The organism is Pantoea sp. FN0305, from assembly GCF_050113845.1.
Lineage (GTDB): Bacteria > Pseudomonadota > Gammaproteobacteria > Enterobacterales > Enterobacteriaceae > Mixta > Mixta alhagi.
In genome coordinates, this window is the sequence record NZ_JBNJSN010000004.1 from 227,671 (window position 1) to 285,341 (window position 57,671).

Consider the following 57,671-nt stretch of genomic DNA (forward strand, 5'->3'; position numbering starts at 1 on the left):
CAGGGGCTTATGGAGGAAGCGCAATGAGTCTGCAAAGTGTGCAACACAACAGCGCCAACGATGAGCGTAACCTTCACCAACCGCACGAAGGAGCGAGCTGGCCGCTGGGTTACGCGCAGCATTGTTTCTGGTTTGTTGCGGCGACGCTGGGCGATACCGCCAATAACCAGAACTGTATCCAAATTGATGGCGAGATCCAGCCAGCGCTGCTGGAGCAGGTGATAAACGAGCTAATTACGCGCCATTCCACCTTACGCAGCGCTATTTCGCGCTGGACGCCAACCCAGCGCACTCTGCCAGCCAAAGGGTTCGATTTGCCGTTTTCCGATCTTACGGCCCTGGCGCCCGCACAGGCGCAGCAGCAAATCGCTGCGCTGGCACAGCATTTTCTCAGCACGCCTTTTGACCTGCAAAAGCCGCCGCTGTTACGCGTACAGCTGTTTCGCCTGCAGCCCCGTCAGTATGTGCTGGTAATCTGTTTCCCGCATATTGTGGCCGATGGCGCAGCGGTGCATCTGTTTTGCCAGCAGCTGTGGCAGCGTTACCGTCAGCGAGCCGAGGGGCGCAGGGTGCCGTTAAGCGAGCAGGAGGAGATACCGTTTAGCGCCGTTATTGCGCAGGAGAGAGCGCGTTATCAGCAGATGGGAACCCAGGATCAGGCTTTCTGGCGTAATCATTTACAGGGGTATTCATGGGCGACGTTTCCTGCACGCTATATCAACCAGACCGAGGTACAGGCCAGTGAACGCTATATCACTTTTCCGGCGGATAGCTATGAGCGGTTAGAAAACGTGGCGCGGCAGCGTAAGGTCAGTCTGCAAATGGTGTTACTGGCATTGATTGCCAGAGTAGTACACACCATGACGGGCGCGTCACGTTTCGCGCTGAACTCAGTGCTGGAGGGGCGGGATCGTCCGGGGAGCGAAACGCTGATGGCGCCGCTACTGCGCGTGATGCCGGTGCCGCTGGATATGGCGAGCGCCACCACGTTTTCTGCATTGTTAACGCAGGTACGGGAAAAGGTATTGAGCGCTTACGATCATATCGATTGTCCATGGGGTTTGCCGGTTGGCGTGATGGCGGAACAGCGCTGGCGTAACAGCCCGCGCCTGCTGCCGCCGCTGATTCGGGCTGCCAGCAGTCTTTACGCCGCGCTTTGCCCTCGCGCGGCGCTCTACCCACATTTTTTGGCCGATTTTTTGTTTATGGAACCGCAACCTCCTCAGGCGCTGTTCCGTCAGACATCGCGCAGCGAGGGGATCGCAGACCCGATCATCAACGTCAATATCCTTCAGGATGCTTTTCGCCAGCAGCCCACCGCTGGCATCGAGGATTTTTTGCAGCTAAGCGTCTGGCAACAACCGGAAGCGGAAGGTGATCAGCAGGATGCAGGCAACTGGGAAAATGACTCAATCAATATTTATCTCACCCGTTCAGCGCAGGGCAAACCTGTGCTGCGTATTACCTGCTGCTGTTTCAACCTTGATGGCATAACGCAGTTTACCGATTTGTTGCAGCAGGAAATCAACGCTGCTGCTTTTGAAACTCTCCGATAACGGGCGAAAATATTATGGAAAATCAACGCAGTGAAACAGTGATTTCGTTCGATCAGGTGCGTAAACGCTACCGCAATTATGAGGCGCTTAAGGGCGTTACGCTGGATATTTTTCGTGGTGAGTTTGTTGGCCTGTTAGGCCCTAATGGCGCAGGTAAAACCACTTTAGTGGAAATTCTTGAAGGGTTAAAACAACCGGACTCAGGATCGGTAACGGTGTTAGGTAAAAACTGGGCGCAGGATACCCCATTTTTACGTCGGCGATTATGCGGGGTGCTACAGGAAACGTTATTTATTAATAAGTTGCGTGTTGAGGAAACCCTGAACCTGTTTGGCAGTTTTTACGGTTGTCCGCGTCGTCGTACCGGTGAGGTGATGGAGCTGGTGGAGCTGACTGCCAGACGCCGTACCTTTGTGGAAGGCTTGTCGGGGGGAGAACGTCAGCGTCTGGCGCTGGGCGTGGCGATTCTTAACGAACCTGAAATCATGATCCTTGATGAACCCACGACCGGTCTGGATCCGCGAATTCGTCATGATACCTGGGACATTTTACGGCGTCTTAACCAGGAGAAGGGCGCGACGATGATCCTGACGTCTCATTATATGGAAGAAGCGGAGTACCTCTGCGGACGTATCTGCATCATGAATCAAGGGGAAATCCTGACGCAGGGCAGCATGACGCAGCTGTTGAAAAAACATTGCGATGGTGAAGTGGTTGAGTGCCGTACTGCGCAGCCTCAAAGGCTGGAAGCCATCAGGAAGCATGCTCAGGTACTGGAATACAACGTTAATGAGAAGGAAGGCAGAGTGAGTATGCTTATTGTAAATGCATCCAGCTTTATCAGTTATTTACTGGCCTTTACGCAGAAAGAGGGCGTGGAAATCGGTGAGCTGGTGGTGCGCAAAAAAACGCTTGATGATCTTTTTATGTCGCTGGCGGGGAGAGGCTTTCATGAATAATGCCCTGTTTAACCTGATGCTCACGCAGTTTCGGCAATATATACGCGAACCGCAAATCCTGTTCTGGTCGTTCGGGTTTCCGCTGTTGCTGGTGTGGTTGCTGGGGCTTTCTTTTTCTTCGCAAGACATTCCGGAACGGCGTATTGGCGTTGTGTTACCGCAGGATCGCGCCGCCGCCGCCCAGGTTCGCCAGTGGAGCGAGCAGCTGTCTGCTAACCCGCATCAATTATCCGGCGTTATCAATTTGCCTGAGGTTAAACGTCAACATCTGATAAAGGTGACTTATCGCGTAAGCTATTATCAGAATCGTGATGAGGTGATACTGGCGCTTAAACGCGGCGACATTCAAATGTTTGTGGAAGCGACGCAACCAAAAGAGGGGGATAACGCCGAGCCAAAGCGGATTTACTATCTTGATCCGCAGGATAACGAAGCGATGCTGTCATATTATTTATTGAATGAGAAAGAAAAGGGCGCGCAACAGCCGCAGGATAATAATCTTTCGGTGCTGGAAACCGCAGGGCTACGATACGTTGACTTTTTGGTGCCTGGGCTGCTGGCGATGGCGATCATGGAAACCTGTCTGATTGCCGTCGGCTGGGCGCTGGTGGAAAAACGTATTACCCGCGTGACGCGGCAGATGTGTATTACGCCAATGCGTAAATCGACCTTTTTGCTGGCACATATCGGCGCCTGTTTCCTGATTAACTTTATCGAAATTTTGATTATCAACCTGTTTGCCCGCGTCTATTTTGATGTGGAAATTCAGGGATCTTTTAACGCGTTTCTGCTGCTGCTGTTTGCAGGCAATGTCTGTTTCTCTGGGATGGCTGTATTAGCTTCTTCAAGAGCGATGAAAGCGCAAACGGCCAACGGTCTGCTTGAAGTGACTATTCTGATTCAGGTTTTGCTCTCTGGCATCTTTTTCAGTTATAAAAATTTCCCGCACTGGATGGCTTCCATTATTGAATATCTGCCATTAACTGTTTTGGCGGATGCGATGAGGAAGGTGTTTATTGAAGGCGCGCATGTGCAGCTGGTGATGCCTGCTACGTTGATGCTGTTGGGTTTTGGCTTGATTACCTTTATTATCGGAATGAGAATTTTCCGTTGGTATTAAAAAGAGGCGGGGCTTTCCCGCCTTCTCTATTACTGGCAGTCACGGTGCTGCCAGGCAAACTGCTGCTGATCCTGTAAAAAACCAGGGTAAAAAATGGTTCGTGGAAAAAACAGCCCCTTGTACCCGCTTTTTACGAAAGACTCCTCGGTGCTTTTTTCCAGCATAGAGTGTGTGGCCTGAGGATAGCGTTTTATTTCCAGTTTATTCGCCCGGTTTAAATATTGACGGTATACTTGTTCAGTATTGTTAATATCGACATTGATATCTTTACCACCGAGCGCCAAAAATACCGGAGAGCGTATAGCGTTAAGATCCTGCGTGGCATCGGCACGATAATTTTTATGCACGAAATGCCAGCGCTCGGCAGTAAAGTCGGCGGCGTCACCCTGTGTTTTCTGATACTGCTCAAAAGAAGCATTATTATTAAGTAGCGATAACACCTGCCGGTCGCGCTTTAATTCCATATCGATTTCATGCTGCGAGCGGCCTTGTTGTTTCATGCTGGCGATAGTATTATAGCGACCCTGTTGCAGCCAATTAATTGCAGGGGAAACCGCGATCATAAAACAGAGATCAGGATATCTGACCGCAACTTTTGGCATAACCCAGCCTCCCTGGCTGGCGGCCCATAGCGCGATGCGCTGGCCATCCAACTGCGGCTGGCCTTTTATCCAGTGAATAGCTGCCACTACTTCATCGGCACGATCATCCATGCTTTGCTGCAACCAGTTACCGGGTGCGCCGCCAACGCCAGGCTTATTCCATGACAAGGAGGCGAAGCCTGAACGCGCCAGCGCTTCCCAGATCGGCCGGTAAAAGCCACCATGCGTTGCGTTGATGGGGCCATCGCCATGGAGAAATATAACCACACCGGGTTTTCCATCCGCCAGCGGATGGCGTGGCATCGCCAGAATAGCATCAAGATTATTTGGCTGGTGAGAAATAGTGATGCTCTTTTCATTAAGCTGATAACTATTCTGATAGAGAATAATAGCCAGCACGGTTGAGCTTATGGCCAGAGTGCCTATCGTCTTCCTTTTTAATAAAAACCGCCTGATCAGTTTCATTGCTTTTATCTTAGGGGGAATGTAAAGGTACATTAATAAAAGCCATTAATCAGGTCAAGTACAAAGCGCCTTTGCACAGCAGTCAGAAATTAATTAATATTTAACGTTTTAATGCTTGCATTTAGCAATTTGCTGCGTACCCTGACTGGCGCAAGCCTTCCTGAACAGGTATACCGACCTGCCGAGAGGAAAGGTAACTTCTACTGAGCAGGATCATTATAAGCCAGGGGGGGCGTCGCCCTATAAATGACGGTGCGCTTAACGCCTACCGGATAAAAGTTTTCTTAACGCGTACAGAACAACGGAAGTAAGGTATCCAGATGCATGCGTAAATCGTATGCGTAACGATTGGCATCACCTGGTTAGCGTTCATCGGGATATCCGGATATATATAAGAGGTCGCCAGCCGGTCAAGGATCATAATGGCGAGCCCAGCAGCTATTAATAAAATATAAGCCAGCGGTAATTCCTTTTTTTACGTGCAAACAGCGATAACGTGTAAATAACATAAAGCAGAAGAATAAAATTAATGCCTGTTGCAATAAATAAATAGCTCGGTTGAGCAATTGACAGTTGACCTAACGTTTCCAGTCCGGTTTTTAACGTAACGGACAGAGAGGTGAAATAACCTTAGGAGACTAAAATCATATTGAGCTATGGCAGATATAGTAGGCCGCCTATTTTCCGGTACTGCTTTTGTTCACATTCAGGGCTGGCTACCCTGAGCGCCCTGGAACATCACCCCGACGGGCTTACCGCGAGTTTCCAATGCCATTTCCAGCGCTTTCATGGTGAGTCTGCTGTCTGGCGAGAACGACATTGCCCGGCCCACTGGTTTTCTTGCGAACAGGTCGAGAACAACGGCGAGGTACGCCCAGCGCTTACCCGTCCAGATATAGGTCACATCACCGCACCACACCACACCTGGTTTGGCTCTGTTACGGCGAACTGCCGCTCAAGGTGATTAGGGATAGCAACATGTTCATGACCACCACGCTTGTACTGGTGAGTTGGCTGCTGGCAACTCACCAGCCCCAGCTCTTTCATTAGCCTGCCTGCGAGCCAGCGCCCCATCTGGCAGCCTCTCTGGGTTGCCATTGTGGCGATGCTTCTTGCTCCGGCCGAACCGTGACTGATGCCATGCAGCTCAAGTACCTGACTTCGTAACATAGCCGTCTGCCGTCTGGTTTTTCAGGACGGTTTTTTCCAGTATTTATAGCTGCTGCGATGAACCCCGAACACATGGCAGAGAGTGGCCACAGGATAGCGCGCCCTGAGTTTCCCGATTATCGAGAACGGTTCAGGGAGTCTGACATCAAGAGCGCGGTAGCCTTTTTTAATATTTCGTTTTCCATTTCAATACGTTGTAACTTTTTCTTCAGTTCACGTATTTCGATTTGTTCCGGTGTTATCGGAGAGGCTTTTGGTGTATTGCCCTGACGCTCTTCACGCAGTTGCATGACCCATTTTGTCATCGTGGAAAGACCGACATCCATAGCCTTAGCGGCATCAGAGACGGTGTGGTTTTGATCGACAACCAACTGTACTCATTTAGAATGAAGATGGAAGTCTAATGTACTCACCTATGTACTCAATTTTCACTGCGCTTCTACGATATCACCTGAGACGATATGAAATGAAAAATCCACACAAGTGCGTGGATTTAATGGTTTTCTTTTATTGTTATGAGATTTAATAAAACCTCATGAGACAACAGATTTTATTTAGACGTTGAACAGGAAGTTCATCACATCGCCATCTTTAACGATATACTCTTTGCCTTCTGAACGCATCTTGCCGGCTTCTTTCGCGCCCTGTTCACCTTTGTAGGTAATAAAATCTTCAAAAGCGATGGTCTGCGCGCGGATAAAGCCTTTTTCAAAGTCAGTATGGATCTTACCGGCCGCCTGCGGCGCGGTGGCCCCGACAGGAATCGTCCAGGCGCGTACTTCTTTTACGCCTGCGGTGAAATAGGTCTGCAGATTCAGCAGCGCATAGCCGGCACGAATAACACGGTTCAGGCCCGGCTCTTCCAGACCCAGCTCCGCCATAAACTCGGCGCGCTCGTCATCTTCCAGCTCGGCGATATCAGATTCAACGGCGGCGCAAACCGGCACGACCACAGAACCTTCCTGTTCAGCGATAGCGCGTACCTGATCCAGATAAGGGTTATTCTCGAAGCCATCTTCATTCACGTTAGCGATGTACATGGTTGGCTTCAGCGTCAGGAAGCTCAGATAGCGGATCGCCGCTTTCTCTTCTTCATCCAGCGACAGGGCGCGCAGCATACCAGCATTTTCCAGGTGCGGCAGACACTTCTCCAGCACCGCCTGCTCCAGTTTGGCGTCTTTATCGCCGCCTTTGGCTTTTTTCTGTATGCGCTGCAGGGCACGTTCACAGGTATCCAGGTCGGAAAGCGCCAGCTCAGTATTAATGACGTCAATATCTTCCGCCGGGTTTACTTTGCCGGAAACATGAATGATATTATCGTTTTCAAAGCAGCGGACTACGTGGCCAATCGCTTCGGTTTCACGAATATTTGTCAGGAACTGGTTACCCAGGCCTTCACCTTTGGATGCCCCTTTTACCAGACCAGCAATATCAACAAATTCCATTGTGGTCGGGATAATACGCTGCGGCTTAACAATTTCCGCCAGCTGGTCGAGACGTGAATCAGGCATTGGCACCACGCCGGTATTAGGCTCAATGGTACAGAACGGGAAATTTGCTGCTTCGATGCCCGCTTTGGTTAACGCATTGAACAGAGTGGATTTACCCACGTTAGGCAGGCCCACGATACCGCATTTGAATCCCATGTTTGAATCACCTTAATTGCTGAGATAACCGGACAATAACCGTTGCCGGTAATGACATGAAAAATTTGCCGCTATTATACACGTAATTATGGCCCGGATGCGGCTGATTTCATCCTGAGCCAGTGGGAAAACGCGTTTTAAAACTGCAATTGTGCTGATTGTTGCTGATAATAAGAACGAGGCGTAACGAGAAGCGAGAGGCGCAACCAGTTTTCTATGATCAAGCTGCAACAGCCGCTGGAAATAATGTGCGATGTGCTGCATACGCCTGCTGGTCGTATCGTTGCGCTTGATCTGCACTATGATGAGCCGCATTCGGCCGCCTATCGTAGCGTAGTCGGTCGCCTGAAGCTGGAATCCCTCTCTACGGCGCAGCGGGAAGAGATGCTCATCCACCAACTGCTGAGCCTGGAAAGCATGTCCGCCTTGCTGCGTCAGCGCCAGTGGCTTTGTTGTATTACGCTCGATTTTGCGCTGGCGCAGCGGGTTACCGAATCGGCTTTTATACGCCATGCCCTACAACATCTGCCTTTTTTACGGCTGTCGTTATCTGAAGCTTTTCCCAACCTGCATGATGGCATCGATAATCCGTTAATCAGAACGCTGTCTGAGCAGATGAATATCTTATGGCTGAGCGATCTTGGCGCTGGCTACGCTAATCTGAATGCGGTGCAAAGCCATATTTTCGAGGCGGTGAGGCTGGACCGACGTTTTTTCGCCGAAAATGTGCATAAATCGATATTTATCGTGCTGCTGCGACAGATAATGCAAATGACTAACCGGCTGATTGTGGATGGGGTGGAAGACGAGGCGCAGCGGGTCATGCTGGAGCAGCAGGGCGTTTGGGCTTTGCAGAACTACCTGTACGCGCCGCTGCCGCTCAGCAAAATCGGTGACCTGCCGGATTAACGCAGCAGGTGTAACCTTAACTCGCTTTATAGCTATGCAGCCGGTTCATCGCCTTCAGCAAGTCATCTTTTAACCAGACTTCTGTACAGCGAGCTGCCTCATCAACCGCATTATTGATCAGCGTTTGCTCAGAGGTGGGCGGTTTACCCAGCACAAAACCCACCACCTTATTGCGATCGCCCGGATGACCAATACCAATGCGCAGGCGATGAAAGTTGGGATTATTGCCCAGTTTGCTGATGATATCTTTCAGCCCGTTATGGCCGCCATGTCCGCCGCCCAGCTTGAACTTCGCTACGCCTGGCGGGAGATCCAACTCATCATGGGCCACCAGAATCTCTTCAGGGGCAATGCGATAAAAGGTCGCCATCGCCGCCACCGCTTTACCGCTCAGGTTCATAAAGGTGGTTGGCACCAGCAGGCGCACATCTTTCCCCGCCACGTTAAGTCGTGCGGTATAGCCAAAAAACTTACTCTCTTCTTTCAGGGACTGATTATGGCGCTCTGCGAGTAAATCCACATACCAGGCACCGGCATTGTGGCGCGTTGCGGCGTATTCGGCGCCAGGGTTGGCAAGGCCAACAATCAGCTTAATCTCACTCACGGGGGTCTTTCCTGCTAAAAACCGAAGGGCGATAGTGTAGCGGCCTGCTGACAAGAATACAAAGCGGGTGAGGCTTTTAGTTACGGTAGTAAATAATATGTTTTCTATATAAATACATACGGTTATCAATAAATTTTATCGAACAGTAGTTAAAATGTGTGATCGTGCGCCCAACGGGCAGTTGGGTCATCTCCTAAGCTTAGGGTGGTTTAACAGTATGTGCTGTGCAGCCAAAAAAAGGAGGCAGGGGATGAAACGTAAAAACGCAATGATTGCAGGTAATGGTTTGATGGGGCTGGGGTTACTGACCATGATTGCAGGCATCGGCTATGCGGTACTAAACCAGCTGCCGCAGCTCCAGTTGCCTCCAATGCTAACGCCTCTCGCGATCCTGAGTATTTTTATTGGCGCACTGTTGTGGCTGGTGGGCGCACGTATTAGCGGACGTGAAAAAGTGGCCGATAAGTATTACTGGTTGCGTCACTGTGGCGATCAACGTTGCCGTCGTGCCTCTCATCAACGCCCCCATAGCCATTAAAGGTTAAGGTTCACCAGCGTCGCGCTCTGCGGCGCTGTGGTTTTTATCTCAATACGGTTGCGTCCACCCGCTTTAGCTTCATAAAGCGCTTTATCCGCCATCATCATCAATGACGAAAAGCTGTGGGTTTTGCCAGCCGCAATGCCGATACTTACCGTGTATTCAATATTATCCGGGCGAGAAACCATCGCCAGGAGCCGAATCTCTTCACATAAACTCCGCGCTTTCTCTACATCACCGACAAAAAGTGCGGCAAATTCCTCACCGCCCAGTCGGGAAAAGGTACATTCTGCGGGCAAAACTTTCTCTACGACGCGGCAAAAATCCAGCAGCACCCGATCGCCCTGATTATGGCCATACCGGTCGTTGATGCTTTTGAAATGATCCAGATCGAAGACCATGGCGACCAGAGGAAGCTGTTTCTGCATGCTTTTTTTCTCAGCAAGCCCCGCCTGGGCAAATAACGCACGGCGGTTCCAGACGCTGGTTAGGGGATCGCGTAACGAAGCCTGTTTATAGCGTATCTGCGTGCGCTCATTCACCATTGCCAGAATAGTGAATGTCAGGCCAATCACAAACAGCGTTGATTCCAGGATAACGTAGCTGGAAAACGGGCTATGTCCCATCGCATTGTGAGCGGAGGAGCCGCTGTCGAAACACATGCGCGAGAGATGAAACACCAGATGAAAGCAGAGCAGGAGCTGAGCTGGCCAGAAAGTGATCTGCAGGCAGGCGCGTGAACGGACCAGCATAATAATCAATGCAACGGTATAGCTGATGCACAGCAGGCAGCTCACCATAATGCGCTTTGGTATCGAGTAATAAAATGAAGGAAAACAGCAGAGCAGCGCCCAAAGCAGCGCACCAAACAGCCAGCTAATCCCGGGGCGAAACCCGGAAAACACGCGAAAGGCGTTCAGCCACATGCCATAGGCCAGCATCACTAACGTGTTGCCCACCGCCACCGGCAGGAACAGAAGACCATGATTACGCAGGCTGCCGAGCCATACCGAGATCATCATGGCGATAATTGCCACGGTGGTGAAGCCCAGCACGCGATCGTACTGCGCGCCGCTCCAGGCAAAAATCATAATTATGCTCAGAAAGCCCAGCACATAGAGTTCACAGATAAACAGTGTGTAGACATCAAGTGCCATAACGCGCTTCCCTATAAAAAAACCGCAGCAAAATATCATGACTCGCCGGTTGTAAAAAGCGCTTAACGCAGCGGTAAAAGAAATGCCATGAACTTTACGCGCTTTGCTGATTATCGATCGTGGAATTAGCTATAGGTGCCACAGGCTTATCAACAGATAGCGGCAGGACGGGAGAGTATAAAAAAAAACCGGGCCTGAGCCCGGTTTTTATCATTTTAGCGATTAATGTTCAAACATCGCAGAGATAGACTCTTCATTGCTAATGCGGCGAATCGCTTCAGCCAGCATGCCTGAAAGGGTCAGGGTACGCACATTAGGCAGCGCCTTGATCTCGTCAGCCAGTGGGATGGTATCGCAAACCACGACTTCATCGATCACTGAGTGACGCAGGTTTTCCGCTGCGTTGCCCGAAAAGATCGGATGCGTTGCATAGGCGAAAACACGTTTAGCGCCGCGCTCTTTCAGCGCTTCAGCTGCTTTGCACAGCGTGCCGCCGGTATCGATCATATCGTCAACCAGTACGCAGTCGCGGCCTGCCACGTCACCAATAATATGCATAACCTGAGAAACGTTAGCGCGCGGACGACGTTTATCAATAATGGCCATATCGGTATCGTTAAGCAGCTTGGCGATAGCACGGGCGCGAACGACGCCGCCGATATCCGGGGAAACCACAATCGGATTCTCCAGACCAATCTGCAGCATATCTTCCAGTAAAATTGGGCTACCGAATACGTTATCAACCGGAACGTCGAAGAAGCCCTGGATCTGTTCTGCGTGCAGGTCCACTGTCAGCACACGGTCAACGCCGACGCTGGAAAGGAAGTCCGCAACCACTTTAGCGGTAATCGGCACGCGCGCTGAACGAACGCGACGGTCCTGACGAGCATAGCCAAAGTAGGGGATTACAGCGGTAATACGACCAGCAGAAGCGCGACGCAGCGCGTCTACCATTACAACCAGCTCCATCAGGTTGTCATTGGTAGGGGCACAGGTGGACTGGATGATGAAAATATCGCCACCGCGTACATTTTCGTTGATTTGTACGCTCACTTCACCATCACTGAAACGACCGACGGCGGCGTCGCCCAGGCTGGTGTAAAGGCGGTTGGCAATACGTTGTGCTAGTTCCGGGGTGGCGTTACCAGCAAAAAGCTTCATATCAGGCACGAGAAGAACCTCAGGCTTTGCGTCCAGAGAATGCACACAGGCGAACGGCAACGGGCGCGCTATATCCGTCGCATGCGTGCATACGGGTGTATTAAAGCGTTCTGTGCAGCGTCAGGAACAGGGTGACACTGTCACATTACGCCAGGTGCCCTGAAAGAATGCGGTGAAGAGGCGAAAGGTTTACGCCTTGCGCCACGAATCCCTGCATCCAGTTCGGGGCCAGCTCAAGCACCTGACGGGCTGCGGACTCGGTGTCGAATTCTGCAAACACACAAGCGCCGGTTCCTGTCAGGCGCGACGGCGCGTATTCTAGCAGCCAGGAAACAAGCGCATCAACCTCGCGAAAACGTTTTCTTACGACTGCCTCACAATCATTGCTGAAAGGAGCCTGTAACAGCGCATCAAATGAGCGTACCGGTGAATTACGCATCAGTTCAGGATCGTTAAACACCAGCGGCGTAGAAACGGCAACGCCAGGGTGCGCCACCAGATACCATTTCTCTGCCGGTGCGACAGGCTGTAACGCTTCGCCCACCCCTTCGGCAAAGGCGGCATGACCGCGCACAAAAACCGGAACATCGGCACCCAGCTGCAGACCCAGCGCGCAAAGCGTTTCATTTTCCAGCCCGGTATTCCACAGGTGATTAAGCGCCACCAGTACTGTTGCAGCATTGGAAGAACCGCCGCCCAGCCCGCCGCCCATTGGCAAACGCTTGTCGATAGCGATATCTGCACCAGCCTGAGCCGGCAGCGTGCCGCGATCGGCAGCGGCGCGCATCAACAGTCGGGCGGCGCGCACAATCAGGTTATCTTCATGCGCTACGCCGGGAACCGGTGTTAATAAACGGATCTCGCCATGGGTCTGCGGTGTGATCCGCAGACTGTCGCCATAATCAAGAAACTGAAACAGCGTCTGCAGATTATGGTAGCCGTCAGGGCGACGGCCAGTGATATAGAGAAACAGGTTTAGCTTCGCCGGGGCGGGCCAGGTGGTAATCATTGTACAGTCCAGCTATCCATGCGCAGTTTAATACGTTTATCGCCTTGTTTTAGCTCAATGCTGGCAGGCAACGCCGGGTTAACCTTGTGGTCATAGCCCTGAATGGTAACGTCCCACTGCTGCCCGTTGCGGCTGTAGCTCAGCGTGCGCAGTTGATATTGATCGTCCAGGGTGAAATCAGTGGCATCGCCCGGCAGGCCGAGCATCCACTGACGCAGGTTCGCCAGCGGGATATCCATGCCGGTCAGCTGTGAGATCATTTTTTCAGCATCGTTGCTGACGTAGCGTTTGCCTTTATTATCCACTAACTGCACCGTTGCGCCCTGCGCATCCAGCTGCAGTTCGGTGCTGCCGAGCGGGTTGGTCAGCAACAGACGATAGCGGTCAGAGGCAGTTTGCTGCCAGTTAAAGCGCGCATAAACTTTTTGCTGGTCAGAAAGCCAGGCAAAAGCGCCGCGCGTTTGATACTGGGTGATTTTTTGTACTGCCTGCTGGTGTTGCTGCCACTGCAATGAGGTAGGACTTTGACCGGGGCCTTGAGGTTTATTGATGGTACAGGCCGCCAGCAATACGCTGGCAAGGGGAAGCAGCCGCAACGAGCGGCGGGTAAACAGATCAAACACCGGGTCATCTCCTCAAACACACTTTTTAGAGCCAAACGAGTAACGCTAATCATTCACTGGTTACCCGTCAACGTGGAATTATCGAAATTCAGTCTTATCAGCTATATCTTATTACAGTCATAGTCTTTGTATGGCTTTTCATGATCTCCCGCATCTTGTAGAATGCGCCTCATAAAACCCCAACAACATTGGGATAACCCGATCTGATTCACCATGACGCTGCTGGCCCTCGGAATAAATCATAAAACGGCACCTGTTGCCTTACGCGAAAGAGTTACCTTCTCGCCGGATACGCTGGATGAGGCTTTAAACAGCCTGCTGGCGCAGCCGATGGTGCAGGGGGGCGTTGTGCTGTCTACCTGTAACCGCACAGAACTCTATCTTAGCGTAGAGCAGCAGGAAAACCTGCATGAACGTCTGGTGCAATGGTTGTGTGAATATCATAACCTGCGCGAAGACGAAGTGCGCAAAAGCCTCTACTGGCATCATGACAATGAGGCGGTCAGCCATCTGATGCGCGTCGCCAGCGGACTGGATTCGCTGGTGCTTGGCGAACCCCAGATCCTCGGTCAGGTGAAAAAAGCCTTTGCCGATTCCCAGCGCGGCCATTCGCTCTCCAGCGAACTGGAGCGCATGTTTCAGAAAACATTCTCTGTTGCCAAACGGGTGCGCACCGAAACCGATATCGGCGCCAGCGCCGTCTCTGTTGCCTTTGCTGCCTGTACCCTGGCTCGCCAGATTTTTGAATCGCTCTCTACGGTTAACGTATTGTTGGTCGGCGCGGGAGAAACCATCGAGCTGGCGGCGCGTCACCTGCGCGAACACCATGTAAAAAAACTGATGATCGCCAACCGTACCCGTGAGCGCGCCCAGCTGCTGGCGAATGAGGTTAGCGCAGAAGTGATCGGCCTGGCGGATATCGATAGCCGTCTGGCGGAGGCGGATATTATTATCAGCTCCACCGCCAGCCCGCTGCCGATTATCGGACGCGGTATGGTGGAGCGGGCGCTGAAGGCGCGGCGCAATCAGCCGATGCTGCTGGTGGATATCGCCGTACCGCGCGATGTCGAGCCGGAAGTTGGCAAGCTCGCAAATGCTTATCTTTACAGCGTCGATGATCTGCAGGCGATTATTGAAAATAATATGGCCCAGCGGAAGGCGGCGGCCGTACAGGCCGAAACCATCGTTGCGCAGGAAAGCAGTGAATTTATGGCCTGGCTGCGCGCGCAAAGCGCGGTTGAGACCATTCGCGATTATCGTGAACAGGCGGCGCAGATACGCGCTGAGCTGGAAGCGAAAGCGCTGGCCGCGTTGCAGCAGGGCGCGGATGCGCAGGAAGTGCTGCATGATCTGGCCCACAAGCTAACCAACCGGCTGATTCACGCCCCTACTAAATCCCTGCAGCAGGCTGCACGCGACGGCGATGGCGAACGCCTGCAGATCCTGCGTGACAGCCTCGGGCTGGACTAGAACAATCCCACACCAATACAGGGTAAATCATACCAGATGAAGACTTCTATTGTTGCCAAACTGGAAGCCTTGCAGGAGCGCCACGAAGAAGTGGAAGCGATGCTTGGCGATGCCAGCGTCATCGCTGAGCAGGAGCGTTTCCGTGCGCTGTCGCGCGAATATGCCCAGCTTACCGACGTCAGCCAATGCTTCCGTCAGTGGCAGCAGGTGCAGGAAGATATCGCCACCGCCGAGCAGATGCTTAGCGACGCGGAAATGCGCGACATGGCAATGGACGAACTGAAAATCGCCCGCGCGCAGAGCGAAGAGCTGGAACAACAGCTGCAGGTGCTGCTGTTGCCGAAAGATCCCGACGACGAGCGCGATTGCTTTGTTGAAATACGCGCAGGCGCGGGCGGGGACGAAGCGGCTATTTTTGCCGGCGATCTGTTCCGCATGTATAGCCGCTTCGCGGAATCGCGGCGCTGGCGCGTTGAGGTGATCAGCGCAAACGAAGGCGAACATGGCGGTTATAAAGAGATGATCGCGCGCGTTAGCGGCGAAGGCGCTTACGGTCGGCTGAAGTTTGAGTCGGGCGGGCATCGCGTGCAGCGCGTACCGGAAACCGAATCTCAGGGCCGTATCCATACTTCCGCCTGTACCGTTGCGGTGATGCCGGAGCTGCCGGAAGCGGAGCTGCCCGATATTAATCCGTCCGATTTAAAAATTGATACTTTTCGCTCGTCGGGCGCGGGTGGTCAGCACGTTAACACCACCGATTCGGCTATCCGTATCACCCACTTGCCTACCGGCATCGTGGTGGAGTGTCAGGACGAACGTTCCCAACATAAAAACAAGGCCAAGGCGCTGTCGGTATTGGGCGCGCGTATCCATGCGGCGGAAATGGCCCGCCGTCACGAGCAGGAAGCCTCCACGCGTCGCAATTTGTTAGGCAGCGGCGACCGCTCCGATCGTATCCGGACCTATAACTTCCCGCAGGGACGTGTGACCGACCATCGTATCAACCTGACGATCTACCGCCTGGATGAGGTGATGGAAGGTAAGCTGGATAGCCTGATCGAACCGATTGTGCAGGAGCATCAGGCGGATCAGCTGGCTGCGCTTGCCGGGCAGGATTAATGGATATTCGCAGTTGGTTAAAAGCCGCCTGCGCCACGCTGTGCGGCGGCGAAAGTCCAAAGCGCGATGCCGAAGTGCTGCTCTGTTTTGTCACGGGAAAATCGCGCAGCTGGCTAATGGCCTTTGATGAGACACCGCTGGATGCGGCGCAGCTGGCGCAGCTCAATGCCCTGATCGCCCGGCGGGCCCGTGGCGAGCCGGTTGCGCATCTCACCGGCGAGCGCGAGTTCTGGTCGCTGCCGCTTACCGTTTCGCCGGTTACCTTAATTCCCCGTCCCGATACCGAAATTCTGGTGGAGCAGGCGCTGGCGCGTCTGCCTGATTGCGCCGTGGATATTCTCGATCTCGGCACCGGCACCGGCGCGGTGGCGCTGGCCATCGCCAGCGAGCGGCCCGATTGCCGGATTACTGGCGTGGATCGGGTGGCGGATGCGGTGGCGCTGGCGCAGCACAATGCGCAAAAGCTGCAGATCGCCAACGTCACCTTTTTGCTCAGCGACTGGTTTAGCGCGCTGAACGATCAAAAATTTGCGCTGATTGTCAGCAATCCCCCCTATATTGATGCCGCCGATGCGCACTTACAGCAGGGCGATGTACGCTTTGAGCCGCTCAGCGCACTGGTGGCACAGGAGCAGGGGCTGGCCGATATCCGACATATTGCCCATGCGGCACGGCATTATCTGCTGCCGGACGGGGCGATAATGCTGGAGCATGGCTGGCAACAGGGTGAGGCAGTGCGTACTATCCTCTCTGCTCAGGATTATCAGAACGTAAAAACCTGCCAGGACTATGCGGGTCACGATCGGGTGACGATCGCCAATTATTAAACAGGGAGATCATGATGGCTGCTTATTATGGCGTAATTAAACATTTCCATTTGCTCACCGTCGCCGTCACGGTGCTGCTGTTTATTCTGCGTTTTTTCTGGCTGCAACGCGGCTCAGCCATGATGTCGCAGCGCTGGGTGCGTATCGTGCCGCATATCAATGATACGCTGTTGTTTATTAGCGGGATAAGCCTGGTAATGATTACCCACTTCTATCCGTTTACGCCGCAGGGTTCCTGGCTGACGGAAAAGCTGTTTGGCGTTATTATCTATGTCGCCCTGGGCGTTGTGGCTTTTGGCCGTCGCCCGCGTGAGGCTAAAGTACGCTGGATTGCCTTTATCGTGGCGCTGGCAGTGCTGGGCATCATTATTAAGCTGGCCGTAACCAAACTGCCGCTTTTGGGGATTGTATGACATCAGTAACAAATATCGATTTTAGCGAAGCGCCGCTATGTGAAGCGGTAATCGCCACCTCGCGCGCTATCCGCCATGACTTTCCGGCAGATGCGGTTAACGCACAGCTGCAGGCGCTGGTAGAGGAAGCGCGGGACTACGTTTCAACGGTACAGGGGCCTGACTTTCAGCTGGAGAAGCTGCTGGAGCTGTTTTATAAAAAGTGGAAGTTTGGCGGTGCCAGCGGCGTCTACAAGCTTTCCGATGTGCTCTGGCTGGATAACGTATTGAATACGCGCCGGGGAACGGCGGTATCGCTCGGCGTGGTGCTGTTGCATATCGCGCATCAGCTGGAGCTGCCGCTGATGCCGGTAATTTTCCCGACGCAGCTGATTTTACGCGCCGACTGGATGGATGGCGAAATGTGGCTGATCAACCCTTTTAACGGTGACACGCTCAGCGAACATACGCTGGAAGTCTGGCTGAAAGGCAATATCAGCCCAACGGCAGAGCTGTACGACGAGGATCTGGATGAGGCGGAGTCATCAACCGTTATCCGCAAAATGCTGGATACGTTGAAAACCGCGCTGATGGAAGAGAAGCATATGGAGCTGGCGCTCAACGTCTGCAACCTGCTGCTGGAAATCGATCCGGACGACCCGTATGAAATTCGCGACCGTGGCCTGATCTACGCGCAGCTCGATTGTGAACACGTTGCCCTGACCGATCTGATCTATTTTGTTGAGCAGTGCCCGGAAGATCCGGTCAGCGAAATGATTAAAGTCCAGATCCATGCAATTGAACAGAAACAGGTGACGCTGCACTAAGCGGCGTAAGCCATTCAATGAAAAAAGGCGAAGGCATGAAAGAAAAAGTTGTCAGTATCGGTGATATTCAGGTCGCTAACGATCTGCCGTTTGTACTCTTTGGTGGAATGAACGTACTGGAGTCGCGCGATCTGGCGATGCGCATCTGCGAACACTACGTGACCGTGACCAATAAGTTGGGCATCCCTTACGTTTTCAAAGCCTCTTTCGATAAAGCTAACCGCTCATCCATTCACTCTTACCGTGGCCCAGGCCTGGAAGAGGGAATGAAGATTTTCCAGGAGCTGAAGCAAACGTTCGGCGTGAAAATCATTACCGACGTGCACGAAGCGTCACAGGCGCAGCCGGTTGCAGATGTGGTAGATGTGATTCAGCTGCCTGCATTCCTGGCGCGTCAGACCGATCTGGTTGAAGCGATGGCTAAAACCGGCGCGGTAATCAACGTGAAGAAGCCGCAGTTTGTCAGCCCGGGTCAGATGGGGAATATCGTCGAGAAGTTTGCCGAAGGCGGTAACGACAAGGTTATCCTGTGCGATCGCGGCGCCAACTTTGGTTATGACAACCTGGTTGTAGATATGCTGGGCTTCAATGTCATGAAGCGCGTCTCTAACAACAGCCCGGTGATCTTCGATGTAACCCATGCGCTGCAAACGCGCGATCCGTTTGGCGCTGCGTCCGGCGGTCGTCGTGCGCAGGTGGCAGAACTGGCGCGCGCCGGCATGGCGGTGGGCATCGCTGGTCTGTTTATCGAAGCGCATCCGGATCCGGCTAATGCGAAATGCGACGGTCCGTCCGCGCTGCCGCTGGACAAGCTGGAACCTTTCCTGGTGCAGATGAAAGCCATCGATGACCTGGTAAAAAGCTTCCCGGAGCTGGACACCAGCAAGTAATTGCCAGGCGTTCAGGATCAAAAAAGCAGCGGCCAAACCGCTGCTTTTTTATTGCTGCTGTTACGCGCTGGTGAGCGCCCGGACTACAGCATAATTGTCATCAGATAGCCGATAAATAACGCCAGATGCGCGCAGCCGTTCAATACATTGGTACGGCCGGTAGAGAACGAGATGTTACACAGGATCAGCACCGCGCCCATCATCACCATATGCGGCGGCTCCAGGCCAAAAATTAGCTCTTGTCCGGTCAGTGCGGCGATCAGCGTTACCGCAGGCACCGTGAGTGAGATGGTCGCCAGCACCGAACCAAAAAAGAGATTCATGGCGCGCTGCACCTGATTTGCCAGCACCGCTCTGATCGCGCCTAAACCTTCCGGCGATAAAATTAATAATGCGATCAGGAAACCGGTGAACTGTTTCGGCGCATCCAGCTCCGTCAGCAAATGTTCCAGCGGCCCGGCGTTCATTTTGGTTACGGTGATCACCGCTACAAGATGAATCACCAGCCAGATAGCGTGCCACAGGCTGCTGTGCGCGGAAGGTTTGCCATGATGCGGATCGTCATCATCGCCTTCATCCTCATGCTCATAAATAAACAGGCTCTGATGCGTTTTGGTCTGGATCAGCAGGAAAACGCCATACATGGCGGCAGAAATGGCGGAAATAATCAGTGCCTGAGTGGTGGTGAAATTGCCGTTCGGCAGGGCGTTAGGAAACACCAGCACCAGAATCGCCAGCGGGAAAATGGCAATCAGATACTGTTTCACACCGGCGAGGTTAACGTACTGCGTGGCAAATTTACGTCCGCCCAGCAGCAGTGCAAAACCCACCAGCCCGGCAGTGACAATCATAATGATCGAATAGAGCGTATCGCGCATCAGCGCAGGCGCTGCGTTGCCGGTTGCCATTAGGGCAGAAATTAAGCTGACCTCCAGAATCACCACTGACAGGCTCAGGATCAGCGAGCCGTAGGGTTCCCCCAGCCGGTGCGCCAGCACATCCGCGTGACGCACGACGCTAAATGCGCTACAGAGGATCCCTGCCAGCGCTAACAGATTAATTGAAACAACCAGCGGCATCGTATCTGCGTTACCGTACAGCCACAACACGGCCAGCGCAGCCAGAGGAAAAAAGAGTGAGTATTCGGTATGGCGGGTTTTCTTGCTGTCATGCGTACCCATAGGCAATATTATTCTCCTGTCTTAACGGTGCATCCCTTGTTACAGAAACCCAATGGTGAGCCTCTAAAGATTAAACGCTGTTATGTTTTTTACCAGCGCCCACAGTGTAATGACTCTGAATAAATGCGCATTGTTTTTTACTTTCTTTTACTTGTTCTCACAAATGGCATGATAAAGGGCGTTTTTAAATGATTTCCCTTTAAAGCACTTCTTTATCAGTTAGTTAAATTATTGTTAGGCAAAATAAATAAAACCTTTTCAGCGGGAAAGAGCCATGAAATCGGTATTTATGGCAGTTCTGCTGTGGAAAAAATCCGCGAGCGCTGGTCTGGACAGTTTGCGCAAAAAACAATGCCAGGCCACACTTAAACTCACTCATACAGGAGGAAATATGCCTTATAAAACCACAGCTTCACTGCCGGACAACGTAAAAAACGTTCTGCCTGCCCATGCTCAGGAAATTTATCAGGCAGCTTTCAACAGCGCCTGGGATGAATATAAGGATAAAAAGCAACGCCGTGACGATGAATCACGGGAGGAAGTCGCGCATAAGGTGGCATGGGCAGCGGTAAAAAATAAATATGAAAAGGGCGATGACGATAAGTGGCATCCCAAAAAGTAGGCTAAGCGCCGGGTACGCCGCGCCGCGCGCCCGGCCCGCATCGGCTGCACTCTGCTTCCCGCCGTGAGTCGCATCAACTGCTGAAAAAATTTCCCTTAAATCCCTCAAGACTTGCGCTAAGCCGCCGATGCTTTTTATAACATCGTACTCTTATGTGATCGGCTTCACGCTTGCAAGCGCTGGCGGAAATGAATAAGGTCTTTTTAATCCTGACGAAACCACAGCGAAGCTATCGGCAACGAAATAAAAGCGGTTCGACAGAGGAAAGAAAGGTAAGGCTAAGGAGGTAAGGTTGTTAACACGCGAATTCTTATTAAAAGCAGACTGTAAAACCGCTTTTGGCGAAATTGAGGAGTCGCTGTTATGGACCTGTGAACAGCGCGCGGCATCGCTGGCAGCGACGCTGGCCTGTCGGCCTGATAACAGTCCGGTATGGATTTTTGGTTACGGCTCCCTGATGTGGAATCCGGTTTTTGAAGCGGAAGAGGTGGCGGCGGCGACGCTGCACGGCTGGCATCGCGCTTTTTGCCTGCGGCTAACGGTGGGACGCGGAACGGCACAGCAGCCCGGACGGATGCTGGCGTTAAAAGAGGGCGGCATTACCAGCGGGCTTGCTTTTCGGCTGCCCAACGATCGCCTGCATGAAGAGCTGGAGCTGCTGTGGAAGCGGGAAATGGTGACCGGCTGCTATTTACCCAGCTGGCGCGAACTGACGTTGAAAGATGGCCGTCGCGTCACGGCGCTGGTATTTATTATGGATCCGCGGCATCCCCTGTATGAAGCGGACACCTGCTCAAAGACTATCGCGCCGCTGATTGCACATGCCAGCGGGCCGCTGGGCACCAATGCACAGTATCTGTTTTCCCTGGCGCAGGAGCTGCATCAGCGCGGTATGGAAGATACCGCGCTGTCCGATCTTGCCAGGCAGGTGCGCGAACTTCAGGTCTCGCATCACAGCTTACAGGGCTAGCCTGACAGATTATTTGCTGCGCGCCGGATTAATGAGCCAGGTGCCGGCGCGATTAATCTCCAGCTGCTGGCTGTGTACGCTATCCTCCTGATGCACTTCAATCAGATAACGGCCTGCGGCCAGGTTAAGCGCCGCATAGCCGTTATTGCTCGGCTTCACGTCCAGCGTTTCTCCGTTCAGGCTGACCGTTTCATTACTGCGCAAGCGGAGATAAACCGTGGCCATTGTCGGCCCGCTGCCCTGCGGCTGCTGTTGCGCCGCATCGGTTGTCGCGTTGCTCTCACGGGCGGTGCTGGTCTGCTTATTGCCGCCGCTGTTCACCAGAACGGCGATAGCGATCACCGCCAGCAACGCGCCGCCGCTCAACAAAATTAACGGCAGCGAAACACGACGCGGCGTGCGCGGCGTTAATGGCTCGGCGCTGGAAGCACCATGATTGACCGCCAGTACTACCGGCTCCGGCGTGGTGGCTGCTTCCGGCTCTTTCTCCTGAACCGCATTTACGGCGCTGACCAGCTGCTGTACATCGCTGACCGGCAGGGAAATAAGCGTCGCCAGCTCATCAACGGACTGCGGACGATCGGAAGGCTTCATCATCAGAGCGCGATCCACGGCATGCAGCAACGACAGGGAATAACCTGCGGGCTGACGCTGCGCCAGCGGCTGATAGTGGTCCTCGATACAGCGCACCACGCTGGCTGGCGGCGGGCTGCCGGTTATCAGCGTATGTAGCACCGCGCCCAACGCATAAATGTCGGTCCAGGGGCCCTGTTCGCTATCGGTCTCTTCGCTGTACTGCTCGATGGGCGCGAAGCCAGGCTTCAGCATGATCTCCGTTTCGTCAGAAAGGTTACCGATCTCTTTGCGCGCCGAGCCAAAATCAAGCAGTACCGGCAGCTGGTTATCCTGGATTTGAATATTATCCAGCGCAATATCACGATGCAGATAGCCCGCCTGATGAATGGTGCCAATTGCGCCAAACAGCGGAGGCAGCAGCTGACGTATCCACTCTTCATTAATGGTATCGGGATGCTGCTGTTGCCACGCTTTTAACGACATGCCGCTATACCAGAGCGTGCCCATATAGGCGGTGCCGTTCTCTTCCCAGAAACGCAGCACATGCAGCAGTCCGGGATGGTTAAAGCGCGCCAGCAGACGCGCCTCCTGAATAAAACTGCTCAGCCCGGCGTTGTACAGCTTGCCGAATCGCTCGCTGCGCAGGCCAAGCGAAAGATCGTCATTGCGTATCGCCAGCGACGCCGGCATATACTCTTTAATGGCGATGGTGCGCTCCAGCAAATGATCCCACGCGCGGTAGACAATGCCGAAACCGCCGCCGCCAATCACATCCTTGATTTCAAATTCATTGAATCGATGACCCGCCGGGAGGGCGCCAGCCACCATATTCTGTTCTTCATTTGCCGACATAGTTACCACTCTCTGAGCGTTTACGGCCTGTTTACTGCAGGCACGCGCCTGCGTTTAATTTAAGGTGCGGTATGCGCCAATCGCCGGATCGGCGAGGTCGGGATGCAGCGCATCCACCAGCATAACGTTTATCTTTTGTTTGGCGGGCAGCATACCGGACCAGGTTTTGCGCACCGCGTTCACCCGCGCCCGGACCGCCGTAAGGTCCTGGGCCGTGCTTTTATCCATTTTTATCAGCAGCGTGCCGCTGAACTGCCACACATGAAGATGATTATCAAAAGGCAGGATCAGCCAGCTATCTTCCGCGCTGGTATTGGTCACCACCATGCGCTGGTTATTGATATTTACCATGCTTAGCGTGGCGTTGTCCGGCTTCAGACCGATCAGCGGATAACCCTGCCAGAAATTCACTGTGACCGGCTCGCTTTTGCCGTTGTTCACCAGCGTTAGCTCGCTGGCGCCCTCCAGCCAGCCCTCGGTCGAGCAGCTCAGGTTGCGATTATCGGGAATAAACATCGACTGACCGTTATCGTCCCACCAGGTGCGGAAATGGCAGCCGCCCGGCAGTTCGAAGTGCTGTAGCGGCTCCGTGTTGGCAGGGCGAGAGAGATCGAGCGGAGCAGCATTATTGGCGTTTGCCGTCGCGGTTGCATCAGCGGTAACGATGGGCCGCCAGTTTTGTGCTTTCACTGCGGTTCCGCTGGCCAGCGCCGCACCCTGGCTATCCATCATCTCCCACGGCAGCTCCTGCAATTTTCCACACTGATTAGCCAGCAGGGTACCGACGCGGGGCAAAAAGGAGGTTAACACCGTGGAATCTTTGCTTTCGCCGGAAACAATGCGCAGATGCAGCGTTTCCTTACACCAGTCCTGCGGCGCATTGCTGGCGACATTATCAATAAACACCTCCAGTGCCATGCTGGGGGAGTAAACCACGCGATAATTCTCGGCGTTGGCGGCGGAGGCCACGAAAAGCGCCATAACGCCATGCAGCCAAATAACTGCTTTATGGCCAGTCACCCCGGCGCGCAGGGCATGGTGGCAGAGGCGTAATGCGCCCCGCGTTACAGTTAACGCAGAACAATCTGTCAGGAACGACGTTGTGTGCGTGTTTACCATCGGGCCGGACACCCGGCGCAGGCACTTGGTCAGCAATTTCATAACGCTCCTTGAAATTAATCGCGAGGCGGCAACAGGCGTGCCGAATCAGCCAGCGACTGTAATAATGTCGTCTCCTGCGGCGACCCGACCCAAATGGCGATGGCGCTCAGGTTATCGTTTTTGCGGGCCCGGTCGATGGCCTGCTGCATCAGCGTTAACCACTCCTCGCAGCTGTTTACCATGCGCAGCGCCTGCTCCATTTCAGCGGTGGCCAGATGAAGCCAAAAGCCATCGCTGCACACTAAAAAGGCATCGCCATCCTCCAGCGTAATCACCTCGCTGTGGCTGACCTCGCGCATCGCTTCTGCCCCGAGCGCATTATAAAGTAAATTACTGTTAATGCCGGTATTTTCATAACCTGCATCCTTCATTCGCTGCGCCAGACTGTGGTCGTGCGTCACCTGTTTCAGGTAGCCACGGCGGAAATGATAAATGCGGCTATCCCCAGCGTGCGCCCACCATGCCAGCTGTTGAGTCCGGTCAATAAACAGCGCGGCGAGGGTAGTGCTCATACGCTGTAATTTCGGATTTATCTGCTGTGCTTCGCGGATAGCGCGATCGCTTTTTTCAATTGCCTGATAGCTCGCCTGAATGGTGAACGCCGGAAGCGAACTCAGCGTATCCAGCAGCGTATCGCAGGCGATGCGCGCCGCCTGCTCGCCGCCGGGCAGACCGGCCACGCCATCGCACACCGCAAAGCAGGCGTTTTGTTCAGTCAGCAGATGGCCTACCCGATCCTGATTGTTCGTACGCTCGCCCTGTTGCGAGGTAATGGCAAAGGCGATATTCATTCGTTCTCCGTTCGCGTCTGAGAGTCTTTGTACTGATTCACTTCCATGTCATAGGCGTGCAAAAAGGCTTCGCCAAACAGGGAGTGAAAATCATCCTCCAGCTCGCCGGCGGTGCGCTGGTAGCTGCGCATAAAATAGTCCCACAGCGCCGCTTTACGATGCGCGGTAAAAGGCATTTTTGGCAGTTGTCCATCCTGACGCGCATTCTCTTCCAGCCGCTGCGGATTAAATGACTGCAGCATGGCGGCGATGATCGCCCGGATCCCGGCGATCATACCGAGCTGATGCGCCTGTAAATCCACCAGCGCATCGCGAACCGCCTGTTCCGGCTGCATAAAGCCTGGCATCTGGCTCTGGTACATCTGCATCAGCACCGTTTTGCCCGACGGTAAAATTTTAAAGGGATTGTTGGCTTCATTCAGAATCATGGTCATTTCAGCCTTAACCCCACGCTTAAGAATCGAGCGCGAAGAGAGCAGAGCGACAGTACCCTGAGAAAACAGGCTTAGCATGCGGCCCGTCATCCGCATCTGCTCTTCAGTCAATGCATCCTTGCCATGATTATCCAGCCCCATCCCATCCAACAGCGCCTGAATCAGCCGACCATCGCTGCATGGCTGCATGCCTTCAGCGCCTTCTGCCTGCTCGCTGCGGTCGCGCGGCAGCGGGTCGATATCCAGCCGTGCGCCGCTGTGCGCGTTTGTCCGGCTGGAAGCGCTGTCGCTCGCGGCAACGGGCTCCAGCGTGGAGGTCACCAGCGGAGAATAATCATAGTGCGCCATCCCCAGCGGATCGGAGCTCTGTGCGTTTTGCTGAAACAGCGAGAGCGGATCAAAGCTGCTGGCCAGATTCTCGCTGACGATATCATGGCGCGGATCGCGCACATCAATTTGATACTCGCCGATGGTCAGGGTATCGCCGTGCTGCAGCAGAACCTGACTGTCGCGATCCAGCGGGCGTCCATTTAACACCACGCTGGTGACGCTGCCGTGATTGGTTAATCGACATTCACCCTGCGCTGAAACATGAACCACCGCCTGCAGGCGGGAAATGGCACGCGCTTCATCCGGCAGGACTAAATCATTGTCCTGACTGCGGCCAATGGTCCCGCCGGGGGGTAAAAAGTCGACCGTCTGATAGGGCACGCCTGTCTGTTGCACAATGGTAAATCGCATGATGATTCCTGCATCAAAAGTCGGGACAAAAGGCACTACTCAAACATCGGTGGATAAAGACCGTTACGTCCCGGCTGCGCACCTGCGGCCGGGTTAAACAGCAGGGAAAAAAGCTGCGCGTTTAAAATGCCGCTGTGCTTGTGCGTGGCGTGAGGGAACCCGTCACAGCGGTTACTCCACCAGTAGCTGATAAAATGTTGTGGGTTAAAGCGATCGGCGACTTCGCGCCAGCTTAAGGTGCAGGGCAGATCCTGATAACCGATCACGTCCATAATAGCGGAGCGTTGTTTTTCTGGCACTGGCAGCGGGGGCAGCGCCAGCAGGTTTTGCTCCAGCGTATCGACCGGCTGCGATTCGCGTACCGCCTGCAGTAAACAGCCGCCCAGTTGACGATACCAGTCGCCGGCGATAATCAACTGCGCCGGATGCCACTGTTCAGGGGTAAAGGTTTTTACCGCCACCAGCGGCCAGCTGCGGCCTACGCGATCGCGTGAGGGCAGCAGGCAGCCCATCTGGATGCGCTGGAAACCGGGCGTTACTGGAATAATAAAGTTCCACACCGGTGCACGCTGAAAGGCTTCCGCCGTCACCTTTTGCTGGTGCCACTGGGTGATACCCTGCTGAAACCAGTTGGACCAGCCGGTGACCAGGCTATCCGACAGCCGACGCTGCAGGAAATCGCCGGTAACCGGTAGCTTGCCATACCAGCCCGGAGCTAATTTCTCCGCCATAACCGTTTCCTCACTGATGCCGATTGCCCGCTCGCTGCGTTGTTTCTGCGGACGCGATCACAAACTGCCTGCCGTCCGGCGTTGAGTCCGCCAGACTGGCTGCCAGCTTGCGCATAATTAATGCGTTGTCGCGAGCGAAAGGCGACGACTGTATCTGCCGATCCAGCAGTTGGCTAAGATGCCAGTCAAGCTGCTGAAGATCGTGCGTGGTGACGTTCGCCGGCAGGGTACGCTGTAAGTTCTGCATCAACCAGCCGCGCAGGAATTCGCCGTCATAATTGCGCGGCTGATAAAGCATCTGATAGGCGCGCAGGGCATTACGGCTAAATTCGCTGTCATTACCTTTATCACTGCCTAAAATGCGCGTGATTTCCTGCGCCACGCGTGGCAGCAGCAACGATTTCAGGGCGTTCTGATAGAGTACCCCAGCGGCGTCGCTAACCTGATCGCCGCGATAGAGTCCGGCCCGCATACTGAGCGGCGGATTATCCAGGGAAAAACGCTCTACCTGCGGCAACTTCACCAGGCTATTCAAATAGGGTAGCAGATCGAAAATGGTGCCGGCGTTTTGCCGGGCAAGTTCCTCGCCCTGATGTGTCAACGGCGGGACGCGCTGTGCAATCTGCTGAAGATAGTGCTGGTTTTGCAGATAGCTGGTAAACCAGAGCCCGCAGGCCAGCAACAGCCCGGCGGCCATCGCGCCATAGGCGGTCCAGTGCAGCAGGCGATTACGGTCTTCCCAGCGGCTATCGCTGCCGGCCAGCCCGCTTTCTTCAAAGATCAGGTCGCTCAGCAAGTGGCGGATAAAATAACTTTGCCCTTTGTTACCGGGAATGGGCGCGGCACGGTTCACGCTGTCCCAGGCGGCAATAGAGTGTTCGCCGGTGCGCGGCAACTGTAGTTTACGCGTCAGCTGCCCCATAATGCGATCGAACGGCAGGCCTTCCTGCGTGCCGCTGGTAAAGAACAGGCCGCGCGGCGACCAGGCAACCGCGCCGCCGACCGGCGAAAAGACAATATCCAGGTACTCTGCCAGAAGCGGACGCAGCGAGGCGAACTCCTGCGGGAACAGGAAGCAATCGGCGCGCTGCATCAGCTCGTTCTGCTGTTCCATGCGGTGCGCCACGTCGCGCTGTAGCTGCTGCTGCAACAGGGTAAACTGCTGCTCGAAATGGCCACTAAGCGGCGTGCTGCCGTCGCGGTGCGCCTCCCAGGGGAAGGTAAAGCCCCAGATGCGGTCGCGCTGCTGCTTATACAGCGTGGCGAAATAGCCCATAAAGCCTTTCAGCAGATCGGTTTTTGTCACCATGATATAGACCGGAAACGCAATGCCGGTCTGCTGATGCAGTTCATGCATGCGTTGCCGCAGGGCGGTGGCCTGGGCATAACGCGCTTCGGCAGCATCGCTGAGCAGATCGGCGACGCTTATCGTCATGATTACGCCGTTGATCGGCTGACGCGCCCGAAAGCGTTTCAGCAGGGCGATAAACGTTTGCCATTCGCTGGCGTCGCGGGCGCGCTGGCTCTCCTGCAGGGTATAACGTCCTGCGGTATCCAGCAGGACGGCGCGATCGGTAAACCACCAGTCGCAGTGGCGCGTGCCGCCGATGCCGCGCACGGCGCTTTTGCCGAGGCTATCAGTTAATGGAAACTCCAGACCAGAGTTCAGCAAGGCGGTGGTTTTACCGGCGCCAGGCGCGCCGACAATCATGTACCACGGCAGCTGATAGAGCCACGGCGCGCTGTAGCGCTGCCAGCGGCTGCCATGACGCTTACGGCCAAACTGCGTTTTTTTCAGCAGAGTAATGGCTTCGTTAAAGCGCTCGGTCAGCATGCTTTCCGTTGCCTGTTGCTCTGCCGGGTCAAGCATCGCCTGCTGCTGCAGGTTCGTCAGTAGACGATTATTGAACCAGGCGTTATACAGTCGGGGGATCAGCTGCATCAGGATCCAGAAAAAATAGGCGAGCCCAATCACCAGCTGGCGATTAAACACCGGCTCCAGCGGGCGCGCATCGTTAATGACCAACAGCGGGCCAACAATCCAGATCAGGCAGGCAAAGGCGCTAATGCCGATAAAGCCCCAGGCCAGACGACTGGCAAGCAACGGGGGCCATGCTTTCTTCATTACGGCTTCTCCTTTTGCGCAGGGTTCACCGGCGCGGCGAACAGCGTAATTTCGATACGTCGATTACGGGCGCGATTTTCTTCACTGTCGTTCGGCAGGAGCGGATCGCTATCGCCGCGTCCCTCCGCCTTGATCTGATGTCCGGCGGTGAGTTGCTGATTCAGCAGGGCGGCGATGGTTTTCGCCCGTGCCAGAGAAAATTCATAGCTCGACGGAAAACGATTAGTGCGCGGCACGCGGTTATCGGTATAGGCGGAAACCAGCAGAGTGCCTTTAATATCCTGTACCGCGTCGGCGACACGCATCAGCAACGCGCGCCCTGAGCTATTCAGCGCGGTGGCACCCGGTTCGAAAAGTTTATCGGAGGAAAGAATAATTTTACTGCCAAAAGCACCATCACTGACTTCCAACTGACCTGCGGCCAGCACATCGCTTAAGCGCTGGCGTAAATTAAGTAGCGACTGCGGCGTCGCCGCGCCGCGTGACAGCGTCACTTCAGGCAACGGTGCCTGATAGATAGCGCGCAGCACCGGTTCAGCCTGGCTGCCCAGCCGCCAGTTAAGGCCGCTATAAATCAGCCCGGCAATTAAGGCGGTAATCAGCAAACAGCTCCAGATAGGCACCGGCGGTCGCCAGAACTGGCTGGAGAGCGGCCTGGCCTCAACCGTCACGCTGGTGGGGGTATTCTGATCCTGCCGGGTTTCGGCAATCAGTTGTCCAAGGCGAGTGCGCAGAGTATCGCGCTGTTGACGGCCATTTTCGATGCCGCGATAGCGGCCTTCATAGCCCAGCAGCAGACAATAGTGGATCACTTCCAGCAGCGCCAGATGCTGGGCCGGATTTTGCGACAGGCGGGAGAGCAGCTGAAAAAACTTCTCGCCGCCCCAGCTTTCGTTATGGAAGGTCACCAGCAGGCCGTTGCCCGACCAGACGCCACGAATGCCCCAGGGCGTCTGTGCTGCCGCTTCGTCCAGCGTGCTGCAAAGACAGTAGCGGGCGCCGATAATGGTTTCAAACGGCAACCCGGCCAGCTTGCAGCGGTTTTCAAACTGACGCACTTCTTCCACCAGTTGCAGGCGCAGCCCGGCCGGATCGTCATGCGTGGCAGCCATACGAATATGCACAATGGTATTCAACAGCGGGGAGGCCGCTGCCAGTAATATATTATCCGTGCTCGTGTTGTGTGCTTCACGGGCAGCATCTACAGGCGTCATTGAATCACATTATTCCAGACCGAAAATATCCCATTTTCAGCAGTAACCGGGAGTTCCTGCCGGGTTATGCGCCGGCAGGCGTAGTTTAATCAAGGATCCAGGTAGCGGTATTGGCTTTGCGACAGGCTTTACTGGCGCCGCCGACATCCACACAGACTTGCTTAGTGGCGCGGCGTGGACGCGGACGATCGTTGCGCAGCGTCTGCTCATAACGATCGCTGGGCACGCCCGCTTTCATCGGCACATAGCCGATAAGCTGCGTATCATCAGGCTCGGCGATGGCCAGCCAGTTATTTTCCACCTTGCCCAGCACCTGGAAAGGCTTGCCGTTTTCCAGATAGCGCACCACTTTGCCGCCGTAGTCGGGCGTGGTCATCACCGAAGCGTTGTACAGCGCGCGATAGCTTTCATCAATCGGCGTAAACTCGCCGGGCGCACTGACCGCATGACGATGGACCAGCGTCATGCCGTTGACGGTGCTGCTAACCAGCGTGTCGTCATTGACGGGCGGTGCAGGTGGTTTACAGCCAGCAACGGTCATAACAGCGAGTAATGTCAGCGCGAAACGAATTTTCACTTTGATCCTCACGATCTCATCAGATTATCTGGACAAAAGCCAGAGCGTGTAGCGCAGAGACGCGACGGGCAAACCTGATGCTTGCCGAAATTTGACGCGGCTGGCTGGAAAAATTGCTCAGATTTACAGAAAGATAAAACCAGGCTCAGTCTACCTGACACTTTTGAGATTTCAAACCATTGCGCGAGTCTGTTTCTCATGTTACTTGCGCGCCGTGCGTCACCTTAGCGGCATCGCCCGACGGCAGCGTCAGAACATTATCTGGCAAGTATAGACAGCAAAGCAGGCGTGGCGCAGGCTTAATGCAATGCGCGAAAAAAGAAAGGGCAGAGGGAAAGGGATATCGCCCGACAGCGCGCACGCACTGCCAGGCGAACTCTTTCAGAATTTACAGACGGAAGTGGCCTGCAGTATCGGCCAGCTCGTTAGCCTGAAACTTCAGCGCGCCGGCAGCGGCGGTAGATTGCACCACCAGTTCGGCATTCTGTTGCACCATTTCATCCAGTTTGCCAATAGCCAGATGTACGCCCTGAATGCCGTGCAGCTGCGTTTCACTGGCCAGCGTAATACCTTCCATGATTTCAGAAACGCTGGCCACATTGCTGACGATATCATCCATGCTTTCGCCCGCCATGCGGACATAGTGTGAGCCGGTCGCCACGCTCTGCGTGGTGCTGTCGATCAGGGTTTTAATCTCTTTCGCCGCTTGCGCGCTGCGCTGCGCCAGATTACGCACTTCACCGGCGACCACGGCAAAACCACGTCCTTGTTCACCGGCGCGCGCGGCCTCGACCGCAGCGTTAAGCGCCAGAATATTGGTCTGGAAGGCGATGCCGTCGATCACGCTGATAATATCGCCAATTTTACCCGATGCCTGTTCAATGGTTTCCATGGTGGCGATCACGCTGGAGACCACTTCGCCGCCACGTCGCGCGGCTTCAGAAGCGGAGGCCGCCTGCTGATTCGCCTGCATTGCCGACTGGGTTGATTCGGTTACCGACTGGCTAATCGCATCCATCGCGCTGACCGTTTCGCGCAGGTTATTCGCTGCCTGCTCGGTACGCCCGGAGAGATCGGCGTTGCCGCTGGCGATCTCATTGGCGGCAACCTGCACTGAGGCGCTGGCGTCGCGCAACTGCGTCATCACCGTAGCCAGCTTATCGGTAAAGGCGTTAAAGGCGCTGGCGATTTGCGAGACTTCATCATTGCCGTTGACCGGCAGGCGCTGGGTCAGGTCGTTATCGCCAGAGCTGATCGCATGCATCGCATCACGAATCGACAGCAGGCGACGCATCAGCGCGCCAATCAGCAGACCGATTACCAGTGCGGCGACCAGCACCAGTAGGATCAGCGAAACCGCGGAGGCAGAAAGCAGCGAATGCATACCGGCGTACGCTTCCGCACGATCCAGCGCAACCACCAGATACCAGTCGGTGCCGCTAACCGGTTTCGCCAGCAGCAGCTTGTCCACGCCGCTCAGCTGTGCTGCCACCGGCGTGTCGCTGCGCAGCAGGGCGGGTACGTCAAGGTCGGGCAGCAGATTTTTCACCGGTTTCAGCGCCATATCCGCATCGCTGGTGGTCACAATCATGCCGTTTTTATCGATCAGCAGGCCGCTGCTGGCGGGCGTAGGGTGAATAGAGCCAACGTTTGCGACAACGCTATCCATGGCCACATCGCCGGAGAGCACCGCCTGCAGCGTACCGTTCTCTGTTACCGGAATGGCGAAAGCCACCACCAGCTTACCGCTGGTGACATCGACATAGGGCGGCGTCACGATCGGTTTTCCGGCTGCCTGCGCCTGCAAATACCACGGACGCCCCGTTGGATCAAAGTCAGGGGGAATGCCGGTCGCATCGGAAAATTTCGCTATTTTGCTGGCGTAGCCGGCATAAACGTTAGTAAAGCCGCCCGCAGCCGCCACCTGGCGGAACGCCGGGATCGGATCGGCCTCCAGCGCCACCGGCTGCAGCGAGGCGATCATGGTGGACTTGCTGTTAACCCATTCGGCAATCGCGGCATTATGGCTGTCGGCAACCGCTTCCAGCGTGCTGGTAATGGCCTGCTGATTATATTTTTCCGTTACCAGATAGTTCAGCGTGGCGTTGATTATCAACGCCACCACCACGCAGGCGGTAGTAATAGCAACAATACGGGCACGAATTGAAGAAAGCATGGTGGAGCCTCATGAAACCGAGATCAGTTCTTACGGTATCGGTTATCAGCCTCAACAACTTGAGACTGATGCGTGAAATATAAGCAAAACCTATCGCTTCCCTGATGCGATAAGCGGCACGTACTTTGCTTGATCCTGAGCGGGATAAGGTTAACGGGGCGGTTGATAATGCAAAACACCACCGATTATGCCTGGCGTTACTGGTCAGCGTCACGGGAAAGCGAGCGGTTAGCGTTACAGGAATTGTTAAATAGCGAGGCGCTACTCGATGCGATTAGCGCTTTAATTCACGCCCTCCAGCGCGAACGCGGCATCTCTACGCTCTGGCTCTGCCGCGACAGCGATTTAACGTTGCCGCAGCTGATCAGGCGGCAAGATGAAGTTGATAAGGCGCTGAGCGGCATGCTGACGCAGTTGCCGGAGCCGGAAAAGCGGGCCGCCGCCAGCGGTTTTTATGGGCGCGTGGCACTGACGCTACAGGCGTTAAGCGGGCTGACGGCGCTACGTAAAGAGGTGCTGCGCCATCAGCTGCCCTATAACGCGGCAATAGAGCAGTACAGCGAACTGATACGGCATCTGCTGCATTTGATATTCGAGGCGGCGGATAACGCCAGCCACAGCATGTCACGAGCGTTGCTGGCGCTGTTCAGCTTTATGCAGGGCAAAGAGCTGGCCGGGCAGGAGCGGGCAATCGGCGCGGCGGGCTTTGCCGCCGGCGCGTTCAGTAAAGCGGATCGTCAGCAGCTGGTGACGCTGCTGGAGAGTCAGGATCGCAGCTTCAGCACCTTTTGCCAGTTTGCCGACGAGCAGAGTCTGCAGGCCTGGCACGCCATCGCTGAAGCGGGACAGGAGACAGAAAAGCTGCGGCGCATCGCCTGTAGCGGGATGAGCACGCGCGGTGCTGATGCGCAGCGCTGGTTTCAGCTGCTCAGTGAGCGGCTGGATGGCATGAAGCAGACAGAACAGCTGCTCCGGCAGCAGGTCATGCGCACCTGTCGTGATGGCATTGCCCAGCTGGAAACGGCAAATGCCGCGCCGCTATGGGAAGCATGTCGGCAGCCGTCAGGCTACAGCCTGTATGTCACCAACACCCCCTGGCTGGAGGAGGGCGGCATGCTGGACGCAGCGGGGATTGCGCCGCAGCTGGGACGTTCGCTGCTGACGCTGATAGAGAATCAGGCTCAGCGCCTGCAGGCGCAAGACGATGAGCTGGCAGCGATGCACGCCACGCTGACGGAGCGTAAGCAGATCGACCGGGCCAAAGCGCTGTTGATGCAGCATTACCAGTGCGATGAGCAACAGGCATGGCATACGCTGCGCAAAATGGCCATGGATCAAAATAAGCGGGTCGGTGAAATTGCGCGGGCGTTGACAGAGGTTGCTGCCGTGTTCTCGCTACCTCATACCAGGTAGCTGCACAATCAGCGTGCGTAACATGTCACACCAGAGTGCGCCGCCTGGCGCTCACCCTCCTAAAGCCGCCTGCGGAGCGCATTTAAAAGCTGGCACGTCGCTTGCAGTAACCTAACACAATGGATGCATCTGTTTCGCCAACGGCGGTGAAACGAGTGCTTTGGATAAAGGCGTCCGCTCGCAGGCTTTCACTCCCTGCGATGGACGCCTTTTTTTATCTCTTTTATCAGGAAGCACAAAATGAGCAACGCGCGTTTTATGTCGTCACGTCGCTGTTTTCTCGTTGGCAGCGCGCTGGCGGCGGGCAGTGTCCTGGTGCCGGGATTAGGCAGCGCGGTCTGGGCTGCCGGTTCTGACGCGCCGGAAAAGCCGCTGGTGCGCGTGGGTTTTATCCCGCTTACCGACTGCGCCCCGGTGATTATGGCGGCCCTGAAAGGGTTCGATAAAAAGCATGGCATCAACCTGCAGCCGTCGAAAGAGGCGAGCTGGGCGGCGGTGCGCGACAAACTCGCCTCCGGCGAACTGGATGCCGCTCACGCGTTGTACAGCATGATCTATGGATTGCATCTCGGTATTGCCGGTAAGCAACAGGCGATGGCGAATTTAATGACGCTGAACAACAACGGCCAGGCGATCACGCTCTCCAGCCAGCTCAGGCAACAGGGCGTCCACGACGGCAACAGCCTGCAAAAGCGGGTAGCCGCCAGCGAACCGGGCACTTATCGCTTCGCGCATACCTTTCCCACCGGCACCCATGCCATGTGGCTTTACTACTGGCTGGCCAGCGTGGGTATCGACCCCTTCCGCGATCTGCGTCTGCTGGTGGTGCCGCCGCCACAGATGGTGATGAATATGAAAATCGGCAACATGAGCGGCTTCTGTGTGGGCGAGCCGTGGAACCAGCGCGCCATCAGCGAGCAGGTTGGCTATACCGCCGTCACCAGCCAGCAGGTCTGGCCGGATCATCCGGAAAAAATCCTCGCCACGCGCGTGCAGTGGGTACAGGACAACCCCAACACCGCCCGTGCCCTGACCGCTGCGGTGCTGGAGGCTGCCCGCTGGATCGATGCCTCAGAGGATAACCGGCGGGAAACCGCACGGGCGATAGCCGGGCGCGCCTGTCTCAATACCCGGGCGGAGAGCATTACCGGAAGAATGCTGGGCGAGTATCAGGATGGTCTGGGCCGTCGCTGGCAGGACGCGCACGGCATGCAATTTTTCCGCGACGGCGAAGTGAGTTTCCCCTGGCTGTCGGATGGCATGTGGTTTTTAACCCAGCTACAGCGCTGGGGCCTGCTGAAGCAGCAGCCCGATTACCAGGCGGTAGCGCGCGCCATCAACCGCACCGACATTTATCGTCAGGCTGCCAGCGCGGTGGGCAATATTTCGGTGCCGCAGAGTGAGATGCGCCGCAGCACGCTGATCGACGGCAACGTTTGGGATGGCAGCAATCCTGCCGCCTGGGCCAATGATTTCGCCATTAAACGCCGAGGAGAACCCGCATGAAGAACAAAGCTCAGATCGTACCGCGCGCAGAAACCGCGCCTGCGGTAGCGGAAGTGATCGTCTTGCCGCCCGCATTGCCGCGTCCCCGGCGGCGTCGCTGGTCGCTTAACGCGCTGCTGAAGCGGCTGATCCCGTTGTGCTGCGGCCTGCTGCTGCTGCTCGGCATCTGGCAGATTGCGGCGCTGAACAGCAACGGCTTTCCCACGCCGCTGGCTACCGGGCAGGCGGCGCTAACGCTGTTTGCCCATCCTTTTTATAACGGCGGCCCTAACGATCAGGGGATCGGCTGGAACATTATCGCCTCTCTGACACGTGTTGCGGTGGGCTTTGGGCTGGCGGCGCTGGTGGGGATCCCGGCAGGTTTTCTGATTGGGCGCTTTCGCTTTCTGGCGCAGATGTTTAATCCGCTGATTGCGCTACTGCGCCCGGTCAGCCCGCTGGCCTGGCTGCCGATTGGTCTGCTGCTGTTTCAACGCGCCGAACCCGCCTCCAGCTGGACCATTTTTATCTGCTCCATCTGGCCGATGATCATTAATACCGCCGAAGGCGTGCAGCGTATCCCACAGGATTACCTCAACGTGGCGCGGGTACTGAAGCTCTCTGAATGGACCATCCTGCGCAAAATCCTGTTTCCGGCGGTGCTGCCTGCGGTACTGACCGGGGTGCGCCTCTCAATTGGCATCGCCTGGCTGGTGATCGTCGCGGCAGAAATGCTGACTGGCGGCCTGGGCATCGGCTTCTGGATCTGGAACGAATGGAACAACCTCAACGTAGAAAACATTCTGATCGCCATTTTTATTATCGGCGTGGTGGGTCTGCTGCTGGAGCAGGGACTCATGCTGCTGGCGCGTCGTTTTAGCTGGGAAAAATAGGGGAGTACGCCATGCAAAATATTATTCAGGTGCAGAGTGTCAGCCAGCGCTTTCATACTTCTGAGGGCGAATTTCTGGCGCTGGATAACGTCTCTTTTAACGTGCGCGCCGGAGAGACGCTGAGTCTGATCGGCCACTCTGGCTGCGGTAAATCAACTCTGCTTAACCTTATCGCCGGACTGACGCTGCCCAGCGATGGCGTACTGCTGTGTGATAACCGTGAGATTGCCGGTCCTGGCCCGGAGCGGGCGATGGTGTTTCAGAATCACTCGCTGCTGCCGTGGCTCACAGCGCAGGAGAATGTGGCGCTGGCGGTAGATCACCTCTTTCAACACAGCATGAACCGGGCGGAGCGACGGGAGTGGATTGAGCATAACCTGGCGCGGGTGCAGATGAATCATGCAGCCCATAAACGACCGGCAGCGCTGTCAGGCGGCATGAAACAGCGTATTGGCATTGCCCGCGCGCTGGCGATGAAACCGCGCGTCCTGCTGATGGATGAGCCCTTTGGCGCGCTGGACGCCCTGACGCGCGCCCATTTGCAGGATAGCGTGATGCGTATTCAGCAGGAGCTGAACACCACCATTGTGCTGATAACCCATGACGTTGACGAGGCGGTGCTGCTGTCGGATCGGGTACTGATGATGACTAACGGCCCGGCGGCGACGCTGGGCGAAATCCTGACCATCGATTTGCCGCGTCCGCGTTCGCGCGTGGCGCTGGCGGACGAACCGCGCTATCACCAGCTGCGTCAGCAGATCCTGCATTTCCTGTATGAAAAACAGTGCCACGCGGCCTGAGGAGTCAGCAATGCCTGAACATCTGGTGGTTATCGGTAACGGCATGGCGGGAATGCGGATGGTGGAAACCCTGCTGCAGCTGGCGCCCGGACGCTATCGCATCACGGTGATCGGCAGCGAGGCGCAGGGCAATTACAACCGTATCCAGCTTTCGCCGGTGCTGGGCGGTGAAAAAAGCTTTCAGGAGACGCTTATCCACGCGCCGGAATGGTATCAGCAGCAGGGCATTCGCCTGCTGGCAGGAGAGAAAGTGCTGGCGGTGGATGTGCAACAGTGCCAGCTGACCACGGAACGGCGCAGGCTGAACTGGGATCGTTTGGTATTTGCCACCGGTGCCGAGCCGCGCCTGCCCGCGATCCCCGGCATTGAACAACCCCATGTCGGCGGCTTTCGCACAGTGCGAGACGTGGAGCGGATGCTGGCGCTGGACGGGCCGGTGGTGGTGCTGGGCGGCGGCCTGTTAGGGATAGAGGCCGCCGCGGCGCTGCGTTTGCGCGGTCGCGACGTCACGCTGGTGCATCGTCATCGCTGGCTGCTGGATCGCCAGCTGGATGAAACCGCTGGCGGCCTGCTGGCACAGGCGCTGACGCAGCGTGGCATCCGCTGCCGTCCTGGCGCAGGCATGGAAGGTATTCATCGTGACACCGTCACCTTAACCAGCGGTGAAACGCTGCCTGCCGCTAATGTGGTTATCGCCATCGGTGTGCAGCCCGCTGTCGCCGTGGCACGTAAAGCCGGTATTCCCTGCGCTCAGGGCATTCTGGTGGATAGCCAGCTGCGCAGCACGCTTCCAGGCATCTGGGCGCTGGGTGAATGTTGTGAAATTAACGGGGAAACGTTTGGCCTGCTGGCACCGTGCCTGGCACAGGCAGAAGTCCTGGCGCATCAGCTGGCCAATATGCCCATTGCTGATTTTCACCATCAGGCGCAGGGCACCCGATTAAAAGTCACCGGCATCGACATCTTTAGCGTTGGCGAGACCGGCAGCGCGCCCGGCAGCCGTTCGCTGACCGCCAGCGATCCGCTCAGCCAGCACTATCGTCGGCTGGTGCTGCGTGACGGCAAACTCACCGGCGCGATCCTTTATGGCGATACCTCAGCGGCAGCCTCGCTGCTGCAACATCTGCAACACAGCGCTCCCGTTACTGAGGGCGCGCTGTTTGGCTTCACCTATCCCCACAGGCAGCCTGAGGCTGCGGAGAGTAAAGCGATGAACAAACCGGTTATGGTGGTAATAGGTCACGGCATGGTTGGCCACTATTTTCTTGAACAGTTGGTAAATAAGCAGCTGCATTTGCGCTATCAGCTGGTGGTTTATGGCGAAGAGCCGCACAGCGCCTACGATCGCGTACACCTTTCCGACTACTTCTCCGGGCGCGATGCGCAGGCGCTGTCGCTGGTAAGTGAAGATTTTTTTACCCGACATGATATTGAGTTACGTTGTCACGAAAAGGTCACCCATATTGACCGCCAGCGCCGCTGCGTACGCGACAGCAGCGGACGTGAGATGGCGTGGGATAGGCTGGTACTCGCCACCGGCTCTTACGCCTTCGTACCGCCGATTCCGGGCTTCGACGCAGACAACTGCTTTGTCTATCGTACCTTAACCGATCTGGATGCGATCAGGGCACGCGCTGCCAGTGCCCGCCGCGGCGTGGTGATCGGCGGCGGTCTGCTGGGGCTGGAAGCGGCCAATGCGCTGAAAACCCTGGGCCTGGAAACGCATGTGGTGGAGTTTGCCCCGCGTCTGATGGCGGTGCAGCTGGATGAGGGTGGCGCGCAGATGCTGCGGCGTAAAATCGAAGCGTTGGGCGTTACGGTGCATACCGCCACCGAAACGCGTGAAATTGAAACGCTGGCGGATGGCTCGCTACAGCTGCATTTTGCCGATGGCGGTACGCTGCAGAGCGATCTGGTGCTGTTTTCCGCCGGTATTCGCCCGCGTGATGAACTGGCACGCGAGGCGGGCCTCACGCTGGGGCCGCGCGGGGGCATCGTGATCGACGACGGCTGTCGCACCAGCGATCCGGACATTGCGGCGATTGGCGAATGTGCGCTGTGGCAGGGGCAGATATTTGGCCTGGTTGCGCCTGGCTATCAGATGGCGCGCGTGCTGGCCAGCACTCTGGCAGATGAACCGGCCGCCTTCACCGGCGCGGATATGAGCACCAAACTAAAGCTATTGGGCGTGGAAGTTGCCTCGCTGGGCGATGCGCATGGGCGCAGCGAAGGCAGTCAAAGCTACCACTGGATCAATGGCCCGCAGGAGATTTACAAGAAAATTGTGGTCTCCGCCGATGGCAAACGGCTGCTGGGGGCGGTGCTGGTAGGCGACAGCAGCGAATACAGCGAGCTGCAACAGATGATGCTGAATGCTATTCCGCTGCCGCCTCAGCCGGAAAGCCTGATCCTGCCGCGCTCGTCTGGTGCGCCAACAAAAGCGTTGGGCGTAGCGGCGCTGCCGGAGAGTGCGCAAATTTGCTCCTGCCATAACGTCAGCAAAGGCGATATTTGCCATGCGGTCAGCAACGGCTGTGGGGACATGGCCTCATTGAAAAGCGGTACCAAAGCCGCCACCGGCTGCGGCGGCTGTAGCGCGCTGGTCAAACAGGTGATGGAACATCAGCTGGCGGCACAGGGCGTTGAGGTCAGGAAAGATGTCTGCGAACATTTCGCCTGGTCGCGTCAGCAGCTTTATCATCTGGTACGCGTGGGCCGGATCAAAACGTTCGAACAGCTGCTGGCACAGCATGGCCGTGGTCACGGCTGTGAAATCTGCAAGCCGCTGGCCGCCTCGATTTTCGCCTCATGCTGGAACGATTATCTGCTGAAACCACAGCACTTGCCCCTTCAGGAGACCAACGATCGCTACTTCGCCAATATACAGAAAGATGGCAGCTACTCGGTGGTGCCGCGTATTCCCGGCGGCGAGATTACGCCGCAGGGGCTGATTGCCATCGGTCAGGTTGCTGAGCGCTTTAATCTCTACAGTAAAATCACCGGCGGTCAGCGCATCGATCTGTTTGGCGCGGCGCTGGATCAACTGCCCGCTATCTGGCAGGCGCTGCTTGATGCCGGATTTGAAACCGGCCACGCCTACGGTAAGTCGCTGCGAACGGTTAAATCGTGCGTCGGCAGCAGCTGGTGCCGCTATGGCGTGCAGGACTCTACCGGCTTCGCCATCCAGCTGGAGAATCGCTATAAGGGGCTGCGCGCGCCGCATAAAATTAAAATGGCGGTGTCCGGCTGTACCCGCGAATGCGCTGAGGCGCAGAGCAAGGATATTGGCGTCATTGCCACGGAAAACGGCTGGAATTTGTACGTTTGCGGCAACGGCGGCATGAAGCCGCGCCATGCCGATCTCTTTGCCAGCGATCTGGACGAGCAGGACTTAATCCGCTATGTGGATCGCCTGCTGATGTTCTATATCCGCACCGCAGATCGCCTGCAGCGCACCAGCGTCTGGATGGATAACCTGGAGGGCGGGCTGGAATACCTGCGTGAAGTGGTTATCCACGATAGTCTGGGGATTGGGGCGGAGCTGGAGCAGGAGATGCAGCAGATTGTCGACAGCTGGCAGTGCGAATGGCGCACCACACTGGCGTCGCCGGATCGGCTGCGGCTGTTTCGCGCCACGCTGAACAGCGACGAGCCGGATGAAACGCTACAGTGGCAGCGGGAGCGCGGCCAAATCCGCCCGGCAACCGCGCCGCAGAGCGTGACGTTACCCCTGCCGCAAGAGCCCTGGAGCGATATCTGCACGCTGGGGGCGATTCCGCCGCAGGCGGGCATCGGCGCGCGGCTGGGCGGTCAGCGTATTGCGCTGTTCCGTTTTGGCGATGTGATTTATGCGCTGGATGATAATGAACCCGGCACCAACGCCAGCGTAATGTCGCGTGGTATTTTGGGCGATGTTGCCGGTGAGCCGATAGTGATCTCACCGCTTTATAAACAGCGTTTTCGCCTGCGTGACGGCATCGCGCTTGATGGCGCAGATTTGCAACTGCGCTGCTGGCCGGTGCGTATTGTAGCCGGACGGGTGCTGGTCGGCAGCGAGCCGCTGGCAGTGGGTAAGCTGAGCGTGGCGGAGGCATCATGAAAACCACCTGTCCTTACTGCGGCGTCGGCTGCGGCGTAGAGGTCAGGGCGGACGTGCAGGGCTGGCAGGTCAGCGGTGACCTGCAGCATCCGGCCAATGCGGGGCGTCTGTGCGTGAAGGGCGCGGCGCTGGCCGAAACGCTCATCCCGGCGGGCCGCCTGCTGTGGCCGCTGGTGGACGGGCGGCGCGTCTCCTGGCAGAGCGCGCTGGATAGCGTCGCCGAACGGTTACAGAAGATCATTCAGCAGCATGGTCCCAACGCCGTGGCGTTTTACGCTTCCGGCCAGCTGCTGACCGAGGATTACTACGTTGCCAATAAACTGATGAAAGGGTTTATCGGCAGCGGCAATATCGACACCAACTCGCGTCTCTGTATGGCTTCGGCGGTAACCGGCTACAAGCGTGCGCTGGGGGCCGATGCGGTTCCCTGCTGCTATGAGGATTTCGCCCGCGCGGAGGTTATCGTTCTGGTTGGCTCCAATGCAGCCTGGACACATCCCGTGGCGTATCAGCGGCTGGTGCAGGCGAAGCAGCAGAATCCGGCGCTGCGCGTGGTGGTTATCGATCCGCGCCGCAGCGCCAGCTGCGATCTGGCCGATCTCCACCTGCCGCTCGCGCCGGGCAGCGACAGCGCGCTGTTTAACGGGTTGCTACACTGGCTGGCGCAGGGCGGCTACGGTGACAGCGCTATGCAACCGCACCTGGATCAGGTGCCGGAAACCCTGGCGGCCGCAGCCGAGTGGACATCTGAACGTGTGGCCCAAACCTGTGAGCTGCCGCAGCAGGATATCCAGGCGTTTTATCGCCTGTTTGCAGCGCATCAACGGGTATTAACGCTGTGGTGCATGGGCATTAATCAGTCTTCCAGCGGCAGCGACAAGTGTAATGCGATTCTGAATGCGCATCTGTTTAGCGGCAAGATCGGGCAGCCTGGCAGCGGTCCTTTTTCTCTGACCGGCCAGCCCAACGCCATGGGCGGACGCGAAGTCGGCGGGCTGGCAAATCAGCTGGCGGCGCAAATGGACTTCACTCCGGAAAACAGCGATCGACTAAAACGCTTCTGGCAGAGCGAGCGGGTTGCGACGCAGCCAGGCCTGAAGGCGGTGGAGCTGTTTCAGGCGATTGGGCGTGGCGAGGTGAAAGCAGTCTGGATTATGGGTACCAACCCGGCGGTCTCGCTGCCGGACGGCAACGCCGTGGCGCAGGCGTTGCAGCGCTGCGAGCTGGTGATTGTCTCTGACGTTATGCGCGCCACCGATACCAACGCCTTTGCCGATATTCTGCTGCCGGCCCAGGCCTGGGGTGAGAAAAACGGCACGGTGACCAACTCTGAACGCCGCATTTCACGTCAGCGCGCCTTTATATCGCCGCAGGGCGAAGCGCGTCCTGACTGGTGGATGCTGGCGCAGGTCGCGCAGCGATTGGGATACGGCACCGCGTTCAGCTGGCAGCATCCGGCGGAAATATTTCGTGAGCATGCCGCACTTTCCGGCTTTGAAAATCAGGGACGGCGCGCCTTTGATATCAGCGGACTGGCGCAGCTCAGCAACAATGAATGGGACGATCTGAAGCCGCTGCAGTGGCCGGTCAACGGTGACTATCCGCAGGGGTGCGCCCGGCTGTTTGCTACACGCCGCTTCTATCATCCCGACGGCAAGGCGCGCCTGCTGCCGGTAACGCCTGCCGGACCGCGCGTTGCCGTGAGCCGCAGCTGGCCGTTAATGATGAACACCGGCCGAATCCGCGACCAGTGGCATACCATGACGCGTACCGGACTGGTGCCGCGTCTGCTGCAACATTATTCCGAACCCTTTGTGGCACTGCATCCTGATGATGCGCTGCGCTATGGCATCTGGCCCGATGCGCTGGTGCGTATTCAGTCGCGGCATGGCTGGATGCTGACGCGCGCTATCCTGACGGAAGATCAAACGCCGGGCACGCTGTTTGTGCCGATGCACTGGAATCAACAGTATTGCGCCGAGGGCAATGTGGATCGGCTGGTGGCACCCTGGCGCTGCGAACACTCCGGTCAGCCGGAGAGCAAACAGACCCCGGTACGCATTCAGCCCTGGCAGAGTGACTGGCAGGGCACGCTGTTTCTACGTGACAACGTCACGCCAGCGGTTGTTAACTGGTGGTGCCGCATACCGGTAGCAGACGGCATTGCCCGCTTTTCACTGGCACACCAGGGCGACCCACGCCGCTGGCTGCAGACAATGTTAAAACCGGAATGGACGCTACAGCAGGCGGGCGATGAACAGGCTTTTTATCACCTGGTAGCCTGGCATCGGGGCGAGGTTCAGCTTGCCTTTTATGCCGCTGCGCGCCGTCCGGTAACGGATGATGCTCTGATTGTCGCCGCTTTTCAGCAGCCGCCCGCTTCGTCAGCCTCACGCTTTGCACTGTTGGCGGGGCGCGCCATGCTGGAAGAAGCGCGTGGCAAAACCCTCTGCAGCTGCTTTGGCATTGGCGAACAGCAGATTACCGCTGCGATCCGTCAGGGCGCGTTAAGCTGTGCGGCGCTGGGGCAGCAGCTGAAGTGTGGCACCAACTGTGGCTCCTGCCTGCCGGAGCTGAAAAAACTTATTGAACAACATGCCCCTCAGCAGGCTGAGGCGGTAAGCGGGAGGTCAGCATGACACAACGGTTACCTGCACTGAACAGGCTTTTAAGCGACGGCATTAACCAGGCGCAGGGCAGCGTCTGGCTGGTGGGCGCGGGGCCGGGTGATGCCGAACTGCTGACGCTGAAGGCGCTGCGGTTGCTCGGCGAGGCGGACGTGGTGGTTTACGATCGGCTGGTCAGCGAAGAGGTGCTGGCACTGATCCCCACCGACACGCTGGCGCTTGACGTCGGTAAAACGCCGGGTTTTCACGGCATGAAACAGCATCAGATTAGCCAGCTGCTGGTGGATTTAGCCCGCAGCGGACGCAAGGTCGTGAGGCTGAAGGGGGGCGATCCCTTTATTTTTGGCCGTGGCGGAGAGGAGATGCAGCAGCTGCAGGCGGCGGGCATCGCCTGTGATGTTGTGCCGGGCATCACGGCTGCGACCGGCTGCGCCGCCGCCTGCGGTATCCCGCTGACGCACCGGGACATGGCGCAGTCGGTACGCTTTATTACCGGTCACGGCAAAGAGGGCAAGCCGCACCTTGCCTGGGAGAGCTTACAGGATGCCAGCCAGACGCTGGTGTTCTATATGGGACTGACCTGGGGCGCGGAACTCAGTAGTCAGCTGCGTCAGCACGGACGCGCTGCTGACACCCCGGTTGCGGTGATTGAGCGCGGCACGCGGCATGACCAGCGCGTATTGATCACGACGCTGGCCCAGCTGCCGATGACCATCATGCACTATCAGCCGCTGTCGCCTTCGCTCATTATCGTGGGCGAGGTGGTAAGGCTCTATCGTGCCTCTCAGGCGGCAGAAGCAGTACCATGCGCGACAGGGGCTTCAGGGTGAGATTCGCGCTCATAACAGCGCGCTTTTCAGACTAATGACGCGTCGGGAAAATCATGATCCAGCTCACAATTATGCTAAGCTAAAGGCTTATTCACGCTGATTACGGCCACCCATGATGACAGCTTAAGTTAACCCCGACGCCGCTATGTTATTAATACACCGAGTTACCTTATCTACATTTTTGCTGCTGTTGCCCGGCACGCTGTTACTGAGCCGCGATGCCCATGCTTTTCAGCCGGAAAGCAGGGTGCCCGACGCCCCCTTTAACGATCCTGCGCGCTTTAGCGCTGTACAGGAGAGCCTTCCCAGCCTTGGCGGCGATGTGTCGTCAGAAGATGCCTTCACCACGCGCCTGGCGCAGATCGCCAAAAGCATCGGCGAAGCCAGTAACAGCTCCAGCGACGCAAACTTTGGCCAACAGGCGGGAGTCTGGGCGTTTAATCATTTGCGCGATGAGGTTACCGGACGACTGGTGGATGAGGGGCAGTCGCTGCTTTCTCCTTATGGCACGGCGCAGCTTTCGCTGCAGGTAGATATGGAGGGTAATTTTAATGGCAGTGGCGGCCAGTTGCTCACTCCCTGGCAGGATAACTATCACTATTTAACCTTTTCGCAGCTGGGCGTCACGCAAACCAGCGATGGGCTGGTGGGCAGTGCCGGACTGGGGCAGCGCTGGGTAGCGGACAACTGGCTACTCGGCTATAACGCGCTGGTGGATCGCCAATTCGATTCAGGTTTACAGCGCGCCTCGCTCGGTACCGAGGCCTGGAGCGATTTCCTGCGCCTCTCGGCAAATTACTATGCGCCGCTTAGCGGCTGGCGTAGCAGCAGTGCTCTTCAACAAAACCGCATGGCGCGCGGCTACGATATTACTACCCAGGGCTATCTGCCGTTTTATCGCCAGCTGGGCGTTTCGGTAACCTGGGAGCAATACCTGGGGGATCAGGTGGCGCTGTTTAATAACGGCAGCCTGGAGAAAAACCCGGTTGCGGTGAAAGTCGGGGTCAACTATACCCCGGTGCCGCTGTTGACCTTTACCGCCTCGCATAAAGAGGGTGAAAGCGGCCAGTCGCAGGATCAACTGGGCATGCGTATCAACTATCGCCCCGGCGTGGCGCTGAGCAAGCAGCTCTCCGCCGATAACGTCGCCGAGGCACGATCGCTGCGCGGCAGCCGTTACGATTTGGTTGAGCGCAATACCACGCCGGTACTGGAGTTCCGCCAGCGTAAAACGCTATCGGTATTTTTGGCGACGCCGCCCTGGCAGCTGAGTTCAGGTGAAGCGCTGGCGCTGAAACTTCAGATTCGCGCTGCCAATGACATTACTGCTGTGAGCTGGCAGGGCGATACGCAGGCGCTGAGCCTGACGCCGCCGCCGGACAATCGCAGCCCACACGGATGGACAGTGATTATGCCCGCCTGGGATAACTCGCCCGGAGCCAGCAATCAGTATCGCTTGTCGGTAACGCTGGAAGACAGCAAGCAGCAGCGCGTAACCTCTAACTGGATCACGCTGCAGGTCACGCCACCGATGACGCTGCAGACGCCCGCCGCAGACCGCTTCGACGTAATGCAGGCCGCACCGTAGCGCAGGAAGCCTGTATGAACTTTAATGCAGGCTACGTCCAGCTTAAAGCGCAGGGGCAGGCAGTGCGTTAGTGCGTTAGCTTTACGCAGACCACTCCTAACGTAAAGCACAGGGCGTTCAGGCAGAAGAGTAAAGCGCCCCGCGCCATGAAGGGCGCGGGGCGAGCTGTCAGGAATGACGTTTTTTGCGTCTTTACGATCGGCCTGAACGCCCTGTGCAGGCACTGCGCTAACAGGCGACACCCCGCACTAACAGGCTATCAATGCGTTTTCAAACCGGCAGCGGACATCAGCACGCGGAACAGACTGGCCACCACAAACAGCGCCAGCACGCTGCCGCCCCAGATAATCACCATCCACAGCAACCGGCGCCACAGCGGCTGCTTCGTGGTTTTCCCGGTCATGCGTTGAATTGCCATCGCATACTCCTGTTAATGGTAACCCTGATTCGGATCGATCTTGCCGCGGAATACATAATAGCTCCAGAAGGTATACACCAGAATCAGCGGGATAATAAACAGCGCGCCAACCAGCATAAAGCCCTGGCTCTCCGGCGGCGCAGAGGCCGCGCGGAACGTAATATCCGGCGGGATCAGATTTGGCCAAATACTGATCCCCAGCCCGCTAAAGCCCAGGAACACCAGCGCCAGCGTCAGAATAAAAGGCGCATAGTGCGCATCCGGCAGCCAGGCGTTACGCCACAGCGCCCATGACACTAACAACACCAAAACCGGCACCGGCAGGAAGAAAAACAGATTCGGCGTGGTAAACCAGCGGTCAGCAATCGACTGATGCGTCAGCGGCGTCCAGATGCTGACAATCGCCATTACTACCAGCAGCGCCAGCAGCAGCGGACGCGCCAGTTTACGCATGGTTTGCAGCAGATGGCCTTCCGTCTTGATAATCAGCCAGCTGGCACCCAGCAGCGCATAGGCCACCACCAGACCCAGCCCACAGAACAGACTGAATGGGGTAATCCAGTCGAACACGCTGCCGCTCCATTCTCGTCCCTGCACCGGGAAACCGTTCAGGAACGCCCCCAGCACCACGCCCTGCGCAAAGGTCGCGATAAAAGAACCAGCGATAAAGGACTTATCCCAGAAGCCGCGATGCGACACCGTGGCCTTAAAGCGGAACTCAAAGGCGACGCCACGAAAAATCAGCCCGATCAGCATAATCGTCAGCGGCACCGCCAGCGCATCCAGAATCACCGAATAGGCCAGCGGGAAAGCGCCGAAGAGCCCGGCACCTCCCATCACCAGCCAGGTCTCGTTGCCGTCCCAGACTGGCGCAACGGTATTCATCATTACGTCGCGGTCTTTAGTCTCGCGCACCATCGGATAGAGCAAACCGATGCCAAGGTCAAAGCCATCCATCACCACGTACATCAGAATGCTAAACACAATGATGATGAACCAGATCAGCGGAAGATCGATACCCATTATTTAATTCCTCCCAGTTCATCTTTCTTGGGCTCATCCAGCGACTCATCGGCGGCAGAGAGCGGACGGGCTGGCGTACGAGGCGTGCCCGGACCGCCGTGCATCGCATGATCCACAAATGGCTGCGGCCCGCGCGCGACCAGTTTCAGCAGATAAACCAGACCCACGCCAAACACCGAGGCGTAAACCAGAATAAAGGCCAGCAGGCTTATCGACATATGCAGCGTACCGTGACTGGAAACCGCATCGCGGGTACGCATCAGCCCGTACACCACCCACGGCTGACGGCCAATTTCAGTGGTAAACCAGCCGGCCAGGATCGCCAGCAGACCGGATGGCCCCATCAGTAGCACAAAACGGTGGAACAGGCGCTGATCGTACAGCCGCTTACGCAGGCGCAGCACCAGGCTCCAGACGCCTGCCAGAATCATCAACAGGCCCAGCGCCACCATAATGCGGAACGACCAGAAAATAATGGTGGAATTAGGACGATCTTCCGGCGGAAAGCTTTTCAGCGCCGGGATCTGTTTGGTCATACTGTGGGTCAGGATAATACTGCCCAGCACCGGTATCTCTACCGCATACTTTGTCTCTTCCGCCTCCATATCGGGCAGGCCAAACAGAATCAGCGGCGTCGGCTCGCCAGGGGTATTCTCCCAGTGACCTTCAATCGCCGCGATTTTAGCTGGCTGATGCTCCAGCGTATTCAGGCCGTGCGCATCGCCAATACCGGCCTGGATAGGTGCAACAATCAGCGCCATCCACATCGCCATCGAGAACATCCGTTTAACTGCCGGGCTCTTGTTACCGCGCAACAGATGCCACGCGCCCGATGCGCCGACAAAAAAGGCGGTGGAGAGGAAGGCGGCGGTTGTCATATGCAGCAGACGATAAGGGAAAGAGGGATTAAAAATCACTTTAAACCAGTCAGCCGGGATCAGCTGGCCGTTAAGCACCTCATAGCCCTGCGGCGTATGCATAAAACTATTGGAGGCGAGGATCCAGAAGGTCGACATCAGCGTCCCCAGCGCCACCATGCAGGTAGAAAAGAAATGCAGTCCCGGCCCCACGCGGTTCCAGCCAAACATCATTACGCCAAGGAAGCCCGCTTCCAGGAAGAAGGCGGTCAGCACTTCATAGGTCAACAGCGGGCCGGTAATGCTGCCCGCATAGGCGGAGAACCCGCTCCAGTTGGTCCCGAACTGGTAAGCCATGACCAGGCCGGAAACCACACCCATACCAAAATTCACTGCAAAAATTTTCAACCAGAAATGATACAGGTCGCGCCAGGTGTTATTGCGGGTTTTCAGCCATAACGCTTCCAGCACCATCAGAAAACTGGCAAGACCAATGGTAATTGCAGGAAAAATTATGTGAAAAGAGACCGTAAACGCAAATTGTATCCTTGCCAGTTCGAATGCGTCTAAACCGAACATAGCCACCTCGAGATGTTCATTATTAAGCGTCCAAAGAGAAAGTCCTTGCTGATAACACAACAAGTGTAGAAGAGGGTGCAGTGAACCACAGAAATGATAGCTATAACAGAAACAGAAAATAGAAAATAACCTATAACAGTCAGGGCGCGTTGTGCACTGTTTTGATGCGCTTCGCCTTTTTACTGTGCCTGTTATGCCCTGTTTTAACAGCAAATGTTATTCAGGATCACAAAAGCAATATTTTATTTTATCGCTGCATAATTCCGCTGTTTGATCTGTCGTTTATGCCGCAGCCTCAGATATTTATTCACTATTTATGCATTTAGTGTGAATAGCATTGAATCGTAAGTGATTGATTTACGGTTGATGAACCTGTTTTATGCATTTTTAACGCTGGCTGGCACACAGCATGCAATCTAGAGTAGAGCTGCAATGAATCATTTCATTAACATAATTTAAACTTTTGATTCACCCGCGGGTGATGCTATGAGGCCGCTATGCAACAGTCAGTTTCTCGTCAGGATTTCGATCGCTGGATGGTTCCCGCTTATTCTCCTGCCAGTTTTGTGCCGGATCGTGCGGAAGGCTCAATGCTGTGGGATCAAAACGGTAAGGAATATGTCGATTTCGCCGGTGGTATTGCCGTTAATGCGCTGGGCCATGCGCATCCCGAACTTCAGCAGGCGCTGCAGCAGCAGGCGGCCAGACTCTGGCACACCGGCAACGGCTATACTAATGCGCCAATTTTGCGTCTGGCGAAACAGCTGATTGATGCCACTTTTGCCGAGCGGGTGTTTTTCTGCAACTCCGGTGCCGAGGCGAACGAAGCGGCGCTGAAGCTGGCGCGTAAGTATGCTCACGACCATTTCGGGCCGGAAAAAAGCAACATTATCGCTTTCAAAAATGCCTTTCATGGCCGCACGCTGTTTACCGTCTCGGCAGGCGGTCAGCCCGCCTATTCCAAAGATTTCGCGCCGCTGCCGGGCGGGATTGATCATGCGGTATTCAACGATCTTGATTCGGTAGCGAGCCTGATCAATGACCATACTGCAGCGGTCATCGTTGAGCCCATCCAGGGTGAAGGCGGTGTGCTGCCTGCCGAACCGGCTTTTCTGCGTGGGCTGCGCGAACTGTGCGATCGCCATAACGCGTTGCTGATTTTTGATGAAGTGCAGAGCGGCGTGGGCCGCACCGGCTCGCTTTACGCCTATATGCATTATGGCGTGACGCCGGATGTGCTGAGCACGGCCAAAGCGCTGGGCGGCGGTTTCCCGATTGGCGCAATGTTAACCACAGAGAAGCTGGGCGCGGCGCTGAACGTTGGCAGCCACGGCACCACCTATGGCGGTAACCCGCTGGCGGGCGCGGTTGGCGGCAAAGTCATGGAGCTGGTTAATTGTCCGGAGGTGCTGGAGGGCGTACATCTGCGCCATCGCTGGTTTACCGATGGTTTGAATGCCATTAACCAGCGCCTGCATCTGTTTAAAGAGATCCGCGGGCTCGGCCTGCTGATTGGCTGTGTATTAAATGAAGACTTTAGCGGCAAGGCGAAACAGTTCAGCCTGGCGGCGGCGGACGAGGGCGTGATGGTGCTGATTGCAGGCGCTAACGTGGTGCGCTTTGCGCCGTCGCTGATTATCAGCGAGCAGGATGTTAAAGAGGGGCTGGCCCGCTTTGAACGCGCCTGCGAGTCGGTTATTAAAGGAGCGTCGTGATGATGTATATTCGCCCCGTAGAGCGTGACGATCTGCCGCAGCTGATGGCGCTGGCGGGTAAAACCGGCGGCGGTCTGACCTCGCTGCCCGCCGACAGCAAAACGCTGGCGGCGCGCATTGAGCGCTCGATCCAGACCTGGCAGGATACGCTGCCGCGCGCCCAGCAGGGCTACGTTTTTGTGCTGGCCGACAGTGATACCCACCAGGCCTGTGGTATTTGCGCCATTGAGGTGGCGGTAGGGCTGGAGGATCCCTGGTATAACTTCCGCGTCGGTACCCAGGTACACGCCTCGAAAGAGCTGGACGTGTATAACAGCCTTGCCACGCTGTCGCTGTGCAACGATCACACCGGCAGCAGCGAACTCTGTACGCTGTTTCTCGACCCTGAACGTCGTGACGGTAAAAACGGCTATCTGCTGTCAAAATCTCGCTTCTTGTTTATCGCCGCCTTCCGCGAACGCTTTATGGATAAAGTGGTGGCCGAAATGCGCGGCGTCAGCGATGAGCAGGGACGCTCGCCATTCTGGGACAGCGTTGGCAGCCACTTTTTCTCTATGGACTTTACCCAGGCCGATTTTCTGAGCGGCACCGGACAGAAAGCCTTTATCGCCGAGCTGATGCCCAAGCATCCTTTATATGTTCACTATCTGTCGGCAGAGGCGCAGGCGGTAATCGGGCAGGTTCATCCGCAAACCGCGCCAGCCCGCGCAGTGCTGGAGGCCGAGGGTTTCCGCTATCAAAATTACGTGGATATCTTTGACGGCGGCCCTACGCTGGAGTGCGACATTGAACATATCCGGGCGGTACGCAAGAGCCGTCTGGTGACCGTCAGGGCGATCGATCAGGAGGCGTCCGCTGCTGATACGCTGCCGCTCTGCCTGGTCAGCAACGATAACTACTATCATTATCGCGTTCTGCTGTTGCCTGCCGATCCCAACAGCGGACAGATACGCATCCCGGCCGCCGCCGCCGAAATTTTACGCTGTCAGCCCGGCGATACGTTGCGGGCCGTGCCACTTTGTAGCGAGGAGAAAAAAGCATGACGCACTGTATCAATGGAGAATGGCTGAGCGGCCAGGGTGAAAGCCTGAGTAAAAACGATCCGGTGGATGGCGCGCTGCTGTGGCAGGGCAACGCTGCTGATGAACAGCAGGTGGCCGCCGCCTGCGCTGCGGCACGCGCCGCCTTTCCCGCCTGGGCGCGCCAGCCGTTCGCTGCTCGTCAGGCAATTGCAGAAAATTTTGCGGCTCAGCTGGAACAGCATAAAAACGATCTGAGCGAAACCATCGCCCGTGAAACCGGCAAGCCGCGCTGGGAGGCGCTGACCGAAGTGCAGGCGATGATCAATAAAGTCGCCATCTCCGTTAAGGCTTACCATGAGCGTACCGGTACGCATCAGCAGGCGGAGAGCGCACTACGCCACCGTCCGCATGGCGTGCTGGCGGTGTTTGGCCCTTACAATTTCCCCAGTCATCTGCCGAATGGGCATATCGTTCCTGCCTTGCTGGCGGGCAACAGCGTGGTGTTTAAGCCCAGCGAGCTGACGCCGCTGACCGCAGAAAAGACCATGCGACTGTGGCTGGAAGCGGGCATGCCGCCGGGCGTGCTGAACCTGGTGCAGGGCGCCCGCAGCGTTGGTCAGGCGCTGGCACAGCAGCCGCAGATTGACGGCGTGCTGTTTACCGGTAGCGCCAGCACTGGCTATCAGCTGCATCGGCAGTTTGCCGGTCAGCCGGAAAAAATGCTGGCGCTGGAGATGGGCGGGAATAACGCTCTGATCGTAGAGGATGTGGCCGACATTGACGCGGCCGTGCATATTGCCGTGCAGTCCGCCTTTATTACCGCCGGGCAGCGCTGTACCTGCGCGCGTCGGCTGCTGGTGAAGCGCGGCGCGGAAGGCGACGCGTTCCTGCAACGTCTGGTGGAAGTGACGCAGCAGCTGCGCATCGGGCGCTGGAATGATGAGCCGCAGCCGTTTATGGGCAGCGTGATTTCGCCGCAGGCCGCCGGACATATTTATCAGGAGTGGCAGAAGCGCATTGCAGCAGGCGGTAAGCCGCTGCTGAAAATGCGCTGGCCAGCGCGTGACAGCGCGCTGCTGACGCCGGGGATTATCGATCTCACCGGCGTCAGTAACGTGGCGGATGAAGAGGTGTTCGGGCCGCTGCTGGCGGTGGTGCGCTACGACAGCTTTGAGCAGGCGATAGCGCTGGCGAACGCAACCCGCTACGGTCTGTCGTGCGGGCTGATCTCGCCGCAGCGGGAGAAATTTGACCAGCTGCTGATTGAGGCGCGCGCGGGCATTGTTAACTGGAACAAGCCGCTGACCGGCGCGGCCAGCACCGCACCCTTTGGCGGTATTGGCGCTTCCGGCAACCATCGCGCCAGCGCCTGGTACGCCGCCGACTACTGTGCCTGGCCGTTGGCTTCACTGGAAACGCCCGATCTTACCCTGCCTGCGACGCTGTCGCCAGGTCTTGACTTCAGCCAGCCGGAGACGCGCTCATGAAAGCCAGAGAAGTGAATTTTGATGGGCTGGTGGGGCTGACCCATCACTATGCGGGCCTGTCGTTTGGTAATGAAGCCTCGACGCGTCATCAGCATCAGCTCTCTAACCCCTGGCTGGCGGCAAAACAGGGGCTGCTAAAAATGAAGGCGCTGGCGGATGCCGGTTTCGCGCAGGGTGTGATCCCGCCGCACGAACGGCCCCATCTGCCGATGCTGCGTCGGCTGGGCTTTAGCGGCAGCGATGCGCAGGTGCTGGCTAAAGCGGCACGGCAGGCGCCGCAGCTGCTCTCGGCGGTGAGTTCCGCCTCTGCCATGTGGGTGGCGAATGCCGCCACGGTTTCGCCTTCTGCCGACAGCGCCGACGGCAAAACGCATTTCACCGTGGCGAACCTGAACAATAAATTTCACCGGGCCATTGAGTCGCAGACCACCGGCGCGCTGCTGCGCGCGATTTTCCGCGACGAACGTTACTTCGCTCATCATTCTGCACTGCCGCAGGTGGCGCTGCTGGGAGATGAGGGTGCCGCTAACCATAATCGCTTTGGCGGCGACTACGGTGAGCCGGGCGTGCAGCTGTTTGTCTATGGTCGCGAAGAGAGTCATGGCGGCCTGGTACCGGCGCGCTATCCAGCGCGCCAGACGCGCGAGGCCAGCGAAGCGGTGGCCAGGCTGCATCAGCTCGATCCGGCCCGCACGCTGTTTGTGCAGCAGAACCCGGCAGTAATCGATCAGGGCGTTTTCCATAATGATGTTATTGCCGTCAGCAACCAGCGCGTGCTGTTTTGCCATCAGCTGGCGTTTCTGCATCAGGATAAGCTCCTGACGGATTTAAGCGAAAGAGTGCCCGGCTTTACGCCAGTTATTGTGCCGGACAATCGCGTGTCGGTGACGGACGCGGTCGCCACATATCTGTTTAATAGTCAGCTACTGAGCCGGGACGATGGTACTATGCTGCTGGTACTGCCGCAGGAGGCACGTCAGCATAGCGGCGTCTGGCAATATCTCACGGAGCTGGTGGAGAGCGGCGGGCCGATTCGCGAACTAAAAGTGTTCGATCTGCGCGAAAGCATGAACAATGGCGGCGGTCCGGCCTGTCTGCGTTTGCGCGTGGCGCTTAACGCTACCGAACAGCAGGCGGTTAACCCGGCGGTGATGATGAACGATCAATTGTTCGCCACGCTTAACCAGTGGGTCGATCGTCACTACCGCGATCGGCTTACCCAGGCCGATTTGGCCGATCCGCAATTACTGATCGAAGGGCGCGAAGCACTGGATGAGCTGACGCGTTTGCTAGACTTAGGAAGTGTTTACCCATTCCAGCAGGAATAAAGGCCCGACGGCGCGATGGTTTCGCGTCGTCGGTTTCCCGCGTCACAGGAGATTTCATGCAGGATTTGTTACAGCAAACGCTTTCCGGCAACCCGCCGACAATAACCAGTGGGACATTGCCAAATCTACACTGGCGATGGCTGGATGAGGGGATCCTTGAGCTGACCCCGCTGGTACAGGCTCAACAGGCCGTGGTTATTTCAGCCGGTATTCATGGTAATGAGACCGCGCCGGTTGAGATTCTGAATGCAATAGTGACCCGGCTGTTACAGGGGGAATTACCGCTGACGGTGCGGCTGCTGGTCTTGCTCGGCAACCCGCCTGCGTTGCGCGCCGGAGAACGCTATCTGCGCTGTGATTTAAACCGGCTGTTCGGCGGACGCTGGCAGCAGTTTGAAAATTGTCCTGAAGCGCAGCGCGCTTTATGCCTGGAGCAGGCGCTGGAGACATTCTGGCAGGCCGGGGCGCATCAGGAGACGCGCTGGCATCTTGATCTGCATACCGCGATCCGCGGCTCTTATCATACGCGCTTCGGCGTGTTGCCGTTCAGTACGCAGCCCTGGCCTGAGGATTTTTTGCACTGGCTGGCGGCGGCGGGCATGGAGGCGCTGGTGTTTCATCGCGCGCCAGGCGGCACCTTCAGCCATTACAGCAGCGAGCATTTTCAGGCTGCCAGCTGTACGCTGGAGCTGGGCAAGGCATTGCCGTTCGGTCATAACGATCTGGCACAGTTTCAGGCAGCGCAGCAGGCGCTGACATCATTGATCGCTGGCGAACCGCTGCCGGAAGCTACCGTGACACCGCGTCGTTATCGGGTTACGCAGCAGATAACACGTAACAGCGAGTATTTTCAGTTGCACATGAGCCCGCAGACGCTGAACTTCACTGCTTTTCCGCAGGGCACGCTGCTGGCGGAAGATGGTAAATCACGTTATTTCGTGCAGCAGGCGCAAGAGTATGTTCTGTTTCCCAATCCCAACGTTGCCCCTGGCCTGCGTGCCGGTTTAATGCTGGTGGAAGATAATGCTCATAACGCGGCGCTGAGCGGTGACGCGGCGGCGCATAGATAGCCAAAGCGGCCCAGACTGACCGGGCCGTAGATACCGCGCTACGCCAGCGCGCGTAGCCTGGTTACGCTCTGTTGACGTACAAACAGCGCCAGCATCGCAATTCCGGTGAGCGCCAGTGCGCTGGCCAGCAGGAAGGCGGAAGAGTAGCCCCCGCCAAACTGGATCAGAAAGCCGGTGATCGCCGGAGAGAGGATCCCCGCCAGGTTTGCCAGTAAATGAACAAAACCACCCGCCGTGCCGATGCGTTCCGCCGGAACAATATCCTGCAACAGTGACCAGCACGCCTGCGGCGTCATATAGGCAAACACGCTGGCGAGCGTGATCAACGCCATGGCGAAGATGATGTTGTCAGTCCAGGCGGTAAACATTACGCTGACTCCCGCAACCGCCAGCCCGGCGAAAATCACCAGCTTGCGTGACAACAAAAAATTCCCGGTACGCCGGTAGATAGCATCAGAGATCAACCCCCCGCCAATAAAGCCTGCCGTTGCGCCCAGCCACGGCAGAATGCCGATCAGACTCATGCTTTTAATATCCAGATGCTGGTAATCGGTCAGATAGCTCGGCAGCCAGGAGAGGAAAAAGAACTGAATATAGTTAAAGCAGAAAAAAGCGGCGGCCACGCCCAATACCGGCAGCGAGAACACGTAGCGCCAGATGCCTGCGGGACGGGTTCCTGCTTCAGCGATGCGGGTAGCGGGGCGGTGCGCTTTAATCAGATGACGTTCAGCGTCGCTAACGCGCGGATGATCTTCCGGCTTATCCCGGAACAGCCACAGCCAGAAGCCCAGCCAGACAAAACCCAGTAGCGCAATCGCCACAAAGGAGAGGCGCCAGCCGAAATGCAGCCCCACCAGACCCACTATCGGAGCCGCCACCGCAGCGCCCAAAGGCTGCCCGGCATTGGTAAAGCCCACCGCGCGACCCGTTTCCTTACGTGGAAACCAGTTGGAGATCGATTTATTGGTGGTGGTGCCCATCGGACCTTCGCCAATCCCGAATAGCACACGCATGATCAGCAAATGGGTGAAGTTGCCCGCCAGCGCGGTAGCGCCGCAAAACAGTGACCAGACTGCTGCCGCCCAGCCAAATACCCGTCGCGGTCCAAAGCGATCCGCAGCCCAGCCGCCTAAAAAGCAGAACAGACAGTAGCCAATAAAAAAGCAGCTAAACAGGATGCCCATCTGCGCATCGTCAATATGCAGATCTTTTTTTACCAGCGGAGCCATAACCGATAAGGCT

48 protein-coding genes and 2 pseudogenes (2 of these 50 only partly in view) are annotated in these 57,671 nt (G+C 56.5%); 27 read left to right on the plus strand and 23 right to left on the minus strand.

Annotation, left to right across the window (positions count from 1 at the left end; genetic code table 11):
* The 4 genes in view from ACQE3Y_RS10110 to ACQE3Y_RS10125 are tightly spaced (at most 14 nt apart) and all read left to right on the plus strand, a layout consistent with a single transcriptional unit that may run on beyond the window.
* On the plus strand, positions 1-27 hold the 3' portion of the coding sequence (locus tag ACQE3Y_RS10110) for a beta-ketoacyl synthase N-terminal-like domain-containing protein (protein ID WP_426981575.1). It extends 4,569 nt beyond the left edge of the window; only the last 27 of its 4,596 coding nucleotides appear in the window; its start codon lies beyond the left edge, outside the window; it ends in the stop codon at positions 25-27.
* Complete coding sequence (locus ACQE3Y_RS10115; protein ID WP_426981576.1) at positions 24-1,556, plus strand: condensation domain-containing protein; 1,533 nt, start codon at positions 24-26, stop codon at positions 1,554-1,556. The genes ACQE3Y_RS10110 and ACQE3Y_RS10115 overlap by 4 nt, the downstream gene beginning before the upstream one ends.
* Positions 1,557-1,570: 14 nt before the next feature.
* Positions 1,571-2,515, plus strand: a complete 945-nt coding sequence (locus tag ACQE3Y_RS10120; RefSeq protein ID WP_426981577.1) for an ABC transporter ATP-binding protein — start codon at positions 1,571-1,573, stop codon at positions 2,513-2,515.
* Complete coding sequence (locus ACQE3Y_RS10125; RefSeq protein WP_426981578.1) at positions 2,508-3,635, plus strand: ABC transporter permease; 1,128 nt, start codon at positions 2,508-2,510, stop codon at positions 3,633-3,635. The genes ACQE3Y_RS10120 and ACQE3Y_RS10125 overlap by 8 nt, the downstream gene beginning before the upstream one ends.
* Positions 3,636-3,664: 29 nt before the next feature.
* Here ACQE3Y_RS10125 and ACQE3Y_RS10130 read toward each other — a convergent pair whose 3' ends face one another.
* The 4 genes and pseudogenes from ACQE3Y_RS10130 to ychF form a co-directional block, all read right to left on the minus strand.
* Positions 3,665-4,636: an alpha/beta hydrolase family protein gene (locus ACQE3Y_RS10130; RefSeq protein ID WP_426981579.1), complete on the minus strand. Its 972-nt coding sequence runs from the start codon at positions 4,634-4,636 to the stop codon at positions 3,665-3,667.
* 331 nt (positions 4,637-4,967) lie between these two features.
* A pseudogene (locus ACQE3Y_RS10135) lies at positions 4,968-5,165 on the minus strand (DUF2569 family protein); the annotation flags it as partial.
* A gap of 252 nt (positions 5,166-5,417) precedes the next feature.
* A pseudogene (locus tag ACQE3Y_RS10140) lies at positions 5,418-6,243 on the minus strand (IS3 family transposase); the annotation flags it as partial.
* A gap of 183 nt (positions 6,244-6,426) precedes the next feature.
* Positions 6,427-7,518, minus strand: a complete 1,092-nt coding sequence (ychF, locus tag ACQE3Y_RS10145) for a redox-regulated ATPase YchF (RefSeq protein WP_426972812.1) — start codon at positions 7,516-7,518, stop codon at positions 6,427-6,429.
* A 216-nt stretch (positions 7,519-7,734) separates the two neighbouring features.
* On the opposite strand from ychF, the gene ACQE3Y_RS10150 reads away from it, so the two are divergent.
* Positions 7,735-8,427 (plus strand): EAL domain-containing protein, encoded by a 693-nt coding sequence (locus ACQE3Y_RS10150; protein ID WP_426972810.1) that lies wholly within the window; start codon positions 7,735-7,737, stop codon positions 8,425-8,427.
* 16 nt (positions 8,428-8,443) lie between these two features.
* On the opposite strand, the gene pth is transcribed toward ACQE3Y_RS10150, so the two are convergent.
* Complete coding sequence (pth, locus tag ACQE3Y_RS10155; protein WP_426981580.1) at positions 8,444-9,031, minus strand: aminoacyl-tRNA hydrolase; 588 nt, start codon at positions 9,029-9,031, stop codon at positions 8,444-8,446.
* A gap of 250 nt (positions 9,032-9,281) precedes the next feature.
* Here pth and ychH point away from each other — a divergent pair, with 250 nt between their 5' ends.
* Positions 9,282-9,569, plus strand: a complete 288-nt coding sequence (gene ychH / locus ACQE3Y_RS10160; protein WP_250652519.1) for a stress-induced protein YchH — start codon at positions 9,282-9,284, stop codon at positions 9,567-9,569.
* Here the strand turns inward: ychH and ACQE3Y_RS10165 are convergent.
* The 4 genes from ACQE3Y_RS10165 to lolB form a co-directional block, all read right to left on the minus strand.
* The gene (locus tag ACQE3Y_RS10165; RefSeq protein WP_426972804.1) at positions 9,566-10,726 is read right to left on the minus strand and encodes a diguanylate cyclase; all 1,161 of its coding nucleotides are present in this window, start codon (positions 10,724-10,726) and stop codon (positions 9,566-9,568) included. The genes ychH and ACQE3Y_RS10165 overlap by 4 nt on opposite strands.
* A 222-nt stretch (positions 10,727-10,948) precedes the next feature.
* A complete protein-coding gene (gene prs, locus ACQE3Y_RS10170) occupies positions 10,949-11,896 on the minus strand; it encodes a ribose-phosphate diphosphokinase (protein ID WP_038626473.1) in 948 nt (315 codons plus the stop codon).
* A gap of 136 nt (positions 11,897-12,032) precedes the next feature.
* Complete coding sequence (gene ispE / locus ACQE3Y_RS10175; protein WP_426981581.1) at positions 12,033-12,896, minus strand: 4-(cytidine 5'-diphospho)-2-C-methyl-D-erythritol kinase; 864 nt, start codon at positions 12,894-12,896, stop codon at positions 12,033-12,035.
* Positions 12,893-13,510, minus strand: coding sequence for a lipoprotein insertase outer membrane protein LolB (gene lolB / locus ACQE3Y_RS10180; protein ID WP_250652715.1), 618 nt, complete (start codon positions 13,508-13,510; stop codon positions 12,893-12,895). Before lolB ends, ispE begins: the two co-directional genes overlap by 4 nt.
* 222 nt (positions 13,511-13,732) lie before the next feature.
* On the opposite strand from lolB, the gene hemA reads away from it, so the two are divergent.
* From hemA to kdsA, 6 genes are read left to right on the plus strand one after another with little or no spacing between them, the layout of a single operon-like run.
* Positions 13,733-14,989, plus strand: a complete 1,257-nt coding sequence (hemA, locus tag ACQE3Y_RS10185; RefSeq protein ID WP_426981582.1) for a glutamyl-tRNA reductase — start codon at positions 13,733-13,735, stop codon at positions 14,987-14,989.
* 36 nt (positions 14,990-15,025) lie between these two features.
* Positions 15,026-16,108 carry a peptide chain release factor 1 gene (gene prfA / locus ACQE3Y_RS10190; RefSeq protein ID WP_085071902.1) on the plus strand — a complete coding sequence of 361 codons (1,083 nt, stop codon included), beginning with the start codon at positions 15,026-15,028 and terminating at the stop codon, positions 16,106-16,108.
* Complete coding sequence (gene prmC, locus ACQE3Y_RS10195; protein ID WP_426972800.1) at positions 16,108-16,935, plus strand: peptide chain release factor N(5)-glutamine methyltransferase; 828 nt, start codon at positions 16,108-16,110, stop codon at positions 16,933-16,935. The genes prfA and prmC overlap by 1 nt, the downstream gene beginning before the upstream one ends.
* A 14-nt stretch (positions 16,936-16,949) precedes the next feature.
* Complete coding sequence (locus tag ACQE3Y_RS10200) at positions 16,950-17,348, plus strand: SirB2 family protein (protein WP_250652716.1); 399 nt, start codon at positions 16,950-16,952, stop codon at positions 17,346-17,348.
* Positions 17,345-18,154: an invasion regulator SirB1 gene (gene sirB1, locus ACQE3Y_RS10205; protein ID WP_426972798.1), complete on the plus strand. Its 810-nt coding sequence runs from the start codon at positions 17,345-17,347 to the stop codon at positions 18,152-18,154. The genes ACQE3Y_RS10200 and sirB1 overlap by 4 nt, the downstream gene beginning before the upstream one ends.
* A 35-nt stretch (positions 18,155-18,189) precedes the next feature.
* Positions 18,190-19,044: a 3-deoxy-8-phosphooctulonate synthase gene (kdsA, locus tag ACQE3Y_RS10210; protein WP_085072369.1), complete on the plus strand. Its 855-nt coding sequence runs from the start codon at positions 18,190-18,192 to the stop codon at positions 19,042-19,044.
* 83 nt (positions 19,045-19,127) lie between these two features.
* Here the strand turns inward: kdsA and chaA are convergent, their stop codons facing one another.
* A complete protein-coding gene (gene chaA, locus ACQE3Y_RS10215) occupies positions 19,128-20,225 on the minus strand; it encodes a sodium-potassium/proton antiporter ChaA (RefSeq protein ID WP_426981671.1) in 1,098 nt (365 codons plus the stop codon).
* A 391-nt stretch (positions 20,226-20,616) separates the two neighbouring features.
* On the opposite strand from chaA, the gene chaB reads away from it, so the two are divergent.
* Positions 20,617-20,847 carry a putative cation transport regulator ChaB gene (chaB, locus tag ACQE3Y_RS10220; RefSeq protein WP_426981672.1) on the plus strand — a complete coding sequence of 77 codons (231 nt, stop codon included), beginning with the start codon at positions 20,617-20,619 and terminating at the stop codon, positions 20,845-20,847.
* Between the two features lie 292 nt (positions 20,848-21,139).
* Positions 21,140-21,817, plus strand: coding sequence for a gamma-glutamylcyclotransferase (locus ACQE3Y_RS10225; RefSeq protein WP_426972797.1), 678 nt, complete (start codon positions 21,140-21,142; stop codon positions 21,815-21,817).
* A gap of 9 nt (positions 21,818-21,826) precedes the next feature.
* On the opposite strand, the gene ACQE3Y_RS10230 is transcribed toward ACQE3Y_RS10225, so the two are convergent.
* The 9 genes from ACQE3Y_RS10230 to ACQE3Y_RS10270 all read right to left on the minus strand — a co-directional run bounded on the left by ACQE3Y_RS10230 (position 21,827) and on the right by ACQE3Y_RS10270 (position 33,195).
* Entirely contained in the window at positions 21,827-23,245 is a 1,419-nt protein-coding gene (locus ACQE3Y_RS10230; protein ID WP_426981583.1) for a serine/threonine protein kinase, read from the minus strand.
* A 54-nt stretch (positions 23,246-23,299) separates the two neighbouring features.
* Positions 23,300-24,226: a hypothetical protein gene (locus ACQE3Y_RS10235; protein ID WP_426973075.1), complete on the minus strand. Its 927-nt coding sequence runs from the start codon at positions 24,224-24,226 to the stop codon at positions 23,300-23,302.
* 194 nt (positions 24,227-24,420) lie between these two features.
* Positions 24,421-25,197 carry a PP2C family protein-serine/threonine phosphatase gene (locus ACQE3Y_RS10240; protein ID WP_426981584.1) on the minus strand — a complete coding sequence of 259 codons (777 nt, stop codon included), beginning with the start codon at positions 25,195-25,197 and terminating at the stop codon, positions 24,421-24,423.
* Positions 25,194-26,372, minus strand: coding sequence for a type VI secretion system-associated FHA domain protein TagH (gene tagH, locus ACQE3Y_RS10245; protein WP_426981585.1), 1,179 nt, complete (start codon positions 26,370-26,372; stop codon positions 25,194-25,196). The genes ACQE3Y_RS10240 and tagH overlap by 4 nt, the downstream gene beginning before the upstream one ends.
* A 35-nt stretch (positions 26,373-26,407) precedes the next feature.
* Positions 26,408-27,103: a type VI secretion system-associated protein TagF gene (tagF, locus tag ACQE3Y_RS10250; RefSeq protein ID WP_426972793.1), complete on the minus strand. Its 696-nt coding sequence runs from the start codon at positions 27,101-27,103 to the stop codon at positions 26,408-26,410.
* Between the two features lie 10 nt (positions 27,104-27,113).
* Complete coding sequence (tssM, locus tag ACQE3Y_RS10255; RefSeq protein ID WP_426981586.1) at positions 27,114-29,228, minus strand: type VI secretion system membrane subunit TssM; 2,115 nt, start codon at positions 29,226-29,228, stop codon at positions 27,114-27,116.
* Entirely contained in the window at positions 29,228-30,442 is a 1,215-nt protein-coding gene (gene icmH, locus ACQE3Y_RS10260; protein ID WP_426981587.1) for a type IVB secretion system protein IcmH/DotU, read from the minus strand. The genes tssM and icmH overlap by 1 nt, the downstream gene beginning before the upstream one ends.
* A gap of 85 nt (positions 30,443-30,527) precedes the next feature.
* Positions 30,528-30,983, minus strand: a complete 456-nt coding sequence (locus ACQE3Y_RS10265; protein WP_426973073.1) for an SH3 domain-containing protein — start codon at positions 30,981-30,983, stop codon at positions 30,528-30,530.
* A gap of 424 nt (positions 30,984-31,407) precedes the next feature.
* The gene (locus ACQE3Y_RS10270) at positions 31,408-33,195 is read right to left on the minus strand and encodes a methyl-accepting chemotaxis protein (protein WP_426981588.1); all 1,788 of its coding nucleotides are present in this window, start codon (positions 33,193-33,195) and stop codon (positions 31,408-31,410) included.
* Positions 33,196-33,363: 168 nt separating this feature from the next.
* Here ACQE3Y_RS10270 and ACQE3Y_RS10275 point away from each other — a divergent pair, with 168 nt between their 5' ends.
* From ACQE3Y_RS10275 to ACQE3Y_RS10310, 8 genes are all read left to right on the plus strand, one after another.
* Positions 33,364-34,608: a nitrate- and nitrite sensing domain-containing protein gene (locus ACQE3Y_RS10275; protein WP_426972789.1), complete on the plus strand. Its 1,245-nt coding sequence runs from the start codon at positions 33,364-33,366 to the stop codon at positions 34,606-34,608.
* A gap of 240 nt (positions 34,609-34,848) precedes the next feature.
* Positions 34,849-36,114 (plus strand): CmpA/NrtA family ABC transporter substrate-binding protein, encoded by a 1,266-nt coding sequence (locus ACQE3Y_RS10280; protein WP_426981589.1) that lies wholly within the window; start codon positions 34,849-34,851, stop codon positions 36,112-36,114.
* Positions 36,111-36,986, plus strand: a complete 876-nt coding sequence (ntrB, locus tag ACQE3Y_RS10285; RefSeq protein ID WP_426972787.1) for a nitrate ABC transporter permease — start codon at positions 36,111-36,113, stop codon at positions 36,984-36,986. Before ACQE3Y_RS10280 ends, ntrB begins: the two co-directional genes overlap by 4 nt.
* Before the next feature lie 11 nt (positions 36,987-36,997).
* Positions 36,998-37,786, plus strand: a complete 789-nt coding sequence (locus ACQE3Y_RS10290; protein WP_426981590.1) for an ABC transporter ATP-binding protein — start codon at positions 36,998-37,000, stop codon at positions 37,784-37,786.
* Positions 37,787-37,796: 10 nt separating this feature from the next.
* On the plus strand, positions 37,797-41,885 hold the full coding sequence (nirB, locus tag ACQE3Y_RS10295; protein WP_426981591.1) for a nitrite reductase large subunit NirB: 4,089 nt from the start codon (positions 37,797-37,799) through the stop codon (positions 41,883-41,885).
* Positions 41,882-44,524, plus strand: coding sequence for a molybdopterin-dependent oxidoreductase (locus tag ACQE3Y_RS10300; protein WP_426981592.1), 2,643 nt, complete (start codon positions 41,882-41,884; stop codon positions 44,522-44,524). The genes nirB and ACQE3Y_RS10300 overlap by 4 nt, the downstream gene beginning before the upstream one ends.
* The gene (gene cobA / locus ACQE3Y_RS10305) at positions 44,521-45,342 is read left to right on the plus strand and encodes a uroporphyrinogen-III C-methyltransferase (RefSeq protein ID WP_426981593.1); all 822 of its coding nucleotides are present in this window, start codon (positions 44,521-44,523) and stop codon (positions 45,340-45,342) included. Before ACQE3Y_RS10300 ends, cobA begins: the two co-directional genes overlap by 4 nt.
* Positions 45,343-45,487: 145 nt before the next feature.
* Positions 45,488-46,930, plus strand: coding sequence for a YchO/YchP family invasin (locus tag ACQE3Y_RS10310; RefSeq protein WP_426981594.1), 1,443 nt, complete (start codon positions 45,488-45,490; stop codon positions 46,928-46,930).
* Positions 46,931-47,189: 259 nt separating this feature from the next.
* Here ACQE3Y_RS10310 and ACQE3Y_RS10315 read toward each other — a convergent pair whose 3' ends face one another.
* Genes ACQE3Y_RS10315 through ACQE3Y_RS10325 form a run of 3 tightly spaced genes read right to left on the minus strand, consistent with a single transcriptional unit; the run spans position 47,190 to position 49,807 of the window.
* Positions 47,190-47,348, minus strand: a complete 159-nt coding sequence (locus tag ACQE3Y_RS10315) for a DUF2474 domain-containing protein (protein ID WP_420851634.1) — start codon at positions 47,346-47,348, stop codon at positions 47,190-47,192.
* A 12-nt stretch (positions 47,349-47,360) separates the two neighbouring features.
* Positions 47,361-48,371 carry a cytochrome d ubiquinol oxidase subunit II gene (cydB, locus tag ACQE3Y_RS10320; protein WP_426981595.1) on the minus strand — a complete coding sequence of 337 codons (1,011 nt, stop codon included), beginning with the start codon at positions 48,369-48,371 and terminating at the stop codon, positions 47,361-47,363.
* Positions 48,371-49,807, minus strand: a complete 1,437-nt coding sequence (locus ACQE3Y_RS10325) for a cytochrome ubiquinol oxidase subunit I (RefSeq protein ID WP_426972777.1) — start codon at positions 49,805-49,807, stop codon at positions 48,371-48,373. The genes cydB and ACQE3Y_RS10325 overlap by 1 nt, the downstream gene beginning before the upstream one ends.
* A gap of 497 nt (positions 49,808-50,304) precedes the next feature.
* Between ACQE3Y_RS10325 and ACQE3Y_RS10330 the strand changes: the two genes are divergently transcribed.
* Genes ACQE3Y_RS10330 through astE form a run of 5 tightly spaced genes read left to right on the plus strand, consistent with a single transcriptional unit; the run spans position 50,305 to position 56,429 of the window.
* The gene (locus ACQE3Y_RS10330) at positions 50,305-51,522 is read left to right on the plus strand and encodes a bifunctional succinylornithine transaminase/acetylornithine transaminase (RefSeq protein WP_426981596.1); all 1,218 of its coding nucleotides are present in this window, start codon (positions 50,305-50,307) and stop codon (positions 51,520-51,522) included.
* Positions 51,522-52,565: an arginine N-succinyltransferase gene (astA, locus tag ACQE3Y_RS10335; protein ID WP_426972773.1), complete on the plus strand. Its 1,044-nt coding sequence runs from the start codon at positions 51,522-51,524 to the stop codon at positions 52,563-52,565. Before ACQE3Y_RS10330 ends, astA begins: the two co-directional genes overlap by 1 nt.
* Positions 52,562-54,031: a succinylglutamate-semialdehyde dehydrogenase gene (gene astD / locus ACQE3Y_RS10340; RefSeq protein ID WP_426981597.1), complete on the plus strand. Its 1,470-nt coding sequence runs from the start codon at positions 52,562-52,564 to the stop codon at positions 54,029-54,031. The genes astA and astD overlap by 4 nt, the downstream gene beginning before the upstream one ends.
* Positions 54,028-55,359, plus strand: coding sequence for an N-succinylarginine dihydrolase (gene astB / locus ACQE3Y_RS10345; RefSeq protein ID WP_426981598.1), 1,332 nt, complete (start codon positions 54,028-54,030; stop codon positions 55,357-55,359). The genes astD and astB overlap by 4 nt, the downstream gene beginning before the upstream one ends.
* A 56-nt stretch (positions 55,360-55,415) precedes the next feature.
* Complete coding sequence (astE, locus tag ACQE3Y_RS10350; RefSeq protein WP_426981599.1) at positions 55,416-56,429, plus strand: succinylglutamate desuccinylase; 1,014 nt, start codon at positions 55,416-55,418, stop codon at positions 56,427-56,429.
* Between the two features lie 38 nt (positions 56,430-56,467).
* On the opposite strand, the gene ACQE3Y_RS10355 is transcribed toward astE, so the two are convergent.
* Positions 56,468-57,671: the 3' portion of an MFS transporter gene (locus ACQE3Y_RS10355; protein ID WP_426981600.1), read on the minus strand. Its footprint extends 74 nt past the window's final position; the window shows 1,204 of its 1,278 coding nt (coding positions 75-1,278); the start codon falls outside the window, past its right edge; the stop codon is at positions 56,468-56,470.

What these genes read in the sequence shown, in the direction of transcription:
- nirB (WP_426981591.1), top strand. Translation starts at nt 37,797, where the DNA reads ATGCCTGAACATCTGGTGGTTATCGGTAACGGCATGGCGGGAATGCGG.
- ntrB (WP_426972787.1), top strand. Translation starts at nt 36,111, where the DNA reads ATGAAGAACAAAGCTCAGATCGTACCGCGCGCAGAAACCGCGCCTGCG.
- ACQE3Y_RS10120 (WP_426981577.1), top strand. Translation starts at nt 1,571, where the DNA reads ATGGAAAATCAACGCAGTGAAACAGTGATTTCGTTCGATCAGGTGCGT.
- astB (WP_426981598.1), top strand. Translation starts at nt 54,028, where the DNA reads ATGAAAGCCAGAGAAGTGAATTTTGATGGGCTGGTGGGGCTGACCCAT.
- prfA (WP_085071902.1), top strand. Translation starts at nt 15,026, where the DNA reads ATGAAGACTTCTATTGTTGCCAAACTGGAAGCCTTGCAGGAGCGCCAC.
- ychH (WP_250652519.1), top strand. Translation starts at nt 9,282, where the DNA reads ATGAAACGTAAAAACGCAATGATTGCAGGTAATGGTTTGATGGGGCTG.
- astD (WP_426981597.1), top strand. Translation starts at nt 52,562, where the DNA reads ATGACGCACTGTATCAATGGAGAATGGCTGAGCGGCCAGGGTGAAAGC.
- ychF (WP_426972812.1), bottom strand. Translation starts at nt 7,518, where the DNA reads ATGGGATTCAAATGCGGTATCGTGGGCCTGCCTAACGTGGGTAAATCC.
- tssM (WP_426981586.1), bottom strand. Translation starts at nt 29,228, where the DNA reads ATGAAGAAAGCATGGCCCCCGTTGCTTGCCAGTCGTCTGGCCTGGGGC.
- ACQE3Y_RS10325 (WP_426972777.1), bottom strand. Translation starts at nt 49,807, where the DNA reads ATGTTCGGTTTAGACGCATTCGAACTGGCAAGGATACAATTTGCGTTT.
- ACQE3Y_RS10230 (WP_426981583.1), bottom strand. Translation starts at nt 23,245, where the DNA reads ATGTCGGCAAATGAAGAACAGAATATGGTGGCTGGCGCCCTCCCGGCG.
- cydB (WP_426981595.1), bottom strand. Translation starts at nt 48,371, where the DNA reads ATGGGTATCGATCTTCCGCTGATCTGGTTCATCATCATTGTGTTTAGC.
- chaA (WP_426981671.1), bottom strand. Translation starts at nt 20,225, where the DNA reads ATGGGTACGCATGACAGCAAGAAAACCCGCCATACCGAATACTCACTC.
- ACQE3Y_RS10310 (WP_426981594.1), top strand. Translation starts at nt 45,488, where the DNA reads ATGTTATTAATACACCGAGTTACCTTATCTACATTTTTGCTGCTGTTG.
- ispE (WP_426981581.1), bottom strand. Translation starts at nt 12,896, where the DNA reads ATGATTACCACCTGGCCCGCCCCGGCGAAGCTAAACCTGTTTCTCTAT.
- ACQE3Y_RS10235 (WP_426973075.1), bottom strand. Translation starts at nt 24,226, where the DNA reads ATGGCGCTTTTCGTGGCCTCCGCCGCCAACGCCGAGAATTATCGCGTG.
- prmC (WP_426972800.1), top strand. Translation starts at nt 16,108, where the DNA reads ATGGATATTCGCAGTTGGTTAAAAGCCGCCTGCGCCACGCTGTGCGGC.
- ACQE3Y_RS10265 (WP_426973073.1), bottom strand. Translation starts at nt 30,983, where the DNA reads ATGACCGTTGCTGGCTGTAAACCACCTGCACCGCCCGTCAATGACGAC.
- kdsA (WP_085072369.1), top strand. Translation starts at nt 18,190, where the DNA reads ATGAAAGAAAAAGTTGTCAGTATCGGTGATATTCAGGTCGCTAACGAT.
- hemA (WP_426981582.1), top strand. Translation starts at nt 13,733, where the DNA reads ATGACGCTGCTGGCCCTCGGAATAAATCATAAAACGGCACCTGTTGCC.
- astA (WP_426972773.1), top strand. Translation starts at nt 51,522, where the DNA reads ATGATGTATATTCGCCCCGTAGAGCGTGACGATCTGCCGCAGCTGATG.
- ACQE3Y_RS10200 (WP_250652716.1), top strand. Translation starts at nt 16,950, where the DNA reads ATGGCTGCTTATTATGGCGTAATTAAACATTTCCATTTGCTCACCGTC.
- ACQE3Y_RS10275 (WP_426972789.1), top strand. Translation starts at nt 33,364, where the DNA reads ATGCAAAACACCACCGATTATGCCTGGCGTTACTGGTCAGCGTCACGG.
- ACQE3Y_RS10330 (WP_426981596.1), top strand. Translation starts at nt 50,305, where the DNA reads ATGCAACAGTCAGTTTCTCGTCAGGATTTCGATCGCTGGATGGTTCCC.
- chaB (WP_426981672.1), top strand. Translation starts at nt 20,617, where the DNA reads ATGCCTTATAAAACCACAGCTTCACTGCCGGACAACGTAAAAAACGTT.
- ACQE3Y_RS10115 (WP_426981576.1), top strand. Translation starts at nt 24, where the DNA reads ATGAGTCTGCAAAGTGTGCAACACAACAGCGCCAACGATGAGCGTAAC.
- ACQE3Y_RS10315 (WP_420851634.1), bottom strand. Translation starts at nt 47,348, where the DNA reads ATGGCAATTCAACGCATGACCGGGAAAACCACGAAGCAGCCGCTGTGG.
- icmH (WP_426981587.1), bottom strand. Translation starts at nt 30,442, where the DNA reads ATGACGCCTGTAGATGCTGCCCGTGAAGCACACAACACGAGCACGGAT.
- sirB1 (WP_426972798.1), top strand. Translation starts at nt 17,345, where the DNA reads ATGACATCAGTAACAAATATCGATTTTAGCGAAGCGCCGCTATGTGAA.
- astE (WP_426981599.1), top strand. Translation starts at nt 55,416, where the DNA reads ATGCAGGATTTGTTACAGCAAACGCTTTCCGGCAACCCGCCGACAATA.
- tagF (WP_426972793.1), bottom strand. Translation starts at nt 27,103, where the DNA reads ATGGCGGAGAAATTAGCTCCGGGCTGGTATGGCAAGCTACCGGTTACC.
- ACQE3Y_RS10240 (WP_426981584.1), bottom strand. Translation starts at nt 25,197, where the DNA reads ATGAATATCGCCTTTGCCATTACCTCGCAACAGGGCGAGCGTACGAAC.
- cobA (WP_426981593.1), top strand. Translation starts at nt 44,521, where the DNA reads ATGACACAACGGTTACCTGCACTGAACAGGCTTTTAAGCGACGGCATT.
- ACQE3Y_RS10150 (WP_426972810.1), top strand. Translation starts at nt 7,735, where the DNA reads ATGATCAAGCTGCAACAGCCGCTGGAAATAATGTGCGATGTGCTGCAT.
- ACQE3Y_RS10165 (WP_426972804.1), bottom strand. Translation starts at nt 10,726, where the DNA reads ATGGCACTTGATGTCTACACACTGTTTATCTGTGAACTCTATGTGCTG.
- ACQE3Y_RS10290 (WP_426981590.1), top strand. Translation starts at nt 36,998, where the DNA reads ATGCAAAATATTATTCAGGTGCAGAGTGTCAGCCAGCGCTTTCATACT.
- ACQE3Y_RS10300 (WP_426981592.1), top strand. Translation starts at nt 41,882, where the DNA reads ATGAAAACCACCTGTCCTTACTGCGGCGTCGGCTGCGGCGTAGAGGTC.
- ACQE3Y_RS10125 (WP_426981578.1), top strand. Translation starts at nt 2,508, where the DNA reads ATGAATAATGCCCTGTTTAACCTGATGCTCACGCAGTTTCGGCAATAT.
- tagH (WP_426981585.1), bottom strand. Translation starts at nt 26,372, where the DNA reads ATGCGATTTACCATTGTGCAACAGACAGGCGTGCCCTATCAGACGGTC.
- ACQE3Y_RS10280 (WP_426981589.1), top strand. Translation starts at nt 34,849, where the DNA reads ATGAGCAACGCGCGTTTTATGTCGTCACGTCGCTGTTTTCTCGTTGGC.
- ACQE3Y_RS10270 (WP_426981588.1), bottom strand. Translation starts at nt 33,195, where the DNA reads ATGCTTTCTTCAATTCGTGCCCGTATTGTTGCTATTACTACCGCCTGC.